This is a genomic window from Curtobacterium sp. 1544 (genome assembly GCF_040544915.1).
GTDB lineage: Bacteria > Actinomycetota > Actinomycetes > Actinomycetales > Microbacteriaceae > Curtobacterium > Curtobacterium pusillum_C.
The window spans coordinates 55,271-110,324 of sequence record NZ_JBEPKX010000009.1 but is presented as its reverse complement, the minus strand read 5'-3'; the positions used below and the strand labels follow the sequence as shown (position 1 = coordinate 110,324).

Here is a 55,054-nt window from a genome sequence, read left to right as displayed (position 1 = left end):
GTGCAGCGCATCGCCGGGTCCCGCGACCTGGCCGGGCTGACCGGGCTGTTCTACGCGGCCGCCTACGCCGGGTTCCTGGCGCCCGCGGTGATCGCCGCCGTGGCGAACGTCGTCGCCGTGCCCCTCATCCTGTGGGTCGTCGTCGGGCTCGGGGTGCTGTCGTGGCTGGCGATCCTGGTGTCGTCGCGGAAGCACATCCCGGCGGGCTAGAACTGCTCGCGCAGCCAGCTCGGGCCGTGCACCGCGGCGCCGATCGCCTCGACGCGGGCACGGAGCTCGCGGTCGGCGGTCACCACGACGACCGGTGCGTGCCCGGCGTCGAGCGCGGCCCGTGCGGCCTCGACGATGGCGTCGTCACCGGAGCCGGGCGCCCGGACGACATCGAGTGAGCAGGAATCGTCGGGTCGGGCATCGGCACCCGACGTCTTCTGCCCACTGAACGAAGCGGGCGAGCCCGCGACGCCGCCCGCGCCCGGCGAGCCCGCGCCGCCAGCACCCCGCGCCTCCCCCTCGAGCACCACCGTCCACCGCGGCCACCACCGGTCGAACGGCAGGTCCAGGAGCGCCGCCGGCAGGCCCGCTGCGGCGAGCGCCTCGACCGACCCGAGCAACCGCGACGCGGCCCCCGCCCGGTCCTTCCACCACCCGTCCGGCACGCTGCCGACGACGTTCGCGGCGTCCACCACGACGTGCGGTGTCGTCCCGAGCCGTGCCCGCAGTGCCGGCCAGGACGCCCCGAACCCGGGGTGCAACGGCAGGTCGTCGACGTCGTCGACGGGCACCCACGCGAGTTCGAGGCTCTCGCGGTCCGCGATCACCGGTTCGAACGGACTGGAGGCGCGCCCCACCACCGTCGTGTACGTCCAGAACCCGAGGTCCAGCACGGACGTGTGCCGCAGGTCGACGCCGTCCTCCGGGACACCGGCTTCCTCGGCGGACTCGCGGAGGGCTCCGGTCACGGCGTCCTCGCCGAGGTGCCGGGCTCCGCCGGGGATCCCCCAGGTGCCGCCGTGGTGGCTCCACTCGACGCGGTGCTGCAGGAGCACGCGCCCCGAGCCGTCGTCGACGAGGAGCCCGGCAGCGCCGAAGCGACCCCAGGCCTTGGTGCCGTCGGGGCCGATCGCCCAGGCGTCGCCGGGATCGCGGGGGCCGGGAGGAGGCCCGGGAGGCGTTGCGTCTGGCACTCCCCAAGCCTGTCACACGGCACCGCGCATGTGACCGGAGACGTCGGGAGCTCGTCGTGTACGGTGTCGTCCGAGACACGGGGTGCCGCAACCAGCGGCTGAGATCACACCCGTCGAACCTGCTCGAGCTCGTACTCGCGAAGGGATCGTCCATGGAAACCGCTGCGCCCGAACCGTCCTGGGCCCACCGAACCGCCGAACTGCTCGAGGCCGTCCGTGCCCGGGGCCCGCTGGTGCACTGCATCACGAACACGGTGGTGCAGAACGTCACCGCGAACGTGCTGCTGGCCCTCGGCGCCTCGGCCGCGATGGTCGACGTCGTCACCGAGGCCGGGCCGTTCGCCCGGGTCGCCGACGCACTGCTGGTGAACACCGGCACCCCGCACGCCGAGCCCCGGGCCGCGTCGCTCGAGGCCGCCTCGGCAGCCGTCGACGCCGGCACGCCCTGGGTGCTCGACCCGGTGGCGGTCGGCTCGCTCCCGGTGCGGACCGCGCTCGCCCGCGACCTGCTGGCGCTCGGTCCGACGGTGCTCCGCGGCAACGCCTCCGAGGTCCTCGCCGTGCTCGGTGCGTCCGCCGGTGGGCGCGGGGTCGACAGCACGGTGGGCACCGACGACGCGCGGGACGCTGCGGTCGCCGCCGTGGCCGGTCCCGACCCGGACGGGAGGCGCGTGGCTGCGGTCGCCGTGTCGGGTCCCGTCGACCTGCTGGTCGCGCCCGGCATCGGATCGGTGCGGGTCGCGAACGGCACCGAACTGCTGACCCGGATCACCGGCGGCGGGTGCGCGCTGGGAGCGGTCGTCGCCGCGTTCACCGCGGTCTCCCCCGACGACGCCGGAGCGGCTGCGGTCGCCGCCACCGCGGTGCACACGATCGCCGCCGAGCTCGCGGCGCGGGACGCCGGCGGGCCGGGCACGTTCCAGCCGCACTTCCTCGACCGGCTGGCGTCGCTCAGCCCGGAGGACGTCGTCCGCGAGGCCCGGATCACGGTGGAGCAGGCACCCGAGACGGTCGGGGTCTCCGCGTGACCGGCACGGACGTCGGTGTCTACCTCGTCACCGACGGCGCGTTGTCCGACCGGCACGGCATCGGTGTCCTCGGTGTGGTCCGTGCCGCGGTGCACGGCGGCGTGCGGATCGTGCAGGTCCGCGACAAGGACGCCTCCGCGCGCGACCTGCTCGCCCTGACCTCCGCGGTGGCCGACGCCGTGGGCGACCGGGCGACCGTCGTGGTCGACGACCGGCTCGACGTCGCCCTCGCCGCTCGTCACGCCGGCCACAGGGTCGCCGGGGTGCACCTCGGCCAGTCCGACGTCCCGGTCGAGGTCGCCCGGGCCCTGCTCGGCGCGGACGCCCACGTCGGCCTGACCGCGAACACGCCGGAGCACCTCGCTGCGGTCGCCCGGCTCCCCCGCGGCACGGTCGACCTGCTCGGGGTCGGGGTCGTGCACCCCACCTCGACGAAGGCGGACCACCCGCCGGCGCTCGGTCACGACGGGTTCGCCCGGCTCGCAGCCGCGACCGACGTCCCGTGCGTCGCGATCGGTGGCGTGACGCTCGACGACGTCGTGCCCCTGCGCGCCGCCGGGGCAGCCGGTGTCGCCGTGGTGTCCGGCATCTGTGCGGCCGCCGATCCCGGTTCGGCCGCCGCCGCGTACGTGTCGGCCTGGAGCGCATCGTGACCGCCGCACGGCCGACGGTCCCCCGTGTCCTGAGCATCGCGGGCACCGATCCGACCGGCGGCGCTGGACTGCAGGCCGACCTGAAGTCGATCGCGGCGCACGACGGCTACGGGATGGGGGTCGTGACGGCGCTCGTCGCGCAGAACACCCACGGCGTGCGATCGGTGCACGTCCCTGACGTCGGGTTCCTCCGCGAGCAGCTCGACGCGGTGTCCGACGACGTGACGATCGACGCGGTGAAGATCGGCATGCTCGGCACCGCCGACGTCGTCCGCACCGTGACGGCGTGGCTCCGCGAGCATCGCCCGCCCGTGGTCGTGGTCGACCCCGTGATGGTGGCCACGAGCGGCGACCGACTGCTCGACGAGGACGCCACCCGCGCGGTGTCCCACCTGCTCGAGCTGGCCGACCTGGTGACGCCGAACCGGCCGGAACTCGACGCCCTCGCGACGCTCGCCGGAACCGAACCCGGCAGCTCGCCGACGGCGACGGCACGGATCGTCGCCCGGACCTGGGACGTCCTCGTGCTCGCGAAGGGCGGCCACGACGACGGCGACACCTCCGACGACGTCCTCGTCTCGCCCGACGGCACCGCGCGGACGTTCCCCGGCCCACGTGTCGCGACGACGAACACGCACGGCACCGGTTGCTCGCTGTCGAGCGCGATCGCGACGCTCGCAGCGCGCGACGGCGACTGGGAGCTCGCGATCGGGACGGCCAAGACCTGGCTGACCGCTGCCCTCCGGAGCGCCGACGCACTGCACGTCGGGACCGGCAACGGACCGATCGACCACGGCGCCGTCGTCCGGGACGCCCTGCCCGCGCCCTCGTGGACGGACCACTGGTGGACCGACGTCGCCGGCGTGCTGCAGGAGACGATCGACTGCCCGTTCCTGGTCGGCCTGCGGGACGGAACCCTCGACACCGACGTCTTCGCCGGCTACCTCGCGCAGGACGTGCACTACCTGCGGGCGTACGAGCGGCACCTGTCGCAGCTCGCGTCGTGGTCGACGGGCGACACCGCGGCGTTCTGGGCGGCGTCCGCCGAGGGCTGCGCCGACGAGGCCCGCGACCTCCACCACCGACGCCTCGCCGGCACGCACGCCGACGACCCGGTCCACCCGACCTGTGCCGGGTACCTCGCGCACCTGCAGGCGGCCGCCGACACCGGGTCGGTCGGAGTCCTCGCCGCAGCGGTGCTGCCGTGCTTCCGGGTCTACGCCTGGGTCGGCACGCAGCTCGGCGCCGTGCCCGCGGACCACCCGTTCGCGGACTGGATCGGGGCGTACGGCGATCCGGGCTTCGCGGAGGCCTCGGCCGCCGCGACCGCCCGTGTCGAGCAGCTCGCGACCGCTGCGACACCCGCCGAGCGCGGCGCGATGACCCGGGCGTTCCGCCGCAGCACCGAGTGGGAGCTGGCCTTCTTCCGCATGCCCCTGCTCGCGCCGGCGCGAGCCCCGGCCTGAACGCGAGAACAGTCCGTACGGACGAAACCCGGCCCACGCCCGGAAGGTGGTGCGGAACGGACTGGAGGCACGGGGCGGGGCCGCCACGCGCCTCCAGTCCGTCAGACCGTCAGACCGTCACCACACTGCGAAAGCGACACCGTCACGCCGACGCACGCCGACCACCCCGCCAAGGCGACACAATCCCGCCACCCTTCGGCGGCAGACAGTCGCTTTCGCGACCAGCACCGGTCTGGAGGCACGGGGCGGGGCCGCCACGCGCCTCCAGTCCGTCAGACCGTCACCACACTGCGAAAGCGACACCGTCACGCCGACGCACGCCGACCACCCCGCCAAGGCGACACAATCCCGCCACCGTTCGGCGGCAGACTGTCGCTTTCGCGGGTCGGGCCAGTCCGGAACGGGGTCGCGTCAGCGAGCCGGCGGCGACAGCCGCACCAGCTCGACGGTCAGGTCGTGCCCGTCGACCGTGCCGCGCATCCACGTGTGGTCCGGCTGGCGCCGGCGATCAGTCGGCGAACCGGGGTTGAGCAGGCGGAGCCCGGACGGCGCCACGGTGTCCCACGGGATGTGCGAGTGGCCGAACACGAGCACGTCGACGTCGGGGAACTCCGCGGTCATCCGACGCTCCCGGCCGGTCGCCGCACCGGTCTCGTGCACGAGGGCGAAGCGGAGGTCCTCGACGGCGAAGCGCGCGACGAGCGGCAGACGGTCGTCGAACTCGGGCCCGTCGTTGTTCCCCCGGACGCCCTCGAACCGGCGCGACCGGCCCTGTACGGCATCGAGCGTCGCGAGGTCCACCCAGTCGCCCGCGTGCACGACGAGGTCGGCGGCGTCGACGTCCGCCCAGAGCGGCTCGGGCAGGTCCTTCGCCCGCTTCGGCAGGTGTGTGTCGGAGAGCAGGACGAACGAGGTCGTCACGGTGCGGTGCGCCCGGGGACGGGCAGACCCGCCTCGTCGGCGGCGCCGAGGCGTTCGAGCAGGCCGGCGAGCAGCGCGATGTCGTCGTCGGACCAGCCCGCGAGTCGTTCGTCGAGGGCGTCGCGGTGCAGCTGGACGGACCGTTCGAGTGCCGCGCGGCCCTCGTCGGTGACGCCGAGCGGCTTCGCGTTGCCCGTGCCGCCGTCCGTGGTCCGGATGAGCCCGGCGGCGAGGAGTCCGGAGAGCTGCCGCGAGATCGTCGACCGGTTGAGCCGCAGGTACCGGGCGATGTCGATGGCCATGCACCCGGGGTGCTGCACCACGAAGTCGACGAGGGACTGGTCGACGACGCTGAGGATGGACTCCGACCCACGGGCTCGGATGCTCGCACGACGGGTGATGCGGGCGAGCTCCGTGTAGGCACGCCCGATGTCGCTGTTGCGGACGTCGGGCTTCGGGCTGCTCATCGCCGGGCCTCCAGCCTGTCAGGGCCTGTTCGTTGCTGTGCCGGTGCCGACCGGCGGTGTTCGGTCCCGCCACCATACCGGCGGGTACGGTTCGCCGGGGGTCAGCGACCCGCCGCCGCGGCCTGCAGCGCAGGGATGTCGAGCTTCTGCATCTGCATCATGGCCTGGAAGACGCGGGCGTTCGCCTCGGGGTCGCCCGAGCCGGTCATGAGGTCGCCCATCATCGACGGGGTGACCTGCCACGCGACACCCCAGCGGTCGAAGAGCCACCCGCACATCGACGGCCGTCCACCGTCGGCGAGCAGGGCGTCCCAGATGCGGTCGAGCTCCGGCTGGTCGTCGACGTCGACCTGGAACGACACGGCATCGGTGTGCTCGTGCCCGGGTCCGCCGTTCATCGCCCGGTACGGCTGGCCGAGGAGCGTGAACTCCACGACGAGCGTCTGCCCGTCGGGGGTCTTGCTCACGCTGTCGATGCTGCTGTCGGGGAACAGCGCGACGTAGTACTCCGCCGCCTGCTCGGCCTGGTCGTCGTACCAGAGGAACGGGGTGATCGTCGGCATGGGCGGGGCCTTCCGGTTCGGCTCAGTCCGCAGCGCCGCGGCTGAGCAGGTCTGCCTTCTCGGGGTGCTCGTCGAACCACTTGCCGACGAACCAGCACATCGGGACGATGCGCCTCGTGGAGTTCGCCTCGACGTCCGCGACCGCGAAGTCGACGAGTTCGGCGGCGTACCCGTGCCCGCGGTGCTCGGGCACCGTGTAGGTGTGCGGGAAGGCGATCGCGTCGCCGTTCTCGCGGTGGTCGAGGACGCTCACGAGTTCGCCGCCGACGTACATCGCGTAGCGGTCCTGGTCTGCCTCGTGCCGGAACTCGTGGTCCATGCCGCCATCATGCACCCGTGCGACCTCGCGTGACGGCAACCGGGGAATGCGTCGGACCGGTCGGCGTTGCATGGATCCCATGACAACCATCGGCATCATCGGCGCAGGCAACATCGGATCCCAGCTCGCACGACTCGCGGTGCAGCACGGCCACCAGGTGGTGATCGCGAACTCACGCGGCCCGGAGACCCTGACGGACCTCGTCGCGGAACTCGGCGACGGCGCGCGGGCGGCGACCCGCGACGAGGCAGCCGCCGCGGGCGAGATCGTCGTCGTCACGACCCCGCTCGCCGCGATCGCGACGATCCCGGTCGAGCCGCTCGTGGGCAAGGTCGTGATCGACACGAACAACTACTACCCGCAGCGCGACGGGCACATCCAGGCCCTCGACGACGAGACCACGACCACCGCCGAGCTGCTGCAGGACCACCTGCCCGGCGCCCGCGTCGTGAAGGCGTTCAACCACATCGGTGCCGCGGACCTCACCGGCCACGCGACCCCGACGGGCACCCCGGATCGCCGGGCCCTCGTGGTGGCGGGTGACGACGACGCGGCCAAGGCCGTGGTGGCGGACCTCATCGACGAGTTCGGGTTCGACGTCGTCGACGCGGGCCCGCTCGCCGAGGGCTGGCGCATCCAGCGGGACACCCCCGGGTACGTCGCCCGGTTCACCGCCGACGAGCTGCGGGGAAAGCTCGCCGAGGCCAAGCGCTACCGCGACCAGTAGGTCCCGGCCGGCCGCGGCCAGCCGAGACTCGGGCCACGCGACACTTCTCGCGCGTTGGAGCGCGAGAAGTGTCGCGTACACCGAGACTCGCCGCGCGCGAGCGCCGCGCGCCCGGCCCCCGCACGTTCAGGCGCCGTCGAAGATCACCGTCATCTCGGCGATGTCGTCCTCCGACGGCGCCCACGCCGTGCCCGCCTCGGCGTTCTGCACGATCTGCTCGGGCTTCGTCGCCCCCGCGATGACGCTCGACAGCCCGGGCTGCGCCAGCAACCACGCGAACGTCGCCTGCAGCATCGTGACCTCGCGCTCGTCGCAGAACCGCTGGAACTCCTCGACGATCCCCCACGGCGCGTCGGCCAGCAGCTGCGGCTTCGCCTTCGTCAGTCGGCCGTCCGCGGGGCCGCCGTCCTTCGTGTACTTGCCGGTGAGCAGGCCGTTGTACAGCGGGAAGTACGGCAGGAACCCGAGCGCGTAGGCACGCACGGCGGGCAGGACCTCGTCCTCCACCGAGCGGGCGAGCGGGCTGTACTCGTTCTGCGCGGACACGAAGGCCGTGGTGCCGGCGATCGAGGCGGTGAGCTCGGCCTCGGCGATCTGCCACCCGGCGAAGTTCGAGTGGCCGATGTAGCGGATCTTGCCCTCACGGACGAGGTCGTCGAGCACGGACAGGGTCTCCTCGATGGAGGTCACGTCGTCCGGCCGGTGCATCTGGTACAGGTCGATCCAGTCGGTCCCGAGGCGCTTGAGCGACGACTCGACGGCGAGCCGCACGTACCGCCGGGAGCCGCGGACACCCCAGTCGGGCCCGTTCGCACCCTGCATGTCCATGCCGAACTTCGTGGCGAGGACGACCTCGTCGCGACGCCCGGCGATCGACTTGCCGAGCATCTCCTCGGACAGGCCGGGCCGGCCGCCGTAGACGTCCGCCGTGTCGAAGAGGGTCACACCGGCGTCGAGGGCGGCTCGGACGACGGCGTCCGTGCCCTCCTGCGACTCGGTGAACGTACCGGGTCGGCCGAAGTTGTTGCAGCCGATGCCGACGGTGGAGACGACGAGCCCTGACGGCCCGAGCGGACGGTGTTCGATTCCGGTCATGACTCGACCGTACCGGCGACCCCGGAACTGGGGCTGCGCCGGGCGCACGGGTTGCCGTTAGAACTGACGATGGATCAGCCTACGGAGGGAGCCGCAGTGGCATCGCATCGCATGCCGGACGACGAGCGACCGCGTCGCGCGGTCCCGGCCTGGGTCACGGCACCGCCGGAGGGCGACGGCCTGGAGGCACGCCCCACCCCCGTCGCGTCGGCCCCTGCCCCCGAGACGGTCGGCCCCGGCAGCACGCTGCCCACCGTGCCGCCCGCATCCGCGCCCGACGACGACGCCGACATCGTGGTGCCCGACTACCCGCCGCAGGAGGACCTGCTCCCGCCGGCCCCGACCTCGCCGGCGGTGCACACGGTCCCGTTCGAGCAGGCCCTGCTCGCGCCCGCGCCGGTGTCGCCGATCGACGCAGCTCCTCCGGCGCCGGTCGTGCCCGCGGTCCCCGTCGTCGGGCAACCGCGGTTCTCCGTCCCCGGTCTGGAGCACGTCGTGGTCGAGGGCACCGAACCCGCTCCAACCGGCCCGATCGGCTACCGGACGCCCGCCCGCTTCGCCCGCCAGCAGGCCCCGCTCCCGGCTCCGGCGTCGGCTCCGACGCCCACCCGGTCGTTCGACGCCGTGATCGCGCCGCCCGCCTCGGCACCGACCGCCGCCCCGTCCTCCGCTCCCGCACCGGCACCGGAGTCCGAGACCACCGCACCACCCGCCGAGGCGACCGACGCCGACGGAGGCGAGCCGCGCCTCCAGGCTGACCCGGTGCGCGTCCGCAAGCCGCTCGTCGGGGCCACGCCGGGTGCCGTCCTCGGCGCCGTCGCCGGTCTGGCGACGCTCGGACTCGCGGCCTGGTGGTTCCTCGCTCCCGCGACCGTGCACGGTGTCGGCTTGGTGCTCGGTGTGCTCGCGCTGGTGCTCTCGATCGTGACGCTGCGGAACCGCGCGGCCACGTGGCAGCGGCCGATCGCGCTGCTCGGGGCGGTGCTCGGCGGTGTCGGCACGCTCGTGCTGCTGTGGGCGGTCGCCTCGGCGGTGCTGCCGCTCGCCGGCGTGACGCTCCCCGATCTCACCGGCACGGGCGCGACCCCGACGCTCGTTCCGTAGCGCGCCGGGCGCCGTCGTTCGGTGAGCAGAAAACGTGGGGTGCGCGCCCTCGACCCGACGATTCCTGCTCACTCGACGACCGACTCGACGACCGTCGCCCACTCCCTCACACCGCGCGGACGACCCCGCGCGACAGGATCGCGTTCGTCAGGGCGTCGATCGGTTCCCGCTGCACGGTCGGGTTCGCGATGAGGACGTAGTCGACGGCCGGCAGGTCCGGCAACCCGAGCCGCTGCGACACCTTCACCAGGTCCGCCGGGATGAGCGAGTGCGGGAACACCGCGACCCCGATCCCCGCCCGCACCGCCGCGAGCACGCCGTTCACGTCGCGGGTGTTGCAGGTGATCCGCCAGGTGCGCCCCGCGGCCTCGAGGGCGTCGATCGCCATCTGCCGGCTGATGCTCGGCGCCTGGTACGCGATGAGCGGCACGGGCTCCCCGGGCTCGAGCGCGATGCCGTCCTGCGCCATCCACACCATCTGGTCGGTGGCGACGCGGGTGCCCTCGGCGGACTCCCCCGCGGTCTGCTTGATGAACACGAGGTCGAGCTGCCCGGCGTGCACCCGGCGGAGCAACGGCGAGGACTGGTTCACCGTCAGCTCGAGGTTCACCTGCGGGTGCAGGCGTCGGAAGTCCCGGAGGATGCGCGGCAGCTGCGTGATCGCGAGGTCGTCCGCCGCCCCGAACCGGAGCCGCCCGCGGGTCGCCGCTCCCGAGAAGTACGCGTCGGCGGTGGCGTGCGCCGCGAGGATCGTCCGCGCGAACCCGGCCATCGCGTCCCCGTTGTCGGTGAGCGCCACGCCCCGGGTGTCCCGTGCGACGAGGGTCCGTGCCACCGCCGTCTCGAGTCGTCGCACGTGCTGGGAGACTGTCGGCTGGCTGATCCCGAGCCGGGCTCCGGCCTGCGTGAAGCTGCCCGTCTCGGCGACGGCCAGGAAGGTCTGCAGCAGGACCGGATCGAGCACGGCGCACCCCGTTCATTCGACATCGCAATGGACTGATAGCCACGATAGGGGTATCGAATGACCCGCGAGCACGTAGTTTCGATGGGGTACCAGTTCCGCAGCCGACGTCCGGAGATCCCCCACCGTGAGCGCGTCATCGACGACCCTCCCCCCGCCCACCGAACCGCTCCCGATCCAGGCCACCCGACCGCCGTGGCGCCACACCCTCATCGCCCTGTCGGTGCCGAACTTCCGGCTCTTCACCGCCACGAACCTCGTCGCCATGACCGCCGGCTGGATGCAGCGGATCGCGCAGGACTGGCTCGTCCTGCAGCTGACCGGGTCGGTCGCGCAGGTCGGCATCACGGTCGCGTGCCAGTTCGCGCCGATGCTGCTGTTCGGGCTCCTCGGCGGCGTGCTCGTCGACCGGTTCTCGAAGCGCGCGCTGATGATGATCACGCAGGGCTCGTTCGCGGTGCTGTCCGCGCTGCTCGCCGTGCTGACCCTGACCGGCGTCGTGCAGGCGTGGCACATCTGGGCGATCGCGTTCCTCGTCGGCATGGTCACCGTGATCGACAACCCGGCGCGGCAGGTGTTCGTCACCGAGATCGTCGGCCACGAGCACCTCCGGAACGCCATCAGCGTGAACTCGTCGGTGTTCCAGCTCGGCGGGATGATCGGTCCGGCACTCTCGGGTGCCCTGCTCGTCGCGGTCGGGGCCGGGTGGTCCTTCGGCGTGAACGCGATCGCCTGCGTGGCCGTCGTCGTGACGCTCGGGTTCCTGAAGGTCTCGGAACTGCACCGCACACCCCCGGCGCCGCGCGGCAAGGGCCAGCTCGTGGAGGGTCTCCGCTACGCCGTCCGGAAGCCGACCATCATCGTGCCCGTGATCCTCGTGGCGTTCTTCTCGGTCTTCGCGTTGACGATGCCGGTGCTGCTCTCGGCCTTCGCGTCGAAGGTCTACGACGTCGGCGCCGGCGGCTACGGCGTGTTCAACTCCGCCGTCGCGATCGGGGCACTCGTCGGGGCGCTGCTCTCCACCCGGCGCGCGACCGTTCGGCTCCGCACCATCGTCGGCGGGGTGTTCTGGACCGGGATCCTGCTCGTCGTCTCCGGCTCGATCCCCGCGATCGCGCCGTTCACCGTCGCGCTGGTCGCCGTCGGGATGTCCCAGCTGCTCTTCCAGACGGCGTCGAACTCACTCGTCCAGCTGTCCTCGAACGTGGCGATCCGCGGCCGCGTGATGTCGCTCTACGTCCTCGTGCTGCTCGGTGGCCAGGCGATCGGCGGCCCGCTCATGGGGCAGATCGTCGACCACTTCGGCGCCCACGTCGGCATGGTCGTCGCCGGAGGCGTACCCGCCGCCGCGGCGGCCGTCGTCGGCCTGGTGCTCGCCCGCCGGGGCGGGCTCCACCTGGCGGTCCGGATGCGGCACCACATGCCCGTCCCGTCGATCGTCGGTCACCGCTGACGGCCTGGAGGCACGTGGCGGGCCCGCCCCGCGCCTCCAGTCCGCCCGTTGGGGGTGGGGGCATGCAAAACACCGGTGCCCACACTCGACACCGCGGAATCCCGCGGTGCGCTGCGTGAACACCGGTGTCTTGCGAAGGGCAGTGCGTCAGTACGCGACGCCGAAGCGCGCGCGGTGGTGCGCCGGCGACGCGATCTCGTCGACGAAGGCCAGCGCGTAGTCCTCGCCGGAGATGTCCGAGTTGCCGTCGGCGTCGGTGAGCAGGACCTCGTCCGTGGTGCGGTAGGTGCCGCGACGCTCGCCGGGGTTGTAGCCACCGAAGGCCGCCGCCGGGCTCACGTAGAACCAGTCGACCTCGGTGTCGCTCGCGCGGAGGGCGTCGAGGATCTGCGCGTGGCTCTTCGCCTCGCCCTTGAACGCGTCCGGGAACTCGGCCGAGTCGAACAGGCGCGGGCCACCCTCGGCGACGAGCAGCGAGCCGGCGCCACCGACGATGCCGAGCCGGGCCCCCGCGGCGGCGGCTGCGTCGACGAACGGCTGGAACCGGTCCTTGAGCTCGCTGCCGTCCGCCTGCACCGCGTGCAGGGCGACGACGATGACGTCGGCGCCCTTCGTGACCTCGGCGACGAAGTCGGCGTCGAAGGCGTCGCCCTGCGCGAGGGTGAGCCCCTCGGCGGCCTCGAGCTTGGAGGTGTCGCGGGCGACGGCGGTGACGGCGATGCCGCGGGACAGGGCCTCGCGGGTGATGGCGGAGCCGGCGTAGCCGGTGCCACCGAAGACGACGATGCTGGTCATGGAGCTTCCTTTCATGGAACGTTGACACTCACCGTACAAGCGTTACTCTCTTTTAGTAAGTAGGCACCTCACGGTGCGTAACGGAGGTCGTCGTGTCAGCACTCGAGTACAGCCCCTACGCCGCCGAGTGTCCCTCGCGGCAACTGCTCGACCGCATCGGCGACCGGTGGAGCGTCCTGACGATCGGCACCCTGGCCGACGGTCCGGCACGCTACTCGGCGATCGCCACCCGGGTGCAGGGCGTGTCGCAGAAGATGCTCACGCAGACACTCCGAGCACTCGAACGCGACGGACTCGTCACGCGCACGGTCTTCCCCGAGATCCCGCCGCACGTCGAGTACGAGCTGACCGATCGCGGCCGTTCCCTGCGCGAGGTGCTCGCGCCACTCGAGGACTGGGCGACCTCGCACATGGACGACGTCGCGGTGTCGCGCGACGAGTACGACGCCCGGACGCGCTGAGCGCCCGGCGCCCGGCGCCCGGCGCCCGGCGCGCGGCGGCCCCGCGCGGTCACTCGGTGAGCAGGAATCGTCGGGTCGCCGGACGTGAACCGACGATTCCTGTTCACTGGATGCGGTGGGCGCGTGGACCTGAACGCACCCGGAATCCCCGCACCACCACCGTGGTTGCCTGGGGACATGCGATCAGTCGTCTACACGAAGCCCGGTGACTCGTCCGTCCTGACCCTCGAGGAACGCCCGCTCCCCGAGCCCGGCCCCGGCGAGGTCCGCGTCCGGGTCGTCGTCTCCGGCGTGAACCCGACCGACTGGAAGGCCCGCGCCGGTGGCACCTACGGCGACGGACTGCCGTTCCCCGAGATCACCCCGAACCAGGACGGCGCCGGCGTGGTGGACGCGCTCGGCGACGGCGTCGAGGAACTGTCCGTCGGCGACCGCGTCTGGCTGTACATGGCCGCCGCGAGCCGCCCGACCGGCACGGCGCAGGAGTACACGGTCGTTCCCTCCACCCGTGCGGTCCGGTTGCCGGAGGGCACCGGCTTCGACGTCGGTGCCTCGCTCGGTGTGCCGGCGATGACCGCGCACCGAGCCCTCACGACGCACGAGCAGGGGCCGTCGCGCCTCGGCCCGGGCGCCCTCGACGGGAAGACCGTCCTGGTCGCCGGTGGTGCCGGTGCCGTCGGCCACGCCGCGATCCAGCTCGCCCGATGGGCCGGCGCGACGGTGATCACGACCATCAGCTCCGACGCGAAGGCCGCCCTCGCGACCGCGGCGGGCGCCCACCACACGGTGAACTACCGGTCGGAGGACGCTTCGGCCCGCATCCGTGACATCGCCCCGGACGGCGTCGACATCGTCGTCGAGGTGTCCATCCCGCAGAACGCCGGGCTCGTCGCTGACGTGCTGGCGAACCACGGTGTGGTGTCGATCTACGCGAACAACGGCGGTGACGAGGCCACGCTGCCGATCCGTCCGAACATGAGCGTGAACGCCCGCTACCAGTTCCTGCTGCTCTACACGATCGGCGACGACGCCCTGCACGCAGCCGCCGAGGACGTCACCTCAGCCCTGCGCGACGGGGTCCTGCCGGTCGGCGAGGACGCGGGACTACCGCTCGTGCGGTTCACGCTCGAGGAGACGGCTTCCGCGCACGACGCCGTCGAGTCCGACACGGTCGGGAAGGTGCTCATCGACGTGACCACCGAGTGACGCGTGCGGTACGGATCCCGCCCGGTCAGCGAGCGAGCCGGGCGGCGATCCGTGCTTCGACCCGGCGTCGTGCCGCTGCACGCTCACGTTCGATGTTCGCCGCGATGACCTCGAGGTCTTCGTAGTCGGCGTCAGTGGTCTCGTCGGTCCAGTTCGGGGTGTACACCCGTGAACGTCCGAAGGGCTTCGGTTCGGGGGTCACGATGGTCATGGGGGGATCGTACGTCGAGCGTCCGACAAATCGTGTGAGCATCACGGGCCTTTCCGAGAGTCGCGGTCCCGTTCCGGGGACGAGTAGGTGAGGGAGAACGCCACCGCCATGAACGCGGCGACCACCGCGACGGTCTTCGCATCGAGATCGGTGAACGCATCAGGGGCCGGCGAGTCGACGGTGAGCATGCCGAACGAGTACTCGTGCGACCGGATGACGACGGAGACGTACGACCGGTACCGCGGTTCGAATCCCGGCAGGTCCTGGTCGACGTCGACGTCCGCCGCACGGTCCCCGACGATCCGCGGTGCGCCGCCGACGAGCACCCACTCGAGGTTGCGGTCCCCGTACGGCGTCCCCGCGCGGAAGACCCCGGCGGTGTCGCCCGCTCCGCCGTGCCCGATCGGTTCGAGCGCGCCCAGGTCCGCCGAGAGCTGGTACACGTTGGCGCGGACGTCCGGGACCCTCGGGAGCAGGTAGAAGGCGAGGGCCACTGCGACCCGGTCGGCGAACGCCGGGAGTTCGCTCCGACGGTCACGTCGCCGCAGTTCGGTGAACCGGACGAGCCGCGTGGCGAGCTGCCCGAACGCGTACCGGACCGCGGTGCCCTGTTCGAGCTCGACGGCCGCGGAGTCGTCTGCGGCGGCGATCCGTGACGCCTCGGCACGGCGGGCCCGCACCACCTGCACGAGCACCGCGGCGACGAGGACGACGAGCCCGAACACGACGAGCGACACCCGAACCGCCGACGTCGCGACGAGGTTCGGCAGCTGGAACGCCGCGGTGGGCGCAGCGGCCACCACGATCGGCCACACCACCGCGCCGATGCGCCCGGCACGTGTCCGGCGTCGTTCCTGTTCCTGCCCCATGCCTCGACGGTAGGCGGCGCCACCGACGCGGACGGAGTTGTCCACAGGGTGACGTGTGTTGTCCTCCGCAACGCTGACTTGACCCCCGTACAGGGGGCGCGCACGATCTGTCCATGAAGCAGCGACAGAACCTCAAGGCCCTCGCCTTCACCGCGACGGCAGCCCTCACCCTGCTCGGCGGCGCCCTCGGCGCCACCTCCGCGAACGCCGCCACGGCGTCCCCGCAGGTCATCGGCGGCGAACCCGCACCGAGCACCCCGTGGGAGGTGCAGCTCGTCTTCCAGCAGGGCGGCACCGACACCTTCGGGTGCACCGGCGAACAGCTCAACGCCTCGTGGGTGCTCACCGCCGAGCACTGCGTCGACGGCACCACCGCCATGAACGTGTACCACTCGAACAGCACCACGAACCGGGGCATCGCGACGGCCGCCGACCGGCTCTACTCGGCGCCGTCCGGCGACATCGCGCTCGTGCACCTGCGGACGCCGAAGACCCTGTCCTCGTACGCGCAGCTCGACCTCGGGTTCAGCCCGAAGTCCACCGGTACGGGGACGGTCCTCGGGTACGGCAACCGCGCGAACAGCGTCCCGACGACCGGGCTCTACCAGGCCAGCGTGAACCTCACCGGCAGCTCGACCGACGCGTACGGCGGCCTCGCCCAGCACGTCACCGGGGTCTCGGGAGCCTCGAACCACGGCGACTCCGGCGGCGCGCTCGTCGTGAACGGCAAGGTCGTCGGCGTCTGCTCCACGGGTGACGTGGCCGACCCGGGCGCGAACACGCACGCCGGGTCGAACTACGCCGTCCTCGCCCAGTCCGCCAGCTGGATCCGTTCGACCGCGGGCGTCTGACCCAGCGCACCCACCAGACGGACTGGAGGCCCGTGGCGGCGCCGCCACGCGCCTCTCCCCACCGGCACGGCCGGCCCGCCGCTGGCGCGGCGGGCCGGAACCGGCGGCGTGGGCCCTGTCCGTCGCCGGTCGCCACCACGGCGACACCGCAGCCTGGTAAGCAGGACCCATGACCGACGTCTCGACGCCCGCACCCGGAACCAGAGCACTCGTCCTCGGGGGTGGCGGCGTCGCCGGCATCGCCTGGGAACTCGGGGTGCTCACCGCGCTCCAGGACGCCGGGGTCGACCTCGACGCGGCCGACCTCGTGGTCGGGACGAGTGCCGGCAGCGTCGTCGGCACGTTCGTCCGGTACGGCGGGGTCCAGCAGGCGTACGACCAGCAGCACGCCCCCGTCCCCACCACCTACGAGGAACCCGTCGCCATCGACGGCGAGGACTTCCAGCAGCGCATCGGCGCCGTCCTCGAGGGCGCGACCTCCGACCAGGACGCCCGCGCACGCCTCGGCCTCCTCGCGCAGCAGACCACGACCGGGCAGACCGACGACGAGCGCGTCGCCACGTTCACCGAGACCCTGCCCGCGACGGAGTGGCCCGCGAAGCCGCTCGCCCTGACGACCATCGACGCGACGGACGGCACCTTCCGCGTGGTCACCGCCGCCGACGGGATCCCGCTCCCCCGGGCCGTCGCGGCGAGTTGCTCCGTGCCCCTCGTGTGGTCGCCGGTCGGGATCGAGGGACGCCCCTACATCGACGGCGGTCTCCGCTCGGCGACGAACGTGGACGTCGCCGCTGGGTACGAGCGCGTCCTCGTCGTCGCCTGCGGTCCCGAGGGTCCGTCGCCGCTCGGGCCGTGGCTCGACGTCGCGGTCGAAGGGCTCCGCGCCGCCGGCAGCTCGGTCGAGGTCGTCGTGGCGGACAGCACCGCGCAGCAGGCATTCGGCACGAACTCGCTGTCCCTCAGCACGCAGGCGCCGTCCGCCGACGCCGGGCGGACCCAGGGCAGCGCGGTCGCCGAGGGGATCGCGGCGTTCTGGGCGTGATCCGCACGGGCACTTGTCCACAGGTCGGCGTCGTGACCGTCGCGGTGTCGGGTCGCGCCGATAGCGTGGGGGCATGACGACGCCGTTCTCGGACCTCGACCAGTACACCGCCCTCCCCCGCGTGGACGGAATCGCAGTGAGCCCGGACGGCTCCCGCGTCGCGCTCACCGTCAGTGTGCTCGACGCCGACGGCACCGGGTACCGGCGGTCGATCTGGGCGGTTCCTGGCCCGTCGTCGGACTCCGACTCTGCCCCGGTCCGGTTGACGCGTTCGACGAAGGGCGAGGGCGGGGTCTCCTTCACCCGCTCCGGTGACCTGCTCTTCGTCTCCGGGCGTCCCGACGGTGAAGGCGACAAGGACAGCGACGCCCCGCAGCTCTGGCTCCTGCCCGCCACCGGTGGCGAGGCCCGACCGGTCACGAAGCTCGCGGGCGGGGTGGGCGGAGTGCTCGGCGCCGCGTCGGCGGCCGACACCGTCGCGATCACGGCCGGACTGTTGCCCGGAGCCGGCACCGACCGCACGGGCGTGGTCGCTGCCGACGCCGAACTGCGCGGGCGGCGGAAGGACCGGAAGGTGCAGGCGATCCTGCACGAGACGTACCCGGTGCGGTTCTGGGACCACGACCTCGGCCCCGACGAGACGCACGTCCTGACCCTCGACCTCGCGACGCTGCAGGAGCCGGCTCTGCACGAGACGCCGACCGAGTCGGGCGCGTCCGACGCCTCCGATTACCCGGCCCACCTCCCCGTACTCACCGACCTCACGCCGGCACCCGCTCGGTCCCTCGAACACGTCGACGGGGTGGTCGCGCCCGACGGCTCGGTGGTCGTCGCGACGGTCGCCGTCCAGGAGGCCCGTGGTTCGCGATCGACGATCGTCGCCTTCGACGTCGCGAGCGGCCAGAGCACGGTGCTGTGCAGCGATGACGCCGTCGACCACGAGACACCCACCCTCAGTCACGACGGGCGGACCCTGGCGTGGGTGCGGACGCCGCGCTTCACGCCGCAGGGTGCGACGCAGCAGGAGATCTGGGTTGCCGACCTCGACGGCACCACGGTGTCCGGTGCACGACGCATCGCCACCGACTGGGACCGCTGGCCGAACGAGCTGGTCTTCGCGCACGGCGACGGTGCGCTCCTGGCGACGGCGGACCAGGACGGTCGCGCGCCGGTGTTCCGGCTGCCCCTGGACGGCGGCGCCATCGAGCAGCTGACCCACGACGACTGGGCGTACTCGAGCCTGCGTGTGGCGGACGCGAGCGGCGCGGTGGTGGCGCTCCGTGCCTCCTGGGCGGCCCCGCTGCACCCCGTGCAGATCGCGACCGACGGGACGGTGACGCCGCTCGCGACGCCCGCTGCGCTCCCCGACGTCCCCGGCCGCCTGGAGGAGGTCGAGACCACAGCCGCCGACGGCTCCCGCGTGCGCGGCTGGCTCGTCCTGCCGCCGTCCGACGCCGGCGACGGGCCGCACCCGCTGCTGCTCTGGATCCACGGCGGCCCGCTGAACTCGTGGAACCAGTGGTCCTGGCGGTGGAACCCGCAGCTCGCCGCGGCGCGCGGGTACGCGGTGCTCCTGCCGGACCCCGCACTGTCCACCGGGTACGGGCTCGACTTCATCAACCGGGGGTGGAACGCCTGGGGTCAGGCGCCGTACACGGACCTGATGGCGATCACCGACGCGGTCGAGGCGCGCGACGACATCGACGAGACCCGGACGGCTGCGCTCGGCGGGTCCTTCGGCGGCTTCATGGCGAACTGGGTCGCCGGGCACACCGACCGCTTCCGAGCCATCGTCACTCACGCCAGCCTGTGGGCGCTCGACCAGTTCAACGGCACCACGGACATGTCGCAGTACTGGCAGTCGATCTTCGACGCCGACGGACTGCACGAGAACGACCCGCACCGGTTCGTGGCGGACATCACCTCACCGATGCTCGTCATCCACGGCGACAAGGACTACCGCGTGCCGATCGGCGAGGGCCTCCGGCTGTGGTCCGAGCTGGCCGAGCATCACGCCTCGCCGGACGGGACGATGCCGCACCGGTTCCTGTACTTCCCCGACGAGAACCACTGGGTGCTCAAGCCGCAGCACGCGGTGGTCTGGTACGAGACGGTGTTCGCGTTCCTCGAGCAGCACGTGCGCGGCGGCGAGTGGGAGCGGCCGGAGCTGCTCGGGTAGGGCGCCGGGCCGATCCGACCCGGAACGACAAGACCGACGTCGTACGACGTCGGTCTTGTCGTTCCGGGTCCGCCCGGGTCGGCCTGCGTTGGCCCGGTCCGACCTACACGAACGCGGCCTGGCCGGTGATCGCGCGGCCGACGATGAGGGTGTTCACCTCGCGCGTGCCCTCGTACGAGTAGATCGCCTCGGCGTCCGCGAAGAACCGCGCGACACCCTTGTCGAGCACGATGCCGTTGCCGCCCTGCACCTCGCGGCACCATCCCACGGTCTCGCGCATCTTCGCGGTCGCGAACGCCTTCGCCATCGCCGAGTGCTCGTCGCCACCGGTCCCCGCGTCCTGCATCGCAGAGGCCTGCGTGCACAGCGCGATCGACGCCGTGATGTTCGCGAGCGACTTCACGAGCAGGTCCTGCACCATCTGGTGCGCGGCGATCGGCTTGCCGAACTGGATGCGGGTGCGGGCGTAGTCGAGCGCCGCCTCGTAGGCACCGACCGCGATGCCGATCGCCTGCCACGCCACCTCGGTCCGGGTCAGGCGGAGCACCTCGGCCGTCGCGCGGAAGGAGTCCGCCCGCTGGAGGCGCCGCGACTCGGGTACCCGGACGCCGGTCATCACGATGTCGGCGTTCTGCACCCCGCGCAGAGCGATCTTGTCCTCGATCTTCGTCGCGGTGAACCCCGGGGTGTCCGTCGTGACGAGGAAGCCCTTCACCTGGTCGTCGGCGACGTCCTTCGCCCAGATGACGACGACGTCCGCGAACGTGGCGTTGCCGATCCAGCGCTTCTCGCCGTCGAGGACCCAGGTGTCGCCGTCTCGCCGAGCAGTCGTCCGGAGACCCCTGGCCGAGTCACTGCCGGAGAGGGGCTCGGTCAGACCGAAGGCACCGACGATCTCACCGGAGGCCATGCGCGGCAGCCACTCCTGCTGCTGCTCGTCGCTGCCGGCCACCGCGATCGAGTTCATGGCGAGGCCGGACTGGACGCCGATGAACGTCGCGACGCTGGCGTCCACCCGGCCGAGTTCGAGCGCCGCCCACCCGCGGTACACCGCCGAGTTCTCGAAGTGCCGCACCAACGGAACGCCCGCGCCGTACATGCCGAGCTCCGACAGCGGCTTGATGACCTGCATCGGGAACTCAGCACGCGCCCAGTACTCGTCCGCGATCGGGCGCACCTCGGACTCGAGGTACGTGCGCAGCCGTCCGAGTGACTCGCGCTCCTGGTCGGTCAGCCCCTCCTGGAACCGGTAGAAGTCGGACTCGAGGATCGCGGGGGTGGCCGTCGTCAGTGACATACACTGATCGTGCATCATTCTCGGAAACGTTGCAAGGGAGGATCGCGTGTACACATCGGATTCAGCGCTGCGCGCGTTCCGGGAGGCACGCCACACCTTCATCGCCGGGTCCCGGATCGACATGGGTGCCTTGGCCACCTCGCTCGGCGTGGACCGCACGTCCCTGTTCCGGTGGGTGGGCAACCGTGACCGGTTGCTGTCCGAGATCCTCTGGTCGCTCGCCGTCCCGACGTTCGACGCGGCTGCCGCCGCGGCCGCCCCGTCCGGTGCCGCGCGCATCGTCGACGTGCTCGACCGCTTCACGGCGGACCTGATCGAAGCCCCCTACTTCCGGGCGTTCCTCACCCGCGAGCCGGCACGGGCACTCCGTCTGCTGACCACGACCGAGAGCGATGTGCAGAACCGGTTCGTCGGCCGGGTCACCGAGCTCGTCGACCGGGAACGCGTCGCCGGCGTGTTCGACCCGACGCCGCTGTCCGCCGAAGAACTCGCCCGGCTGCTCGTCCGGATCTCCGAGTCCTTCACGTACGCCGACCTCATCTCCGGCGAGACGCCAGACCCCGCACGGGCTCGGGCGACGTTCGAGTACGTCCTCCGTCCCACCACCATGCCCCTTGTCACGACAGGAGACCGATGACCATCGCCGACTACCCGTTCGTCCGCGTCTACCCCACACGGTGGAACGACAACGACATGTTCGGGCACCTGAACAACACGATCTACTACAGCGCGATGGACAACGCGTCCACCTACTGGTTCCGCGAGGAAGCCGGGCTCGACCCCTTCTCGTCCGAGTGGATCGCGGTGCTCGTGTCGTCGAGCTGCCGGTTCGTCGAGTCAGCGGTGTGGCCGGACGTCATCGAGGTCGGGATGCGCTCGAAGCACCTCGGGAACACGAGCCTGTCGTGGGAGTTCGGGTTGTTCCGCCAGTCGGACGGCGTCCTGCTCGCGACGGGCGAGTTCGCGCACGTCATCATCGACCGCGCAGGCGCCCGCCGGCCCATGCCGCTGCCGGACTCTCTCCGCGAGCTCGTCACCGCGACGATGACGGCACCCGCCGAGGTCTCTGCCGACTGACCCGCCCCCGATCCGCCGCCCTCCGCAGCCGTCGGCCGAGTTGCGCCCCGCAGCGCACATCGCGCCCCGTTACTCCGGGGCGCGATGTTCGTGAGAGGGCGCGATGCGGAAGCGGCTTCGGGCGCGCGGCTACGCCTTGAGCGCCGCCAGCTCGAGGTTGATGTCGTCGGGGTCCTGCACCGACAGGATGACCATGCCCGCGTCGCCGAGGTCGGTCACCTCGCCGTGCTCCACGCCGGCGGCATCGAGTCGGGCGGCAGCCTGGTGCAACTCGTCGACCGACCCGACGACGAAGCTCACGTGGTCGAGTCCGACCGTGTCCGGGTTGAACCGCTGACCCGCGGGAGCGACCGGCCGCAGGCCGAACACCTGGTCGCCGAGCTGGAAGACGCTGCCGCCGTAGAAGCGCTCGCGGTCCTCCAGGACGCCGGGCTCGTCGACCTGGTCGCTGAAGTCGATGGCCGGATCGGTCCCGAGCAGCTGCTGGTAGAACGCCTTGCTGCGGTGGATGTCGGTCACGGTCACGCGGACGTGGGCAAGGGCGGTGGGTCGGGCGAACGGTTCGGTCACGGGGAGTGCTCCTCTGGGAAGTGGCCGGCAGGGTCCGGCACCCGTTCGACGCAACGCTCCGCACCTGACCACTGCCCGCACCCGTGCGGCGACCGGACAGCGAGCCGCGCCGCCGCCGCGCCCGACCTAGATCAGCGCGTCCGTCAGGTGGTTCGGCGTCCCGAACCGGTGCGCCGTGATCGACACCGCCTGCTCGCGGACGAACGGCAGGATCTCGAGCCGACCGGCTTCGGTCACGGGCTCCCCGTACACGGCGACGTCCGGACGACCGCCGACGGCCGAGTACAGCGCCGAGACGTCCCCGCCGATCAGCCGGACCCGCGTCGACGGCCCGCTCGCGACCGCCGAAGCGAACGCCGGGTCGGAGTGGGACTGCGTGAGCGATCGGACGTTCGGCAGCGCCCGCACGGCCGACACGACCGCGGACGGCAGCGTCGACGCGGTCGAGACGTCGATCGTGGTCCCGGCACGGACGGAGGCCGCGATGACCCGGACGAGATCAGCGAGCGCGTCCTCGGCGGCCGAAGCCGGGGAGGCCAGCCGCACGTGCACTGCCGGGAACGGCAGGTACCGCGCGATGTTCCGCTCCGCGGTCAGGGCCGAGACGTCGGTGGCGGTGCCGAACAGGGAGTCCCACGCGCGCTGGTCCGAGGCGACAGCCCGGTCGAGCGACGGCGACGCCTCACCCGCAGCGCGCACGAACGCCGACACCGGAGCGGACGGAGACGAGCCGGACGCAGCCGGCGCAGGGGTCCACGACCCGAGCCCGAGCAGGTAGTTCAGCCCACCGGCCTTCGTCCCGGCACCGACGGCCGACTTCTTCCAACCACCGAACGGCTGGCGGCGGACGATCGCGCCGGTGATGCCACGGTTGACGTAGAGGTTGCCCGCCTCGATGCGCGACAGCCAGGTGCCGATCTCGGCGGCGTCGAGCGAGTGGAGTCCCGAGGTCAGGCCGTAGTCGACCTCGTTGACGATGTCGATCGCCTCGTCGAGGGTCTTCGCCGTCATGACGCCGAGGATCGGACCGAAGTACTCCGTGCGGTGGAACGCCGAACCACGACGGACGCCCTGGCGGACACCGGGGCTCCAGAGCTTGCCGGAGTCGTCGAGCTTCCGCGGCTGCACGGCCCACGACTCCCCCGCACCGAGCTTCGTGAGGCCGTCGAGCAGCTTGCCGGCGGCGGGCTCGATGACCGGTCCCATCTGCGTGGTGGGGTCGGTCGGGTACCCGACGGTGAGCGACGACACGGCGTCGACGAGCTGCGACCGGAAGCGACGCGACGTGGCGACGGAACCGACGAGCACGACGAGCGACGCCGCGGAGCACTTCTGCCCGGCGTGACCGAATGCCGAGGCGACGACGTCCTTCACCGCGAGGTCCAGGTCCGCCGAGGGCGTCACGATGATCGCGTTCTTGCCCGAGGTCTCGGCGAGCAGCGGCAGGTCGGGACGGAACGAGCGGAACAGCTCGGCGGTCTCGTACGCCCCGGTCAGGATGACCCGGTCGACGAGCGGCGACGCGACGAGCTGCTGCCCGAGGTCGTTCTCGGACACCTGCAGGAACGCCAGCACGTCCGCCGGTGCACCCATGGCGTCGAGCGCGGTCTCGATGATCGACGCGAGGACGGCCCCGCAGCGCTCGGCCGGGGGCGCCGGCTTGAGCACGACGGCGGACCCGGCAGCGAGCGCGGCGAGGGTCGACCCGGCGGGGATCGCGACGGGGAAGTTCCACGGCGGCGCGACGAGGGTCAGGGCGGCCGGGGTGAAGGAGGCGCCGTCGACGTCGTCGAGCGACTCGGCGAGCGAGCCGTAGAAGTGCGCGAAGTCGATCGCCTCGGACACCTCGGGGTCGGCCTGGTCGATGGTCTTGCCGGTCTCGGACGCCATCACCTCGACGAGGGCTGCGCGGTTCGCCTCGAGCGCCTCGCCGACGGCGTGGAGCACCCTGCCGCGCGCGGCACCGGACCAGGTCCCCCAGACGGCACCGGCGTCCCGGACGCGAGTGAGGGCCGAGTCGAGCGACGGGGCGGAGTCGACCCGTGCCTCCCGGACGGCCGCGACGCCCAGGGAGGACGTCGCGACGCGCCCGGTGATCGCTGCTCCCCACTCGCGGAAGGACGCCACCGACGGGTCGGTGTCCGGGGTGTTCTGGAAGTGTCCGACTCCGGGGCGACCGACGGCCGCGTAGCGGTCGGCGACACGGTGGGACGCGGGCGCGGCGAGGCCCTCCGGTGTGGCGAGGGGCTCGAGGGAGGCACGGAAGCGCTCCTCTTCACGGGCGAAGAGCTCCGGCGAGGACACCAGCGAGAACACCGCGGACATGAAGTTCTCCTGCGATGCGCCTTCTTCGAGCCGGCGGATGAGGTACGCGATCGCGACGTCGAACTCCTGCGGGTGCACGACGGGCGTGTAGAGCAGGAGGGAGCCGACGGTGTTCCGCACGGCCGAGGCCTGCCCCTGCGCCATGCCGAGGAGCATCTCGAACTCGATGCCGTCCCGCACGCCGCGCTCCCCTGCGAGCAGCCAGGCGTGGGCGACGTCGAACAGGTTGTGGCCGGCGACGCCGACGCGCACGTTCTCGATGCGCGTCGGGGTCAGCGCCCAGTCGAGGACTCGCTTGTAGTTGGTGTCGGAGTCCTGCTTGGTGTGCCAGGTGGCGAGCGGCCAGCCGTGCACCGATGCCTCGACCTGCTCCATCGGCAGGTTCGCGCCCTTCACCAGGCGGACCTTGATGCCGGCGCCGCCACGGGCACGACGGGCGGCGGACCACTCCTGCAGGTGCTCCATCGCGGCGAGCGCGTCGGGCAGGTACGCCTGGAGCACGATGCCGGCTTCGAGACCGGTGAACTCCGGCTCGTCGAGGAGCTTCGTGAAGACCGCGATGGTGAGGTCGAGGTCCTTGTACTCCTCCATGTCGAGGTTGATGAACTTGGCCGGGGACGCCGACGCGGCCCGGCGGAAGAGGGGCCGGAGCTTCTCGATGATGTCCTCGACCGCGTGGTCGAACGCCCACGGGGAGTGCGGGTGCACGGTCGAGGAGACCTTGATCGACACGTAGTCGACGTCGTCGCGGGCGAGGAGCTTGTGCGTGCCCTCGAGCCGACGGGCTGCTTCGCCCTCGCCGAGCACGGCCTCGCCGAGCAGGTTGACGTTCAGCCGGACGCCGTCGCGCTTGATCTTGGCGATGGCCGGGCCCAGCTTGGTGTCGGTCGCGTCGACGATGAGGTGGCCGACCATGTTCCGGAGCACCCGACGTGCGATGGGCACGACGACGCCGGGCAGTGCCGGTGCCATCCCGCCACCCAGGCGGACGAGTCCACGGAGCGCTGCGGGCAGGAAGCCGGGCGCACCGGGAGCGATGGCGCGGAGCTTGCGGGCGGCGACGCCGAGGTCCTCGGGTCGGACGACGCCGTCGACGAACCCCACGGCGAAGTCGAGCCCGGCCGGGTCGGCGAGGACCCCGGCGAGCTGTTTCGCCGAACCGTCGACCGGGTAGGTCTCGGCTTCGGCGAGCCACTGTCGCACGAGCGCGACGGACTGGTCCGCGAGGGCGTCGTGGTCGGTGGCGGGGTGCTCGTGCAGGGTCGTCATGGGTTCAGTGTGGAGCGCCGCATGCTGAAGCGGAAGCAACGGTTCGTGACGAATACCGTTCAGCAGAGCTACAGTGTCAGCGTGCTCGATGTCCGCCGTCTCGTCCTGCTCCGTGAGCTCTCCATCCGGGGCACGATCGCCGCGGTCGCCGAGGCCGTGAACTTCACCCCGTCGGCGGTCTCGCAGCAGCTCAGCGCCCTGGAGCGCGAGGCCGGCGTGCCCCTGCTCCGGAAGGCCGGTCGGCGGCTGCAGCTCACCCCGCAGGCCGAGGTCCTGGTGCAGGCGGCCGGGCACGTGATGGACGTCCTCGAGCTGGCGCAGTCGCAGGTCGAGGAGACGATGCCGACCGTGCAGGGCCGGATCCGTGTCGCGGTGTTCCAGTCCGCGGCCCTCGCCCTCATGCCGAACGCCCTGCACGCCATGGCGACCGAGCACCCGGACGTCCGCATCGAGATGGTGCAGCGGGAGCCGGAGACCGCCCTGCACGAGACCTGGGCCCGCGACTTCGACGTGGTCATCGCGGAGCAGTACCCCGCACACGCGGCTCCGCACCTGCCGGGACTCCACCGCGAGGACCTCACGACCGACGCCGTCCGGCTGGCCCTGCCCCCGATCGACACCGCACTCGCTCCGGTGTCGTCGATCGAGGACGCCGAAGCACTCCCCTGGGTGATGGAGCCGCGCGGGACCGCGTCGCGGCACTTCGCCGAGCAGGTCTGCCGACGCTGGGGCTTCGAGCCGGACGTCCGCTACGAGACCGCCGACCTGCAGACGCAGATCCGCCTGGTGGAGTCCGGGAACGCCGTCAGCCTGATGCCCGACCTGATGTGGACCGGTCGCACGACGACGTGCCGTCTGGTCGAGCTGCCCGAGCACCCACGACGGACGATCTTCACGGTGGTCCGGTCGGCCGGGTCGTCCTCCCCCGCGGTCCGCGCGCTCCGCCACGCCCTCGAACGCGCGGCCGCCGCGGTGGGTGACGCCGGTACGGACGTCGTGACCGATCCGTGACCTCCGACATGTCAGGACCGGTCGTCGTCGGACACTCCCTGGGTAGAGGACGCTGATCGAGCGTCCCAGCCAGGCATCCGAGGGGGATCCCATGAACCAGTCCTGCAAGTACACGCTCCGCCGCAACGCGGCGATCGGAGCGGCCATCGCGATCGTCACCGCCTCGTCGGCGTTCGGCATCGGGGCGAGCGCCGCCTCCGCGGCCACCGACGAGACGGCCGCACCGAGCAGCACCACCACGTCCGCACCGCAGGACGCAACCACCGCGGCCACCGCGACCACCGCGACCACCGACTCCGACACGCAGCAGGCCGCACCGGACGACGCGCCCGCCGACCCAGCGCCGGCCACCGACCCGGCACCCACCACCGAGACGGCGGCACCGGACGACACGCCGGCACCCACCCCGGCCGGGACCACCACGCCCACCGCGGACCCGGGGACGACGACCCCCGCCGCCGAACAGCCCGCTCCCGAGGCATCGACGCCGGTCACCTGGGCAGAGCCGTCGACCGAGGACGCGCCGATCGTCCTCACCGCGACCGCCGGCCAGCCGTTCTCGCACACCTTCACGGCCCAGGGCGGCGACGGCCCGCTGGAGTACCTCTTCGCCCCGGTGAACTTCGACCCGACCAACGACGTCAACGGCTGGTCCTGGAACGAGCAGACCGGTGTCCTGAGCGCCACCCCGAAGAGCACGATCGACGGGCCCGCACTGTTCCTGGTCACCGCGACCGACCTGCACCAGACCGCCAAGCAGTACGTCCAGGTCGACATCGAGCCCGGCGCCCCGGTGGGTGTCACGTTCGGTGTCGACAGCTCGGACTCCGACGTCAGCTGGCAGGTCGACGCCGACGGGACGATCCGTGAGTACACGCCGGGCGGCACCGGTGAGACCGTGGTGTCGGAGGTCCCCGCCACCGTCGGCTCCTCGATGACCCTCGCGGGGCTGGCCGTCGATGCGCTGGGCAACCGCACCACCCCGGGCGACGGGTACCCGCGTTCGACCGTCACGAGCACCACCGCGTCCGACGGCGTGGTCTGGGACCCGAACTGGTCGGCGAACACGGTGACGTTCTCGGAGCCGGGCACCCGCACGCTGACGGTGTCCGAGGGCGGCGTGTCGACCTCGTTCACGGTCCGCGTCTCCGAAGCCCCCGCTGCCGCCGCCGGCATCGCCGTCGGGGTGCTCCCCGCGGACGAGACGTCCGGTGACCGTTGGGGCGTCGAGGGCGACGTGATCACCTACTACCCGGCGGACGGCGACGCGCAGCGTGTCGACGCGATCCCGGCCCGACAGGGTGACCGGGTGCAGATCCGTGCCCTGGCCGTGGACGCCGACGGGCAGCCGGTCGGTGACCACACCGACCTCTCCTTCACGAGTGACGTGGCCAGCGACCGCATCGAGTACGACCCCGAGGCCGCGGCCACCTGGGTGACCTTCGACCACGCGTCGCCGCACACGATCACCGTGGCCTACGGGGACGTGACGAGCACCATCCGCTTCGAGGTGCAGCCGACGGCGACGACCGTGGTCTCGACCACCCACACGTCGACCGCGTCGGGCACCCTCGCCTACACCGGTGCCGACGAGTCCGGCCCGCTCGCGTGGGCCCTCGGCCTCCTTGCGTCGGGCGCCGGCCTGCTCGTCTGGCGCCTGCGTCGCCGACTCGGCTGAGGCACGTCACGGCGACCGCCTGACGGACTGGAGGCGCGGAGCACGACCGCCCCGCGCCTCCCGTCCGTCGTCGCGCGATCCTGTGAGAAACCCCAGATCAGAGCGGGTAGTACCGAGATGAAACCGTGATCTTCGGCGGGACCGGAACGGGCCCGCGAACCGTAATGTCAGCACTGACGAGCGCACGACCACCGGGCGCTCGCAACCCGGACTCCCAGGGGGGAACCATGCACCAGTCCACCAAGCCGCCCGTCCGCCGCGCGGCGACGATCGGCATCGTCGTGGCGGCGACCGCCATCGGCTCGGTCATCGGCGTCGGCGCGTCCGCGACGGCGGCGACGCCGACGGAACCGACGACACCGACGAGCACCACCACGGCCACCGCGACGCCGAGCGCCAGCCCGACGACGGAGACGTCAGCGCCGACGCCCAGCGCCAGCCCGACGGCGAGCACCAGCCCGACGCCGAGCGCAAGCCCGACGCCGAGCGCGAGCCCCGCCGCGAAGGACTCGGACAGTGCCACCCCGGCCGCAGCACCGGGTGACGGCAGCGACCTCGCGTTCACCGAGCCGTCGACCCAGGCCGCCCCGCTCGCCCTCACCGCCACGGTCGGCACGCCGTTCAGCCACACCTTCACCACCACGGGCGGCGACGGCACCGTCGCGTACGCCATCCAGGACGCCCCGTCGGCGGACTACACGGTGAACGTCGAGACCGGCGAGCTGAGCGGTACCCCGACGACCGCCGGCACGTTCGACTTCGAGGTCGTCGCCCTCAGCGGCTCGACACAGGTGACCGAGTACGTCCGGCTGACCGTCTCGCCGTCGCCGGTCGTCTTCACCGAGCCGTCGACGAAGGCGAAGCCGCTCGCCCTCACCGCCACCGCCGGCGCGACGTTCACGCACACCTTCCGCACCACCGGCGGCACGGGGTCGCTGGCGTACGCGATCCAGGACGCGCCCTCGACCGACCTCACCGTCAACGTCGAGACCGGCGTGCTCACCAGCACGGTGACGACGGCGGGCACGTACGACTTCGAGGTCGTCGCCCTCCGCGGCACCGCGACCGCCACGGAGTACGTGCGCCTCACCGTCCTGCCGGCCGCACCCGTCGGGGTCCTCGCGATCGTCGACACCGGCACGCCCGGTGCGACGGTCTGGTCGGTCGCCCCCGGTGGCGTGATCAGCGCGTTCACCGGCGGCGGGGAGCCCCTCGGCACCGTGTCGTCGATCCCCGTCCAGCAGGGCGGCTCGCTCGAGGTCTCCGGCCTCGCCGTCGACCGGTTCGGCAACCCGACCGCGCCGGCATCCGTGGGCACCGGCTTCGGCGCGACGGTGACCAGCTCGGTGGCGTCCGACCAGGTCGTCACCGATCCCCGGGGCGACGCCTCGAAGGTGACGTTCCCGCACGCCTCGGACCACCGCCTCACCATCACCCAGGGTGGCGCCTCGACCACGTTCGTCGTCGCCGTCCGTCCGGTCGCCACGGCCGCGGTCGCGACCACGACGGGCGGCACCGGCAGCACGCTCGCCTACACCGGCGCCGACGAGACCACGCCGTTGGCGTGGGCCCTCGGCCTGCTCGCCGCGGGCGGCGGGATCCTGATGCACCGGCTGCGTCGCCGGCGCGCGTGATCGCGACCCGGTAGCGGACTGGAGGCACGGTGCCAGCTGGCACCTGGGCCCACGCCGGCCGGTACCCGGCAGACGCGCCAGCGGCTGCCGGGCCGTGCCCGGCGGGGAGCCTCCAGTCCGTCCGTTGGTTCCGCACGTCCTCGGGTTCCCGCACGGACCCCCAAGCCGGGTCACATTTCGGTCTCCGCGATCGTGTCGACCGTCGCCAGGCCCTACGATCCGATCGTGGCCGAGAACTCTCGGCAGATTCTTACGATCCGGCACCCGACCGGACCTGGACCACCTGGGGGATCCCGTGCGCCGTAGCACCTCCACCGTCCGACGCGCCTGCGCCGTCGGCACCACCGTCGCGTTGATCGGTCTGTCGACCGGTCTGGGCGTGATGACCGCCACCGCGGCCTCCGCGGCCGAGCCGGACCCGATCGTCGCGACGTCGGACGCCTCGCCGCAGGGCACGACCGGCACCACCGGCGACTCGAACGCCACCGACGGCGGCAGCACCGCCGGGACGGGCACGTCCGGCACCGGCTCGAGCTCCGACGCGTCCGGGTCCGGCACCGGGACGGACACCGGCGCGTCCGGGACCGACACCGGCTCGACCGACGCCGGCAGCGGCAGCGGTACCGGTGGGACGACCGTCACGGACGGCGGCAGCACGGCACCGACCGGCGGCAACACCACCCCGACCAACGAGGTCGCACCGCCGACGACCGTCGCGCCGACCGTCCAGGCCGCACCGGCCACCGTGAAGATCGCCGGCGCCGCGAAGGTCGGCGTCACGCTGCACGCGCAGACCACCGGCTACGTCGGCCCGCACACCTACGCGTGGACGCGCGACGGCGACGTCACGGTGCTCACGACCGACGACTCGTACACGCTCACCGCGGACGACGTCGACCACGTGATCACCCTGACGGTCACCGACACCGACACGGCCACCCCGACCTCCGCGTCGACCGCCAAGGTCACCGAGGACGTCGCCTTCGCCGACGCGGACGGCAAGACCGCCGAGAATCCCTTCACCCTCACCGAGGACGCGGGCGTCGCCTACTCGCACTCCTTCGCCGTCAGCGCGGGCAGCGGGACCGTCTCGTACGCGATCGGCTACACCGACCCCGACGACGTCGACCCCGAGGACGAGAGCACCCCGGAGGACTCCCTGCCGGACGGCGTCGAGCTCAACACGAAGACCGGCCTGCTCAGCGGCACGACGTTCTCCTCGGGCGTCTACGACTTCACGGTCGTCGCGTCCAACGGCACCTCGACGGCCACCGAGTACGTCGAGATCGTCGTGAACCCGGGCGTCGCGGTCGGCGTCCTGGCCGTCGCCGCCGACACCAGCAGCGAGGACGTCTTCAACGGCACGAAGGACTCGAACTCCTGGATCATCCAGCCCGACGGCTCGATCATCACGATCCACCAGCCCGCCGACTTCGACCAGGACCCGACGTTCGAGGAGGGCGGCCAGCCCACCGTCAAGCAGGGGCAGTCGCTCTGGATCCAGGGCTACTCGGTCGACGAGTACGGCAACCAGACCCAGGATTGGGACCCGGAGACCGGTGACCTCCCCCGCCCCCTCGTGACCAGCAACGTCGCCAGCGACCAGATCGCCTGGGACGACGACGAGTACGCGACCCGCATCACGTTCCCGCACGCCTCCACGCACATCATCACGGTGGCGCAGGATGACGTCTCGGTGACGTTCCCGGTCACCGTGGTGCCGAACGCGGCGACCGTCGCGGTCGTGAAGCCCGTCGCCTCGGGCCGTCAGCTCGCCTACACCGGTACCGACGCGACGGGCGCCCTCCCCTGGGCCCTCGGTCTCGTCCTCGCCGGCGCCGGCCTCATCGGTGCGCGCACGCTGCGTCGCCGCCAGACCGAGCGCTGACCCCCGGACGCCTCCCGTCAGTCGCGTGCCCGCGCGGCTGACGGGAGGCCCACCTCGGCCCCGCCCCGCCCGTCACCGGCGCGGCGGGGCCGTTCCCGTCATGCGGCGGCCGTCGATCGGTAGCGTGGGCACATGCCCACGCTCCTGCACATCGACTCGTCCGCCGATCTCGCACACTCCCGCTCGCGAGCCCTCACCGCAGCCTTCGCCGACGCCTGGCGCGCCCGCGGTCCGGAGTACACGGTGGTGCGCCGCGACCTGCACGTCGACCAGCTCCCCCACCTGGAGTCGTCGGCACTGCACTGGGCAGCGGCGGACCGCACCGACGACGAGGTCGTGGCACCCGAGGCCGACGCGCTCCGGCAGGAGGTCATCGACGAACTCCTCGCCGCCGACGCCGTCGTGGTCGGGGCGCCGCTCTACAACTACACCGTGCCGTCGACCCTCAAGGCGTGGATCGACCGCATCCACGTCCCCGGTGTCCTCGCAGGTGACGTCCAGCCCCTCGCCGGCCGCCCGGTGGTCACCGTCGTCAGCCGCGGTGCCACGTACGACGCCGGCACCCCGACCGAGGGCTGGGACCACGGCTCCCCCGTGCTGCACCTCATCCTCGGCACCGCCCTCGGCATGAAGCTCTACCCCGTCACGGTCAGCGCGACCCTCGCCGACCGGCTGCCCGACCTGGCACCGCTCGCCGACCACGCCGCCGCCGAGGTCGCCGACGCGACGACGACCCTGGAGCGCCTCGCCGCCACGATCGCCTGACGAGGGTCGGCGCCGACGAACCACGAATCCGACGTCGAACCGGGTCCACGCCCTGGTTCGACGTCGGATTCGTGGTTCCGTGCAGGCGCCGCCCCGATCAGGCCGGGCGGACCTCGCCGGCTCGTCCGAGCAGTGCCGCGTGGAACGCCGTCTGCGTCAGGGCACTCGCGAGGAGGAACCCCGTCATCGACTCGATCCCGCCGCTGAACGGCACCCGCGACGCGACCTCGTACAGCGTCGGCGAGGCCGATGTCGGCGATGACAGCGCGTCGAGCGCCTCGGCGACGTGCCGGGACCGCTCCTCCCGGTGCCTCGCGAGGGTCCGCGCACGGGCGACGACGTCCCGGAACCGGTACTCGTGCCCCGGGCACACCTCGAGGTCCGCGTACGGGTCGAGCCGCCCGAGGGACGCCAGGTAGTCGCCGAGCGGGTTCGTCGTCGTGCGTCCGCCGAGCCCGATCCCGGAGTTGATCCGGGGCAGCACGTGGTCGCCGGTGAACAGGAGCCCGTCGCCCTCGTCGACGAAGCAGCAGTGCCCGGCCGTGTGCCCGGGGGTCCAGAGCGTCCGGATCGTCCGCCCGGGGACGGGCAGCACGTCGCCGTCCTCGAGCAGCAGGTCGGCGAAGGGCTCCGACGTCCGCCCGAGTCCGATGCGGCGGCCGCTCCCCCAGGCCTCGACCACGCCGTCGCGCAGGTCCTCCGGCAGCCCCCACGTCGCGATGTCGGCATCGTTCGCGGTCGCGTCCTCGCGCTCACGGCGCAGCGCCTGAACCTCGAGCCCGTGCATCGCGACCCGGGCGCCGGTGGCTCGGCGGACCGCCGCAGCGGCACCGAGGTGATCCGCGTGCAGGTGCGTCACGACGACCAGGCCGACGTCGTCGAGCGACCGGCCGATCGCCGACAACCCGTCACCGAGCCCCTGGAGGTCGTCGTCGGACGCCCACCCCGGGTCGATCAGCGTGAGCGATCGGTCGGAGCCCTCCACGACGTAGACGAGCGTCGCGTCGGGCACGCCGAACCGGAAGGGCACGGCGAGGGTCCAGATGCCCGGCCGGACCTCCTCGACGGGAGGCAGGACACCGTCGCGGAGCGCGGCGGCCTGCACGGGGCTGATCGGTTCCGGTGCCGGCGCTGCCGGCGGTGGCACGGTCGTCACGCGTTCCACCCTACTGACGCGACCGGCGGGACCAGGACGAGCCGCGCCTCCAGGCAGTCTGCCGCGCCCACGCGAGTAGACAGGCCGCATGGAGATCGCACCGATGCTCGCCAAGGCCGTCGCCACCGTCCCCGAACCCGACAGCGTGAAGGGTGGTCTGCGGTACGAGCCGAAGTGGGACGGTTTCCGCGGCATCGTGACGATCGACGGCGACGACGTCGAGATCGGGAGCCGCGGCGCCAAGCCGCTGACCCGGTACTTCCCCGAGCTGGTCGAGGCGTTCCGCGCGCAGTTCGGCGGGCGGGAGCACCCGGTCGTGCTCGACGGCGAGGTGGTGCTGCGCTCCGGCGATCCGGGTTCCGAGCGGCTCGACTGGGAGGCCCTGTCGCAGCGGATCCACCCGGCAGCCTCGAGGATCGCGAAGCTCAGCTCCGAGACGCCCGCGCAGTTCGTCGCGTTCGACCTGCTCGCCGTCGACGGTTCCGAGCTGCTCGACCTGCCGTTCGACGAGCGGCGCGACCGGCTGGAGTCACTCGCCACGGGGATGTCCGACCCGCTGTTCGTCACGCGCACGACCCTCGACGTGGACATGGCCCGCGAGTGGCTCACCACGTTCGAGGGCGCCGGCCTCGACGGCGTCGTCGCGAAGCCCCGCGCGAAGCCCTACGAACCGAACAAGCGCTCGATGCTCAAGGTGAAGCACCACCGCACTGCCGACGTCGTCGCGATCGGGTACCGCGTGCACAAGAGCGGCACCGGCGTCGGCTCCCTGCTCGTGGGGCTCTACGGCGACGACGGCGAGCTCCGCCAGGTGGGCGGCGTGTCCGCCTTCTCCGACAAGCGACGGGTCGAGTTGGTCGACGAGCTCGACCCGGTGGTCCTCCGGGAGGCGGACGGGAGGCCCGTCACCGGTGACGGGGAACGGTCGCGGTTCTCGTCGGGTCGCGACACGTCGTTCGTCCGGCTGGCGCCGGAACGTGTGCTCGAGGTGCGGTACGACCAGATGGAGGGCGATCGCTTCCGGCACACCGTCCAGTTCGAGCGCTGGCGACCGGACCGCGAGGCCCGGACGTGCGGCTTCGACCAGCTCGAGGTGCCCTCGGCGTACGACCTGCGCGACGTCCTGGTGTCCGATTGACGCGTACGCATGGAAGTAGTTAGGCTAACTAGTAACTTGGGGGTGCGGCACCTGCCGCCACGAGCGACGGGAGCGGGACATGATCATCGACGGCATCAGCGACGCCCACCGCGGGACCTGGTCACGTCTGACGCGGCTGCACACGGCGAGCGTCACGCTGCCGACGCAGACGACGCGGGTGATCGAGCCGAAGCTCCTCGGCGAAGAGACCAGCGCGGCGTAGCCCGCTAGTCCGTCGCCGTCGGCTTCTTCGCACGCGACGGCTGCACGCGGGGAGGCTCCCCCGGCATCTTCGGGAAGTCCGGCGGGAACGGCAGCTCGCCCTCCCCGTTCTCGAGGTCGCGCGCCCACCACTCCAGCAGCGGTGCGATGCTCGCGGGCGCTTCGTGCATGGTCTCCCACGGATCGCCGGTCGCCCGGAGCCGGTCCGGGACCGTCCGGATCGTGAAGGCCGTGGGATCGGCGTCGTCGAGTTCGTCCCAGGTGATCGGCGTCGACACCGCTGCGTGGGCCAGGGCCCGGGGACTGTAGGCGCCCGCCATCGTCCGGTCGCGGTTCGCCTGGTTGAAGTCCACGAACACCCGCTGCCCGCGTTCCTCCTTCCACCACGCCGTCGTCACCCGGTCCGGCATCCGGCGCTCGAGCTCCCGCGCCGCCGCGATCACCGCGTGCCGCACGTCGAGGAACTCGTGCTCCGGGTGGATCGGGGCGAACACGTGCAGGCCGCGGTTGCCGCTCGTCTTGATCCACGCCGTCAGCCCCACCTCGTCGAGGACCTTCCGGAGCTCGTGCGCGATCGGTACCGTGTCGCGGAAGTCCGTGCCCGGCTGCGGGTCCAGGTCGATGCGGAGCTGGTCCGGGTGGTCGCTGTCCTCCGCACGCGAGGCCCACGGGTGGAACACCACCGTGTTCATCTGTGCTGCCCACACCGCCACGGCCGGCTCGTCCACCACGAGCTGCGGGTGCTTCCGGCCGCTCGGGTAGGTCACGGTCACGGAGCGCACGTAGTCGGGCGCGCCCTTCGGCGGGTTCTTCGAGAAGAACTGCTCGCCGTCGACGCCGCCCGGGAACCGCTGCAGGGAGATCGGTCGGTCACCGTTCGCAGCGACGAAGGCACCACCCACGGTGACGAGGTACTCGGCGAGGTCGAGCTTGGTGAGCCCGGGCTCCGGCCAGAGCACGCGCGAGGGACTGCTGATCCGGACCTCCCGGTCGCCGTCCGGCCCCGGGACCGTCAGCGTCGTCGCTTCGCTCGCCATGCAGCGGAAGCTACACGGTGCCGTCCTGGAAGGCCGCCCGCGTTCCTCCCCCTTCCCGCCCCGAGCGGGCGAAGTACGTCACGCTCGAAGCGCTCCCACGGCGTGTTCCGCCCGCTCGGCGGACCACGCGCGGCGTGTTCCGCCCACTCGTGCGCGACGATGGACGGGTGACGGAGTACATCGGGGTCGACCTCGCGTGGGGGCTCGGGACCGACCGCAAGCCCGCGAACGAGACCGGACTCGCGGCGATGCATGCCGACGGGACGATCACCGACGCCGGCTGGGCCCGTGGCGTCGACGCCGTGACCGCCTGGATCGCCGAGCACCTCGGGCCACGCTCCCTCATCGCCGTCGACGCCTCGCTCGTCGTCACGAACCCGACCGGCATCCGCGAGGCCGAACGGCAGGTCGGACAGCGCTACGGCCGGTGGAAGGTCGCCGCGAACCCGACGAACCTGGCATCTGCGGCGAGCGCCGGCGCCCGGCTGCTCGATCGTCTGACCGCACTGGGCGTCGAGTACGTGTCCGACACGGCATCCATGCGCGCAAGGACCGGGCCGGTGGTGTTCGAGTGCTACCCGTACACGACCCTGGTGGGCGTGGAGGAGCTCGGCTACGACGACGAGCGGCCTCGGTACAAGCGGCTCGACCTCACGGTCCCGGCCGCCGAGGCGCGGGCACGTCGGGCGGAGGCGTTCGACGAGCTCGTCCGACGGCTCCGGACGACGCCGCTCGACCCGCCGCTGCGGCTGGACTCGCACCCCCTGACCGCCGAGCTCGCCGGCCCCTCCGGGATCCACGGGCCGACGCACAAGCACCGGGAGGACCTGCTCGACGGCGCGCTCTGTGCCTGGACGGCCGCGTTCTGGGAGCGGCACGGCGACGGGCGCGTGCAGATCCTGGGAGGCGACCCGAGCCTCCCGGCAGACCCGCTGGACGAGGCGGGCCGGCAGCCCGTCGTGGTGGCGCCCGCGCGCCCGTCGCAGCGGCGGCCCCGCGGATAGGCTTCATCGGTGAGCACGACGACGGAACCCCTGCGCATCGGGCTGGTGTCGCTGCACACCTCCCCCGGCGACGAACCCGGATCCGGCGAGGTCGGCGGCATGAACGTCGTCGTCCGGCACCAGGCCGAGGCCCTGGCCGACCGCGGCCACCACGTCGACATCATCACGCGGCGTTCCGCACCGACGCAGCCCGACTCGGTGTCGCTCGTCCCGGGCGTCTGCCTGCGGTTCCTGTCCGCCGGCCCGGCGGAACCGGTCCCGAAGGGCGAGCACGACGCGTTCATCGAACCGTTCCGGTACGAACTCGAGCAGCTCGGCCCGTTCGACGTGCTGCACTCGCACCACTGGTTCTCCGGCGCGGCCGCCCTGCCCGTCGCTCGCGAGCGGGGCATCCCGCACGTGCAGTCCTTCCACTCGATCGCGGCCGACAGCGACACCCCGCTCTCCGAGGGCGAGCGGCCGGAGTCCCACGGTCGGATGGCCGCCGAACAGCTGCTCGCTCGGCAGTCCGACGCCGTCGTCGTCGTCTCCGAGGCCGAGGCCGACACGGTGCGCACGCGACTCGGCGGGGAGTCCGGCCGGGTCTGGATCGTCCCGCCGGGCGTCGACGGTTCCGTGTTCCGCCCCGCCGCGGCGGGTGCCCGCCGCGCGGACGTCCCCTACGTGGTCGCCGCGGCGCGCGTGCAACCGTTGAAGGGGTTGGACCTGGCGATCGAGGCGATCGCCGGCATCAGCCTGGAGGCACGCCCCACCCTCGTCATCGCGGGCGACGCCTCGAGTGAGGCGGGCGACTACGTGGACGAACTGCGTCGGCTCGCCGCCGCGCACGGCATCGCCGACCGCGTCACGTTCGTCGGTCCGCAGTCGCGGGCCGACCTGGCGTTCCTGTTCCGCGGCGCGGCAGCCGTGCTCGTGCCGTCGCACTCGGAGACCTACGGGCTCGTCGCGCTCGAGGGTTCCGCTTCCGGGGTGCCCGTCGTGGCCGCCGCTGCCGGGGGCCTCCGTGAGGCCGTGGTCGACGGCGAGACCGGGGTCGTGCTCGAGTCCCGCGACCCCGCGGTGTGGGCGGCGGAGATCGAGCGGATCCTGACCGATGCGTCGTACGCCTCCGGGCTCGCGGCTGCCGGGCGGGAGCACGCCGAGCGGCTGAGCTGGGACCGGTCGGCCGAGGGGCTCGAGGACGTGTACCGCCGCGTGGTCGGTCGCGCGTGAGCGGGGCGGGCGTGGGGGTGGCGCGCGCGCTCGCACCGTGCGGGGGCCCCGCAGTGTGCGAGGTTCCGCGCACCGTGGGACGCCGCGTGCCTCGCACACTGCTCGGCACCTCGCACACTGGGCCCGCCAGGGGCGCGAGCTCGCACGGTGCGAGGGTGCGATGAACGTGTTCGACGGGTTCTGGACCGCGCTCGACGCCGTGCCGGTCGCGGACGACGCCGAGGCCCTGTACGACGTCTCGACCGCCGAGGGGCGGCTCCGCCGGACCAACCTGGAGCGCTACCTCGACCGCGTCGGGACCGGCGCGGACACGGTGCTCGTCGCCGAGGCCCCGGGCTGGCGCGGCATGACGAACACGGGCGTGCCGTTCACGAGCATGCGAGAGCTGGGCCCGGAGTACCTCGCGCCGCCGGAGCCGACCGCTCCGTGGGAGGCGTCGTCCCGTGTCGTGCAGGCCGCCCTCGCCGAGTGGCAGGGTCCACTCCCCCTGACGTGGGCGATCTTCCCGCACCACCCGTTCGCGGCGCCGGACCGGCTGACGAACCGGACGCCGCGGCCCGCCGAGGTGCGGGACGGCGCTCCGGTCGCGCTCGCCCTCCTCGAGGCGCTGCGGGCGTCCGGCAGCACAGGCGAGGTCCGCGCCGTCGCCGTCGGGCGGAAGGCGCAGGGGGCACTCGCGCTGGCGGGGATCGACGCCGACGCGGTCCGGCACCCGGCGCAGGGCGGCGCGAAGCAGTTCACCGAGCAGGTGCTGGCGCTGAATCGCCGCGCGAGCTGACCTCGCGCCGGAAGCGCGAGCGCAGGTCGCGCGAGCACAGGTCGCACGCGCGCAGGTCGCACGACATGCTGCGTCGCACCCACCGAGGTCGCACAAGGTGCCGCTTCGACGCACTCCGGGCGGCAGTTCACGCGACCGCGCGCGCCGCAGCGGTCAGGCGGAGCGCAGACGCAGCCGTCAGGCGGAGCGGACCTCGACGCCCTTCGCGGCGAGCCGTTCTGCGACGTGCGCCGGGAGCGGTGCAGCGGCGTACACCGTGGTGAGGGCCGGGAGGTCGAGCACGTCGTCCCAGTTCTGCGGGTCGTAGCGGTCGTCGGAGCCGTCCCACCCGGGGTGCACGTCCTGCAGGACCTCGAGGTCGGAGTCGACGGTGACCTCGGTCACGAGCGACAGGTGCGACGGCAGGAGGTCGAGGTCGTCGTAGTACTCGCGTGCCCGGTCGTCCTGCCCCTCGACGTCGAGGTCCTCGTCGGCCTCGTCCTGCTCCTCCGGGTCGTACGGCTCGAGGACGTCGAGGTCGTAGCAGAGCACGTCGAGCACCAGGAGCTTCGCGTTGAAGTCGGCGAACTCGACGGCTTCCTCGGTGGTGTTCGAGTCGTCGTACATGGCTCGGAGCGTAGCGGTCGACCCCCGGCACGTCCGGAGACCGCGTGTCACGCAGGACACGACCGTGTTGCGATCAGCGGGGAGCTTCCTGTGAAGGCGGACAGAATGGTGTCCCCCGGAAGAGGCTGACGCATGGCCACCACCAACACAGAGCGCCCGCAGACGGAGCAGCCAGAGCTCAAGCGGGTCATCGGTCCCAAACTCCTCCTCTTGTTCATCGTCGGGGACATCCTCGGCACGGGCGTCTACGCGCTCACGGGGCAGGTCGCGGCGGAGGTCGGCGGAGCAGCGTGGCTCCCCTTCCTCATCGCGTTCGCCGTCGCGCTGCTCACCGCGTTCTCGTACCTCGAACTCGTGACGAAGTACCCCCAGACCGCCGGCGCCGCGCTCTACGTGCACAAGGCGTTCGGCATCCACTTCGTCACCTTCATCGTCACGTTCATCGTGATGTGCTCGGGCATCACGTCGGCGTCGACGGCCTCCCGGGCGTTCGCCGCGAACCTCGGGGCCGGTTTCGGGCTCGAGCTGCCGAACGGCGTCGTGATGCTCATCGCCATGGGATTCATGCTCGCGGTGATGGCGATCAACTTCCGCGGGGTCAGCGAGAGCGTGAAGACGAACGTGGTGCTCACCCTCGTCGAGCTCAGTGGTCTCGTGATGGTGATCCTCATCGGCTTCTGGGCGATCGCCGGCGGCAACGCGGACTTCTCCCGCGTGGTCATGTTCGAGACCCCGGAGGACAAGACGCTCCTGCTGTCGGTGTCGACGGCGACGTCGTTGGCGTTCTTCGCGATGGTCGGCTTCGAGGACTCGGTGAACATGGCCGAGGAGACGAAGGACCCCTCGCGGATCTTCCCGAAGGTCATGCTCACCGGCCTCGGCATTACCGCGGTCATCTACGTGCTCGTGTCGATCTGCGCCGTGGCCGTGGTGCCGATCGGTGAGCTCGCCGGCAACGAGACACCGCTCGTCACCGTGGTGCAGACCGCGGCCCCGGACTTCCCGATCGCCGACCTGCTGCCGTTCATCTCGATGTTCGCCGTCGCCAACACGGCGCTGATCAACATGATGATGGCGTCGCGCCTGCTGTACGGCATGAGCAAGCAGGGTGTCCTGCCGGGCTTCCTGGCGAAGGTCTCGCCGACCCGTCGCACCCCCTCCACCGCGATCGTCTTCACGACCCTCATCTCGCTGCTGCTGATCGGCTGGGTCTCGCTCGACCCCGACTCCCCCATCGTGGTCGTCCTCGGTGGCACGACCTCGCTCCTGCTGCTCTCGGTGTTCGCCGTGGTGAACCTCTCCGTACTGGTCCTGCGGCGCGACAAGGTCGACCACAAGCACTTCCGCGCCGGGGTGGTCATCCCGATCATCGGCGTGATCACCTGCCTGTGGCTGGTGCTGCCGTTCTCGTCCGGTCGTGACCCGCAGCAGTACCAGATCGCCGGTGCGCTGCTCGCGCTCGGCATCCTGCTCTGGATCGTGACGTGGTTCACGCACGGCCGGAAGCAGGCCGAGAAGGCGCCGACGGGCTTGGTGACCGAGCCCACGAAGGTGCAGCGGCAGCACGACCACGACCACCGCGACGTCTGACGACACCCCCGATCGGGCGGGTGCGGTTCCCAGCCTGCGCACGTAACCTCGTCGTGCTCCGCCTGACCCGCCCCGCTCGAGAGGACCCGCCATGCGCCGCGTCGGCATCACGCTCGCGTCGGTCTTCGGCGCGGGCGTCGTCGCGATCGGCATCGGTGTGGTCGTGGTGATCGTCATCGCCGTGAACTCGCTGGCCGGTGCCGCGAAGTCCGTCACGGCCGACGCCGCCCCGACCTGTCCGGACGTGGCGTCGAAGACCATCGGCGGGATCGTCGTCCCCGCGGGCCCGGTCGCCGGGTTCTGCCAGGACCGCCTGGTCAACGCCGCGTACGTGATCGAGGCCGCCCAGGCACTCGGCATCGGCCCGCACACCCAGGCCGTCGGCGTGATGACCGCGATCGGCGAGTCGAGCCTGGTGAACCTCGACCACGGTGACGCCGCCGGCCCGGACAGCCGCGGCCTGTTCCAGCAGCGGGACAACGGCGCCTGGGGCACGTACGAGCAGCGGATGGACCCGTACACCGCGGCGTCGATGTTCTACGCCAAGCTCATCAAGGTGCCCGGCTGGAAGACGATGACGCCGACGCAGATGGCGCACGCCGTGCAGATCAACTCAGACCCGGAGCACTACGCGAAGTTCTGGCCCGAGGCCAAGGCGGTCGTCGAGGGGCTGACGAGCCAGAAGGTCCCCGACACCGCACCGCAGGGCTGATCACGCCACCTCGCTGACGTCGTCGACGTCGTCGAGCGACACGATCGCGACCCCACCCGTGTGCACCGCGACCTGCGCCCGGATCCGCACGCCGTGCTCGGCGAAGGCGCACGCGCAGGCGTCGACCCACTCCCAGTCGACCGGGAACAGCCGGGACTCCCCCGGACGCTCCCACACGAGCACGACCTCCGTCGCTGCCATCTGCACGACGACGTCGGAGGTGAGTGCGGCGAAGTCCTCGACGTGTTCGTCCGGCTGCCACGGCAGGTCGGAGATCGGCATGACGAACGAGACCGGCACGGCCCGCTCGTCGAGGAACAGGACCCAGCACTGGCGCGTGATCGGGCGTTCCACCAGAGCGGTCACGAGGTCGATGACGTCGTCGTCGGTCCGGACGGCGGTGTGGATGAGGCGGTCGAGCATGTCGGTGTCTGGCATGCCTCCAGACTCCCGCCGACGCCCCGGACCGCGAGCCCACGACGAGCGATCTGTGGAGGGACCCGCCGACGGACTGCGCTGTGGAGGAGGACGCTCAGATGCCGTGCGTGATCGCGCTGTCCACGAGCAGGATCGCCCCGAAGAACACGGCCACGACCGCCGCGATCCCGACCAGGACGAACGGCCACGACAGCCGCCGGCGCACGAGCCGCAGCACGCAGACGACGAGCGTGGCGACCAGCACGAGCGCGACGAGCACCGGGCCGACGTAGACCACCGCTCCGCCGAGCGCTTCGTCGCAGCTGTTGCCGGGAGCGTTGCACGAGTTGAACGCGAGCGACAGGAACACGATGCCGCCACCGGCGACCACCGACTCGGCTGCCAGGAGGACGAGCAGGGCTGTGGTGGCGACCACGTCCGCGACGCGACGGCCGCCTGCCAAGGGGTGTCGTGCCTCCCGTCCGAACGCTGCCGGAGCCGACCCGAGCGGATCGGGACCCGACCCGACCCGACCGGCACCGGGCGGTTCCGCCCTCGTCGGGGCGTCCATCATCCTCGCCGCCCGCGCGTGGACCAGAGCGACGCGGCGATCAGCAGCGGCTGGCCGAACAGCCGACCGATGCGCTTGACGTCCGAGTCGAGGCCGAAGGCGTCGCGGCGGTTCAGCCACTGCGAGATGTTGCCAGGGAACACCGCGACGAAGAACAGCGCCGCGACGGTGCCGACGAACCGCCGGCTCCGGCGCGGTGCGAGGACGAGGGCGCTGCCGAGGCCGATCTCGGCGACGCCGGAGGCCAGCACCGTGGTGTCCTCGTCGAGCGGCACGAACTCCGGCACCTGAGCCCGGAAGTCCTGCCGCGCGAACGTGAGGTGGCTCGTCCCCGCGAAGACGAGGGCCAGACCGAGCAGGACACGGAAGAAGGAACGCATGCCACCATCGTGCCCGTCCGGCAGGTCCGCGGTCCGCCGCCGCTCCGATCGGACATCCGCGCCTCTGCGCCTCCGCGTCTTCGAGGTAGATTCACGTGCATGGGAGCAGCCTCGCGAGACCACGAGCCGCCCGCCGCTCCGGCGACGTTCGCGGTGCTGCTCGGGCCGGTCGCGTTCTACATGGGGATCATCGTCCCCGCGGCGTCGATGGGCCGGCACGTGCTGCTCGGAGCGGCGTTCGGCGTGTTGTGCGTGCTGAGCGGCTGGCGAGCCCTGTCGATCGCCGGACACCGCAGGATCGCGGTCCGGGTGTGGTCGTGGATCGGGATCGTGATCGGGGCGCTCGGGCTAGTGATGCTCGTGTGGCAGCTGCTCGTGATCGCCACCGGGGGCGCGTTCCCGCCGCCGTTCTGGTCGCCGTACGCACACCGCTGACCGCGTCGCGGGCGCGGGCGCGGGCGCGTCCGTACGGCCGGGTTCGTGTGCCGAGTCTCGGCCCGAGCGACGTCTCTCGCGCCCGATCCCCCGAGAACGGTCGCCCAGCCCGAGACTCGCCGCCACGCACTCACGCGCGCACCCACGCGCGCAGCCGCCACCTCACCACCCGAGCGTGCCCGCCCCGCCCTTGAACGGCCCCACGACACGGGACGTGATCCACCCGCCGTAGAAGTCCCCCTCCTGCGCCTGCACCACCTCACCACCGACCTCGCACGAGTCCATCGCCGACGGGTAGATCGCCACCCGGTCACGCAACGACTCGTACCCGGGCATCGGCGTCGGGTAGTTCCACGCCGCCCGCGGAGCCACCACCCCGTCCCCACCCACGACGTCGAAGTACCGCGCCCGCCCCTTGAACTCGCACATGCTCGAGCCCTCGGCCGGCCGGAGGTCGAGGTCGGCCATCGGCAGGTAGTACACCGGCGGGTGCGAGGTCTCCAGCACCCGCACCGCATCGGTCGTGTCGGCGATCACGACACCCCCGAGCCGCACCCGCACACGCTCGCGGACGGGTTCGACGGCGGGCGGCCGCGGGTAGTCCCACACGGACTCCTGCCCGGGGCCAGGTTCGGTTCGGTTCGGTCGACGCATGCTCCCCGTCTACCCCACGACCCTGTACCCCACGACCCCGCCTGGAGGCCCGGCACCCGTCCGCCCCGCCGCCCCGGCCCGCCACCTGGTCGCGTCACGCGCGGGGCGCGCCCCGTGGTGCTACCCGCCGCCACGCCTGCTCCGCCACCGCGCGCCGAACGCCCGCAGGGTGCAGAGTGGGCGCGTGACGACGACGACACGCACCCTGTTCCGACGGAAGCCGATCGAGACGATCGACGACGAGACCGGTGGCGAGGGCGGCCTGAAACGCCATCTCGGCCTCTGGCAGCTCACCGCGATCGGCATCGGCGGCATCATCGGCGCCGGCATCTTCACCCTCGCCGGCACGGTCGCGAACGGCATCGCCGGCCCCGCCGTGCTCATCAGCTTCCTCGTCGCCGGGGTCGCCAGCGCCGCCGCCGCCCTGTCGTACGCGGAGTTCGCCGGCCTCATCCCGAAGGCCGGCAGCGCGTACACGTACGGCTACGCGGTCCTCGGCGAGATCGTCGGGTGGTTCATCGGCTGGGACCTGCTGCTCGAGTACACCGCGATCGTGGCGGTGGTCGCGATCGGCATCTCCGGCTACGTCGGGTTCCTGGTCGGCCAGTTCGGCATCGACCTGCCCGCCTGGATGCTCGGCGCGCCCGGCACCGGCGACGGCCACGTGATCGACGTCTTCGCGATCATCCTCTGCCTGCTCACCGCGTTCGTCCTCACCCGCGGCATCCGGAGCGCCGCGCGGTTCGAGTTCGTCGCCGTCGGCATCAAGGTCGCCCTCGTCGTGCTCATCGTCGTGCTCGGCGTGTTCCACATCAACAGCGCGAACTACTCCCCGTACTTCCCGTTCGGCTTCGGCGGCGTGATGACCGGCGCCGCGACGGTGTTCTTCGCGGTGTTCGGCTACGACGCCATGTCGACCGCGGCCGAGGAGTCCACCGACGCCCGGAAGCACATGCCGAAGGCGATCCTGCTGTCGCTCGGCATCTCGATGGTCCTGTACGTCCTGGCGACCCTCGTGCTGACGGGCATGCAGAAGTACACCGACATCGACCCGGCCTCTGGGTTCTCGTCGGCGTTCGCGTCGGTCGGCCTCGGCGGCGTGGCGAACGTCATCGCGATCGGCGCCATCGTCGGCATCATCACCGTCCTCGTGACGTTCATGCTCGGAGCCTCCCGCGTCTGGTTCTCGATGAGCCGCGACGGCCTCATGCCGAAGTGGTTCGCGAAGACCGACCCGAAGCGCCACGTCCCCACCCGCGTCACGTGGATCCTCGGCATCGCCTCGGCGGTCCTGGCGGGCGTCCTGCCGATCGGCGTCGTCGCCGAACTGACGAACATCGGCATCCTGCTCGCGTTCGTGGTCGTCTGCTCCGCGGTCATCGTGCTCCGCTACCGCCAGCCCGACCTCGACCGCCAGTTCAAGCTGCCGTTCATGCCGGTCATCCCGATCATCGGCGTCATCGCGTCGCTGTGGCTCGTCACGTTCCTGCAGTGGGAGACCTGGGTCCGCTTCGCGGTCTGGTTCGCGATCGGCCTCGGCGTGTACTTCGGCTACTCCCGGAAGCACAGCAAGCTCGCCGAGCACGCCGACCGCTGACCCGCCCCCGCCCCGCCCGCTCCCCCTTGCGCGAGACCGCACGGCCCCGCACCGGACCGCAACCGGCGTGCGGGTGACCGCAGCGGCACCGTGGCGGAACCGCACGCGTCCCGCACCGTCTGACCGCACTTCCCAGTCCTGACGGGTGCACCCCCCTTCCAGGGGACAGAACCCCGGCATCCGGCTGCCTAGCCTCGTGACACCCACTCACGAGAAGGACGGCCGGCGACCCGATGGTCAAACACTTGCTGATGATCGCGGCGATCGCGGTGCTCTCCGCCGGGCTGAGCCTGACCGCCGTGAGCACCGCGGAGTCCGGCGAACCCGACCCCACAGGGAGCGCCGTGCCGACCCGTTCAGCGAGTTCCGTCCCCACCCTCCCCGACCTCGGCGCTCCCACGTTCGAGGAGGACTTCGACACCCCGGCAGCAGCCGGCGGCCCCTTCGCCGCGACGTACGCGCAGTCCTGGCAGCCGTACCCGGACGGCATGGGCGGGAAGTACTGGTCCGGGAAGATCATCAGCGCCCACGACGGCTCCATGGACGTCGCGATGGACGGCGAGCACGGTGCAGCCGGCACGTTCGGCACACCGACGGGCGCGTGGACGCACGTCGGGGGCACCTTCAGCATCCGGGCGCGAGCGACGGGCGGTGGCGACAACGGGCTCGCGGTGATGCTCTGGCCGACGTCGGACGACTGGTCGGAGGGCGAGCTCAACTACCCCGAGGGGAACTTCGACGGCGCGGTGCACGCGTTCCACCACCTGATGGTGCCCGGACACGAGCAGGAGAAGGTGTCGTACACCGCGGACGTCTCCTGGCGCGACTGGCACACGTACACGACGCAGTGGGTGCCGGGGAAGTACGTCGAGTACTACCTCGACGGCAAGCTCGTGATGTCCGTGACGCACGACGTCCCGACCACCCCGCACCGGTACATGTTCCAGATCGGCAACTGGGGGTCGAGTGGGCACCTGCTGATCGACTGGGTCCGGACCTGGGACCGGACCTGAACGCTCAGCCGTCGCGGCGGTGCTTGCCGTTCGCCGCGGTCGGATCCGCCATCGGGTGGTTCCGGAACCACCGGAGGAGTTCCCGCGACCGGCTCGAGTCGGCACTGCGGTCGCCGGTCTCGAGGAAGTCGCTGAACCCCTCGGGCACTGCAGCCCCGTCGGTGTCCCGGTCGTACGCCATCGACCACTCGGGGAAGCGCCGCGTGTGGATGCTCTCCTCGGCGAGCAGTCGGACGTCGTCGTGCCGGTCGTCCGCGAGGATGCGCTGGTACGTCGACAGCACCGCGTCGTACGGACCCTCGAGCAGCTGCATGAACCGGCCGTTGCGGTGGACGAGGAGCCCGGTGAGCCCGTCGGCGGTGTTCCGCGAGCGGGCGTGTTCGAGCACCCCTTCGAGGGCGTCGTCGTCGAACGGCTCGGCGGCCGAACTCATGTAGACGAGTGACTGCAGCATGCCCTCGATCCTGCACGGTCAGGCATGTCTGCGACGCCCCCAGTACGGGCGGTCTCCGGCGACCGTCCAGCAGGCTCACGAGCGAAAGTGAGGCGTCCGGGTGACGGCGCCGGTCCGACGATCTGCCGACTACCGCGCGGTGACTTCCTGTCAATAGGTTCAGTTCGGGGGATGCGAGTGCCACGGGGGCAGGGCGCACCCCGCGACCAGACAGGGGTACGGATGAGTCCATCCGATCGCGCCGACGCACCGGGTCTGTCCCGCCGTCAGCTCATCACATACGCCGGAGCCGCTGCCGGTGCCGCGACACTCGGGAACATCGCGTTCTCCGGCGGTCCCGCGTCAGCAGCTCCGGTGTTCAACTTCCCGCTCGAGTACGAGGCAGCGGTGAACAGCCCGTACGGGGACCGCGTCCACCCGATCACCGGCATCGTGACCTTCCACGACGGCATCGACTACGCCGCCAGCGAGGGCATCCCGATCCACGCGGTGGCCTCCGGGACGGTGGACAGGGTCGAGAACACCGAGGGCGGGTACGGCAGGTACACGCGGATCAACCACGGTGAGGGGTACTACAGCTTCTACGGCCACCAGAGCCTGCAACGCGTGAGAGTCGGGCAGTACGTCGCCGCGGGGGCGTTCATCGGCGCCGTCGGCAACACCGGTTCTTCGACGGGCGCGCATCTGCACTTCGGGATGCACGTCGGCGGGTCCCGCGCCGACCCCGCTCGGTGGATGAACGGGGCACCGCTGCCGACCCGGTCCGGCACGACCCCGCCGAAGGACGACGACTTCGCGTTCATCGACGCGCCGGGTCGCACCGCGGCCGTCATCGGCCCCGGGTACCACCGCGACCTCACGACGACAGAGTTCTACAACGCGGCCGAGGCGATCTTCGGACCCGCGAGGAATGGCACCGACCGCGAGTTCGACGTCTGGAAAGCCGTAGCGCTCCAGGGCACGAGCACCGCAGCAGCCTGAACACACCATCCACGAAAGGGACGACACCATGAAGATCATCATCGGAGCGACCAGAGGACCCGCGGTCATCGGCCCCGGGTACATCCGCGACCTGAACTCGGAACAGCTCGAAGCTGCGAAGAAGCTCTACGGCGAACCGGTGCAGGGCACCGATCGAGCGTTCGACGTCTGGAAGGCGATCGCCACGCAGGGGCAGGTCACGAAGAGCAGCTGACGCAGTGCATCTGACACCGTGCAGCTGACACGCGCGGCTGACTCGGCGCAGGTGACGAACAGCGCTGCCGGAGCGACGGGTGTCGTGCCGGCAGCGCTGTCGTCGTCCACACCTCCGAGTGCGGGGCATGCCGCCCGATCGTGCACGGCCGGGCGGACCGCGCCGCCCCGGCTGCTCACCGGTCGCCAGTCGGCAGACCGGAGATGGCCGGGAAGCGGGTGTGGTCGGCCGGGTGACCAGCAACGTGTCCTTCGTCAGGGCGACGACGTGTGGGTGGGCCTCGTGGTCGAGTAGGAGCGAGTCGGCGGCGCATCGATCGTTCGTCGACCACCGCATCGCACGTGGAGCTTCAGGGGGTGTTCCACGTGTCTTCGCCGTGACTCCCCGCGCCTGCACAGGAGCAACCATGCGTCAGCACGTCCGGAATCTCGTCCTCGCCGTGGTCGGAGGAGCCGCAGCACTCACCCTGACCCTGGGTGGCGTCCAGACCGCCCAGGCGAGCGGCGTGATCCTCGGGGTGTTCGGAACCGCCTGTCTGCCCGGCGGCGGCTTGTGCTGGCCAGGTGGGACGCTCTCGGTCAGCGTGTCGGGCTCCGGCAAGAAGATCGCCGGCCAGAGCGCCGACGTGCAGGACCTCATCGGGAGCCGGGGATCCGGAGCCGTGCTCTGCAACTGGCACATCGACTTCAGCGACCACAACTCCAAGGGGAAGGACACCTACCGGTCCGACGGCGCGGTCCACAAGGGATGCACGGGTGCGCGGATCTCACGCAACGTCTCGAAGGGTCGGACCGCGAGCTCGTCCGCAGTGCAGACCTGTTCGGAGCTGTGGAGTCAGGGTGCCCAGGTGCACCGGACCTGCATCAACTTGGGCTGATAATCATCAGATGGTCCTCCGCACGCTGTTCGCGTACGCCGTCGTCATGATCGTGGTCGCCGGTCTGGTGTCGACGCTGCTTGCGTGGTGCTCGGTCCGCCAGCCGGTCCTCGTGTTCGTGATCGCAGGCGTCGTGGGCTTCGCCGTCGCTCACGCATCGCTCCGGCACCGCTGGCACCAGCGCCCGGCGCGTGAACGTGACTGACGTGGACGCCGTCCGGCACCGGCCCTACCCCTCACGCACCTCGCGCACGTTCTGCGCCTGCCACCCCTCGGGCACCGACTCGCGGAACGCCCGGAGCGCGTCCTCGTAGCTGCTGCCGGTGGCCTCGTGCGGCCGCGTGTCCCGCGCCCGGGCAACCGCCCGCACGGTGGTCTCCCCCGTCGCCTTGCTCGTCACCGCGTTGATCTGCTGCAGCTCGAACCCGTCCAGGTCGAGCGCAGCGATCGCGGCCTGCCGAGCCGCCTCGATGTTGTCCCCGCTGCCCTCGGACTCGCGGGTCTCGGTCGATCGCAGTTCGCCTCGCATGGTCGTCACCGAACCAGTATGGCTCGGTCGGCTTCAGTCGAGCGGCGTCCAGTCGAGCACCTGGCCGTCCTCGGTGCACCAGGTGGTGTCCGCACCGTCCTCGTTGACCACGCCGTAGCTCGGCGCCCAGTACACGGCGTCGATGTCCTCCTGCTTCGGGAAGGTCCCGACGACGGTGCCGTTCGACGTGTCCGGCTCGCCCGGGACGGGATCGACGTCGTTCGTCTCCGAGTTGAAGAGTCCGTACGTCGTGCCCGTGATGCTGTCGAACTCGATGTAGAGGCCGATGTGCTTCGTCTGGCCCTCGTTGCCGAGCTGGACCTGGTACGTGTTCCGCTGACCGCCGTCGTCGGTCGGGACACCCTTCCACTCGACCCGGTAGGCGTCGGCGGTCTCCTCCAGGGAGACACTGCCGCCGCCCGACGACAGGTGGCAGGACGCCTTGCCCGGCGTCGCCGCGGCCTTCGTCCGGGTCGGTGTCGGTGCGGCGTCTCCGGAGCCGCCGGCCGCGCACCCGGCGAGCGCGGTGGTGAGCAGCAACGCGCCCGTCACGAGCGCGCCGGATCGTCGATGCATCCCCATGGTGTTCCCCCTGTGTCCCCGCGCCGGTTCTGCGCGGATCCACCGTAGCAGCGGGCGTCGGTGGCACCTGGCAGAGTTGACCCGTGCCCGCCGCCCCGATGATCGACGCCGTCGACGTCATCCGTTTCGTCGGGCCGCAGACCTTCGGCCGCGCCCGGGACCTCGTCCGCGCGGGCCTCGTCGACGACGCCGTCTGGCACGACGACGACGGCACGGTCACCGCGACGGTCACCGGGTCCGCCGACGACCCGTACGAGCTCCGGGTCGAGACCACCCCGGCACGCGGCGAGTTCGTCCGTCCGGTCCGCAGCACCTGCTCCTGCCCGCTCGGCGGCGAGTGCAAGCACGTCGCTGCCGCCCTCCTCACGATCAACGCGCGCGCCCTGTCCGCGGCCGCCGGCCCACGCCCGGAGGCGCCGGCTCCGCCGCCTTCGGACTGGAGGCACGACCTCGCCCGCCTCGCCGGTGACGACGAGCAGGCGGTCACCCCGCAGGGCACCCCCATGGGCCTGCAGTTCGAGTTGCGTGACGCGGTCTCCGCCAGGCTCGCGTCGCGCGCGCGAGCGGCGGGTCGGGCGCTGCCCACGGCGTCGCGATCGGTGCGGCTCGGGGTCCGCCCGGTGACCCGCAGCGACGCCGGCAACTGGGTGCGCGGGCAGCTGACGTGGGGCACGTTGCCGTACTCGATGAACCGGCTCGGGCTCTCCCCCGAGCAGCACGGCTGGTTCCTGCAGTTCGCCGCACTCCACCGTGCAGGGCAGCTCGCGGGGTTGCCGGGCGAGGCCGACTGGGTGCACCTCGACGACTTCGGCAGCCCGCTGCTCTGGCCGTTGCTCGCGCAGGCGCCGGGGCTCGGGATCGCGTTCGTCACCGGCAAGCGCGAGGGCGGTGCGGTCCTCGGCGCCGAGGCCCGTGTCCTGCTGGACGTCGCGCGACAGGACGACGCGCTCGTGATCGGCGCGAGCGCGGTGCTCGACGGCCGTCCGATCCCCGAGGGCACCGCGCGGATGATCGGCGACCACGGCGTCTACGCCTTCCGCGAGAGCCCCGAGTTCCACGTCGTGTTCGCCCCGACGCCCGGCCCGGTGCCCGAGGACCAGCGCCGTATGCTCGTCGACGGCAGCCGCATCACCGTGCCCCGCGACGAGGTCGAGGAGTTCCTCGCCGACTGGTCCCCGAAGCTCCGCGGGGCGCTCGGCCTCGTCAGCTCCGACGGCTCGATCGAGCTCCCCGAGCGCACCCCGCCCGAGCTCGTGCTCACGGCCACGTTCGAGCCGGCCCGGGCTCCGCGGACGGACGACCGCGTGCACCTGCAGTGGCGCTGGCACGTCGACGGCCGCAAGGACCCGGTCGCGCTGCACGGCCCGTTGCCGGACCTGACCACCCTGCGGGCGGCGGACGACGACGCGAGCCGAGCCGCGCCTCCCGGCCCCGGGGGTGGACTGGACTGGTTCGCGGACGGCACCATCGACGGCGCCGACGTGGCGGTCTTCGCGAACGAACTCCTGCCGGAGCTGCCGTCGCTCGGCGTCCGCACGGTGGTGCAGGGCGAACGCGTCGACTACGAACGCCTGACCGGGCGCCCGCACATCCGCGTCACGACGATGCCGTCCGACAAGCACGACTGGTTCGACCTCGGCATCTTCGTGACCGTCAACGGCAAGCAGGTGCCGTTCACACCGCTGCTCCGGGCGCTCGCGAAGCGCGACCGGCGGATGAAGCTCGTCGACAACTCGTACCTGTCGCTCGCCGACCCCGCGTTCGACCGGCTGAAGGAGCTCATCGAGGAAGCACGCGACCTCGACGAGTGGGAACCCGACCAGCCGATGACGGTCACACCGCTGCAGGCCGGCATCTGGTCGGAGTTCGACCAGCTCGCCGACGAGACCTCGCACGACGAGCGGTGGCAGGCGATCGCGTCGGGGCTGCTCGGCGCGACTCCCCCGGCGGACGTCACCGTGCCCGAGACGGTGCACGCCGAGCTCCGGCCGTACCAGCACGCCGGGTACGCGTGGCTGTCGTTCTTGATGGCGCACGGCATCGGCGGGGTGCTCGCGGACGACATGGGCCTCGGCAAGACCCTGCAGGTGCTCGCGACGATCGCCGCCGCCCGGCAGTCGTCGCCGGAGGCGCCGCCGTTCCTCGTCGTCGCGCCGACCTCGGTCGTCGGCAACTGGGCGTCCGAGGCCGCGAAGTTCACGCCGGGCCTCCGCGTGACGACGGTGACCGCGACCTCGCTGAAGGACCCGGCCCGGGTGTCCCGCGCGGCTGCCGCGTCGGACGTCGTCGTGACCTCGTACGCGCTGCTGCGGCTCGACGCCCCGGCGTACACCGACCTGCCGTGGTCGGCCCTCGTCCTCGACGAGGCGCAGTTCGTGAAGAACCCGCAGTCGCAGACGCACCGGGCCGCGGTGGAGCTCCGCGCGCCGGTGAAGTTCGCGATCACGGGCACGCCACTCGAGAACGGGCTGGCCGACCTCTGGGCGCTGTTCCACGTCGTCGCCCCGGGGTTGCTGTCGTCGTGGTCGCGCTTCGGGGACGACTACGTGAGGCCCCTCGCCTCCCCCGACCTCCGCGGCGCCGCCCGCCAGGAGCTCACCGAACGACTCCGACGTCGCATCCGGCCGCTCATGCTGCGGCGGACGAAGGAGAGCGTCGCTGCGGACCTCCCGCCGAAGCAGGAGCAGGTCGTCCGCGTGACGCTCGACCCGGCGCACCGGGCCCTGTACGAGACGACGCTGAACCGGGAGCGCCTCAAGGTCCTCGACCTCATCGACGACCTTGCGCGGAACCGGATGATCGTCTTCCGGTCACTGACCCTGCTCCGGATGCTGGCGCTGTCACCGGCCCTGGTCGACGGTTCGCGAGAGGACCTGTCGTCCGCGAAGCTCGACCTGCTGCTCGACGAACTCGAACAGCTCGCCGCCGAGGGCCGTCGTGCCCTGGTGTTCAGCCAGTTCACGTCGTTCCTCCGCATGGTGGCCACCGCCCTAGACGACCGGGGCGTCGGCTACGAGTACCTCGACGGCTCGACCAGACGCCGGCCCGAGGTCATCGACCGCTTCCGGAACGGCACCGCCCCGGCGTTCCTCATCTCGCTCAAGGCCGGCGGGTTCGGGCTCACCCTGACCGAGGCGGACACCGTCTTCGTGCTCGACCCGTGGTGGAACCCCGCTGCCGAGAACCAGGCGGTCGACCGCACGCACCGCATCGGGCAGACCCGGTCGGTGAACGTGCAGCGGTTCATCGCGGAGGACACCATCGAGGAGAAGGTCCTCGCCCTCGCGTCGAAGAAGGCCGAGCTGTTCGCCACGATGATCGACGACGACGCCCTGTTCGCCGACGACCTGACGGCCGACGACATCCGCTCCCTGCTGGAGTGACGCCGCCGGCCGGGTGGTCAGTGCCCGAGGCCGTCGATCCGTGCGACCTCCTCCGGGCTCAGCTCGATGCGGGCCCCGGCGGCGTTCGACCGGATGCGTTCCGGGTTCGACGACTTCGGGATGACGACGAACTCGTGCGCGACGTGCCACGCCACGATGACCTGCGCGCTGTCGGCGTCGTGGGCGCCGGCGATCTCGAGCAGCGTCGGGTCCTGCAGGTTGCTCGCCTTGAAGGGGCTGTAGCCCTCGAGGACGACACCACGCTCGGCGAGCCCGTCGGCCACGGCGGCGTCGAACTCCACCGGGCTCCACTTGATCTGGTTCACGGCCGGAGTCACGCCGGTGGCCGACACGAGCTCGTCGATCTGGGCGAGGGAGTAGTTGCTCACGCCGACGGCCAGGGTGAGCCCGTCGGTCTGCGCCTGCACGACCTGCTCCCACAC

General features: G+C 71.9%; 57 protein-coding genes, 1 pseudogene and 1 riboswitch (2 of these 59 cut by a window edge). Of the genes and pseudogenes, 34 read left to right on the top strand and 24 right to left on the bottom strand.

Annotation, left to right across the window (positions count from 1 at the left end; genetic code table 11):
- Positions 1–210, top strand: partial view of an MFS transporter gene (locus ABIC61_RS07890; RefSeq protein WP_354029474.1) — the 3' portion only. It extends 1,020 nt beyond the left edge of the window; 210 of the gene's 1,230 nt are visible here — the last part of the coding sequence; its start codon lies off the left edge, out of view; the stop codon is at positions 208–210.
- On the opposite strand, the gene ABIC61_RS07885 is transcribed toward ABIC61_RS07890, so the two are convergent.
- Positions 207–1,184 (bottom strand): NUDIX domain-containing protein, encoded by a 978-nt coding sequence (locus ABIC61_RS07885; RefSeq protein WP_354029473.1) that lies wholly within the window; start codon positions 1,182–1,184, stop codon positions 207–209. The two genes, ABIC61_RS07890 and ABIC61_RS07885, sit on opposite strands and share 4 nt — an antisense overlap.
- A gap of 68 nt (positions 1,185–1,252) precedes the next feature.
- A riboswitch (TPP riboswitch) is annotated at positions 1,253–1,348 on the top strand.
- On the opposite strand from ABIC61_RS07885, the gene thiM reads away from it, so the two are divergent.
- From thiM to thiD, 3 genes are all read left to right on the top strand, one after another.
- Entirely contained in the window at positions 1,337–2,212 is an 876-nt protein-coding gene (thiM, locus tag ABIC61_RS07880; RefSeq protein ID WP_354029472.1) for a hydroxyethylthiazole kinase, read from the top strand. Its footprint overlaps the riboswitch before it by 12 nt.
- Positions 2,209–2,865, top strand: a complete 657-nt coding sequence (gene thiE, locus ABIC61_RS07875; RefSeq protein WP_354029471.1) for a thiamine phosphate synthase — start codon at positions 2,209–2,211, stop codon at positions 2,863–2,865. Before thiM ends, thiE begins: the two co-directional genes overlap by 4 nt.
- On the top strand, positions 2,862–4,331 hold the full coding sequence (thiD, locus tag ABIC61_RS07870; protein ID WP_354029470.1) for a bifunctional hydroxymethylpyrimidine kinase/phosphomethylpyrimidine kinase: 1,470 nt from the start codon (positions 2,862–2,864) through the stop codon (positions 4,329–4,331). Before thiE ends, thiD begins: the two co-directional genes overlap by 4 nt.
- A gap of 411 nt (positions 4,332–4,742) precedes the next feature.
- Here the strand turns inward: thiD and ABIC61_RS07865 are convergent, their stop codons facing one another.
- The 4 genes from ABIC61_RS07865 to ABIC61_RS07850 form a co-directional block, all read right to left on the bottom strand.
- Complete coding sequence (locus ABIC61_RS07865; protein WP_354029469.1) at positions 4,743–5,252, bottom strand: metallophosphoesterase family protein; 510 nt, start codon at positions 5,250–5,252, stop codon at positions 4,743–4,745.
- Entirely contained in the window at positions 5,249–5,719 is a 471-nt protein-coding gene (locus tag ABIC61_RS07860; protein ID WP_354029468.1) for a MarR family winged helix-turn-helix transcriptional regulator, read from the bottom strand. The genes ABIC61_RS07865 and ABIC61_RS07860 overlap by 4 nt, the downstream gene beginning before the upstream one ends.
- Before the next feature lie 101 nt (positions 5,720–5,820).
- Entirely contained in the window at positions 5,821–6,282 is a 462-nt protein-coding gene (locus tag ABIC61_RS07855; protein WP_354029467.1) for a VOC family protein, read from the bottom strand.
- A 22-nt stretch (positions 6,283–6,304) separates the two neighbouring features.
- Complete coding sequence (locus ABIC61_RS07850) at positions 6,305–6,601, bottom strand: GNAT family N-acetyltransferase (protein WP_354029466.1); 297 nt, start codon at positions 6,599–6,601, stop codon at positions 6,305–6,307.
- A gap of 79 nt (positions 6,602–6,680) precedes the next feature.
- Here ABIC61_RS07850 and ABIC61_RS07845 point away from each other — a divergent pair, with 79 nt between their 5' ends.
- Positions 6,681–7,328, top strand: coding sequence for an NADPH-dependent F420 reductase (locus ABIC61_RS07845; protein WP_354029465.1), 648 nt, complete (start codon positions 6,681–6,683; stop codon positions 7,326–7,328).
- Between the two features lie 126 nt (positions 7,329–7,454).
- On the opposite strand, the gene ABIC61_RS07840 is transcribed toward ABIC61_RS07845, so the two are convergent.
- Entirely contained in the window at positions 7,455–8,423 is a 969-nt protein-coding gene (locus ABIC61_RS07840) for an aldo/keto reductase (RefSeq protein ID WP_354029464.1), read from the bottom strand.
- Between the two features lie 96 nt (positions 8,424–8,519).
- On the opposite strand from ABIC61_RS07840, the gene ABIC61_RS07835 reads away from it, so the two are divergent.
- Positions 8,520–9,527 (top strand): hypothetical protein, encoded by a 1,008-nt coding sequence (locus tag ABIC61_RS07835; RefSeq protein WP_354029463.1) that lies wholly within the window; start codon positions 8,520–8,522, stop codon positions 9,525–9,527.
- Between the two features lie 106 nt (positions 9,528–9,633).
- Here the strand turns inward: ABIC61_RS07835 and ABIC61_RS07830 are convergent, their stop codons facing one another.
- The gene (locus ABIC61_RS07830; protein ID WP_079238798.1) at positions 9,634–10,491 is read right to left on the bottom strand and encodes a LysR substrate-binding domain-containing protein; all 858 of its coding nucleotides are present in this window, start codon (positions 10,489–10,491) and stop codon (positions 9,634–9,636) included.
- A gap of 124 nt (positions 10,492–10,615) precedes the next feature.
- Between ABIC61_RS07830 and ABIC61_RS07825 the strand changes: the two genes are divergently transcribed.
- Positions 10,616–11,941, top strand: coding sequence for an MFS transporter (locus ABIC61_RS07825; RefSeq protein ID WP_354029462.1), 1,326 nt, complete (start codon positions 10,616–10,618; stop codon positions 11,939–11,941).
- Positions 11,942–12,088: 147 nt separating this feature from the next.
- Here the strand turns inward: ABIC61_RS07825 and ABIC61_RS07820 are convergent, their stop codons facing one another.
- Complete coding sequence (locus tag ABIC61_RS07820) at positions 12,089–12,736, bottom strand: NAD(P)-dependent oxidoreductase (protein ID WP_354029461.1); 648 nt, start codon at positions 12,734–12,736, stop codon at positions 12,089–12,091.
- Positions 12,737–12,828: 92 nt separating this feature from the next.
- Between ABIC61_RS07820 and ABIC61_RS07815 the strand changes: the two genes are divergently transcribed.
- Together ABIC61_RS07815 and ABIC61_RS07810 are read left to right on the top strand one after the other, a co-directional pair.
- Complete coding sequence (locus tag ABIC61_RS07815) at positions 12,829–13,197, top strand: winged helix-turn-helix transcriptional regulator (protein ID WP_354029460.1); 369 nt, start codon at positions 12,829–12,831, stop codon at positions 13,195–13,197.
- A gap of 177 nt (positions 13,198–13,374) precedes the next feature.
- Positions 13,375–14,403, top strand: coding sequence for an NADPH:quinone reductase (locus ABIC61_RS07810; RefSeq protein WP_354029459.1), 1,029 nt, complete (start codon positions 13,375–13,377; stop codon positions 14,401–14,403).
- A gap of 25 nt (positions 14,404–14,428) precedes the next feature.
- Here the strand turns inward: ABIC61_RS07810 and ABIC61_RS07805 are convergent, their stop codons facing one another.
- Positions 14,429–14,614, bottom strand: coding sequence for a hypothetical protein (locus ABIC61_RS07805; protein WP_354029458.1), 186 nt, complete (start codon positions 14,612–14,614; stop codon positions 14,429–14,431).
- Positions 14,615–14,655: 41 nt separating this feature from the next.
- Entirely contained in the window at positions 14,656–15,483 is an 828-nt protein-coding gene (locus tag ABIC61_RS07800; RefSeq protein WP_354029457.1) for a GAF domain-containing protein, read from the bottom strand.
- A 113-nt stretch (positions 15,484–15,596) separates the two neighbouring features.
- On the opposite strand from ABIC61_RS07800, the gene ABIC61_RS07795 reads away from it, so the two are divergent.
- The 3 genes from ABIC61_RS07795 to ABIC61_RS07785 all read left to right on the top strand — a co-directional run bounded on the left by ABIC61_RS07795 (position 15,597) and on the right by ABIC61_RS07785 (position 19,555).
- Positions 15,597–16,334 carry a S1 family peptidase gene (locus tag ABIC61_RS07795; protein ID WP_354029456.1) on the top strand — a complete coding sequence of 246 codons (738 nt, stop codon included), beginning with the start codon at positions 15,597–15,599 and terminating at the stop codon, positions 16,332–16,334.
- Positions 16,335–16,503: 169 nt separating this feature from the next.
- On the top strand, positions 16,504–17,376 hold the full coding sequence (locus ABIC61_RS07790) for a patatin-like phospholipase family protein (protein WP_354029455.1): 873 nt from the start codon (positions 16,504–16,506) through the stop codon (positions 17,374–17,376).
- A gap of 73 nt (positions 17,377–17,449) precedes the next feature.
- Entirely contained in the window at positions 17,450–19,555 is a 2,106-nt protein-coding gene (locus ABIC61_RS07785) for a S9 family peptidase (RefSeq protein WP_354029454.1), read from the top strand.
- A gap of 103 nt (positions 19,556–19,658) precedes the next feature.
- Here the strand turns inward: ABIC61_RS07785 and ABIC61_RS07780 are convergent, their stop codons facing one another.
- Positions 19,659–20,852 carry an acyl-CoA dehydrogenase family protein gene (locus tag ABIC61_RS07780; RefSeq protein WP_354029453.1) on the bottom strand — a complete coding sequence of 398 codons (1,194 nt, stop codon included), beginning with the start codon at positions 20,850–20,852 and terminating at the stop codon, positions 19,659–19,661.
- Between the two features lie 46 nt (positions 20,853–20,898).
- On the opposite strand from ABIC61_RS07780, the gene ABIC61_RS07775 reads away from it, so the two are divergent.
- Both ABIC61_RS07775 and ABIC61_RS07770 read left to right on the top strand, forming a co-directional pair.
- On the top strand, positions 20,899–21,489 hold the full coding sequence (locus tag ABIC61_RS07775) for a QsdR family transcriptional regulator (RefSeq protein WP_354029452.1): 591 nt from the start codon (positions 20,899–20,901) through the stop codon (positions 21,487–21,489).
- On the top strand, positions 21,486–21,929 hold the full coding sequence (locus ABIC61_RS07770) for an acyl-CoA thioesterase (RefSeq protein WP_354029451.1): 444 nt from the start codon (positions 21,486–21,488) through the stop codon (positions 21,927–21,929). The genes ABIC61_RS07775 and ABIC61_RS07770 overlap by 4 nt, the downstream gene beginning before the upstream one ends.
- Positions 21,930–22,058: 129 nt before the next feature.
- On the opposite strand, the gene ABIC61_RS07765 is transcribed toward ABIC61_RS07770, so the two are convergent.
- A complete protein-coding gene (locus ABIC61_RS07765; RefSeq protein WP_354029450.1) occupies positions 22,059–22,499 on the bottom strand; it encodes a VOC family protein in 441 nt (146 codons plus the stop codon).
- A gap of 126 nt (positions 22,500–22,625) precedes the next feature.
- A complete protein-coding gene (locus ABIC61_RS07760; RefSeq protein ID WP_354029449.1) occupies positions 22,626–26,093 on the bottom strand; it encodes a proline dehydrogenase family protein in 3,468 nt (1,155 codons plus the stop codon).
- Between the two features lie 81 nt (positions 26,094–26,174).
- Here ABIC61_RS07760 and ABIC61_RS07755 point away from each other — a divergent pair, with 81 nt between their 5' ends.
- The 5 genes from ABIC61_RS07755 (at position 26,175) to ABIC61_RS07735 (ending at position 33,069) form a co-directional block, all read left to right on the top strand.
- On the top strand, positions 26,175–27,104 hold the full coding sequence (locus ABIC61_RS07755) for a LysR family transcriptional regulator (protein ID WP_354029448.1): 930 nt from the start codon (positions 26,175–26,177) through the stop codon (positions 27,102–27,104).
- Positions 27,105–27,195: 91 nt separating this feature from the next.
- Entirely contained in the window at positions 27,196–28,782 is a 1,587-nt protein-coding gene (locus ABIC61_RS07750; RefSeq protein ID WP_354029447.1) for a hypothetical protein, read from the top strand.
- A gap of 227 nt (positions 28,783–29,009) precedes the next feature.
- The gene (locus ABIC61_RS07745; protein ID WP_354029446.1) at positions 29,010–30,416 is read left to right on the top strand and encodes a hypothetical protein; all 1,407 of its coding nucleotides are present in this window, start codon (positions 29,010–29,012) and stop codon (positions 30,414–30,416) included.
- 295 nt (positions 30,417–30,711) lie between these two features.
- Positions 30,712–32,304, top strand: a complete 1,593-nt coding sequence (locus tag ABIC61_RS07740) for a putative Ig domain-containing protein (protein WP_354029445.1) — start codon at positions 30,712–30,714, stop codon at positions 32,302–32,304.
- A 132-nt stretch (positions 32,305–32,436) separates the two neighbouring features.
- The gene (locus ABIC61_RS07735) at positions 32,437–33,069 is read left to right on the top strand and encodes an FMN-dependent NADH-azoreductase (protein WP_354029444.1); all 633 of its coding nucleotides are present in this window, start codon (positions 32,437–32,439) and stop codon (positions 33,067–33,069) included.
- A gap of 97 nt (positions 33,070–33,166) precedes the next feature.
- Here ABIC61_RS07735 and ABIC61_RS07730 read toward each other — a convergent pair whose 3' ends face one another.
- Positions 33,167–34,225: an MBL fold metallo-hydrolase gene (locus ABIC61_RS07730; RefSeq protein WP_354029443.1), complete on the bottom strand. Its 1,059-nt coding sequence runs from the start codon at positions 34,223–34,225 to the stop codon at positions 33,167–33,169.
- 88 nt (positions 34,226–34,313) lie between these two features.
- Between ABIC61_RS07730 and ABIC61_RS07725 the strand changes: the two genes are divergently transcribed.
- Complete coding sequence (locus ABIC61_RS07725; RefSeq protein WP_354029442.1) at positions 34,314–35,363, top strand: ATP-dependent DNA ligase; 1,050 nt, start codon at positions 34,314–34,316, stop codon at positions 35,361–35,363.
- A gap of 79 nt (positions 35,364–35,442) precedes the next feature.
- The gene (locus ABIC61_RS07720; protein ID WP_158521929.1) at positions 35,443–35,586 is read left to right on the top strand and encodes a hypothetical protein; all 144 of its coding nucleotides are present in this window, start codon (positions 35,443–35,445) and stop codon (positions 35,584–35,586) included.
- A 4-nt stretch (positions 35,587–35,590) separates the two neighbouring features.
- On the opposite strand, the gene ligD is transcribed toward ABIC61_RS07720, so the two are convergent.
- Positions 35,591–36,622: a non-homologous end-joining DNA ligase gene (ligD, locus tag ABIC61_RS07715; protein ID WP_354029441.1), complete on the bottom strand. Its 1,032-nt coding sequence runs from the start codon at positions 36,620–36,622 to the stop codon at positions 35,591–35,593.
- 167 nt (positions 36,623–36,789) lie between these two features.
- Between ligD and ABIC61_RS07710 the strand changes: the two genes are divergently transcribed.
- The 3 genes from ABIC61_RS07710 (at position 36,790) to ABIC61_RS07700 (ending at position 39,616) form a co-directional block, all read left to right on the top strand.
- Positions 36,790–37,626 carry a DUF429 domain-containing protein gene (locus ABIC61_RS07710; protein ID WP_354029440.1) on the top strand — a complete coding sequence of 279 codons (837 nt, stop codon included), beginning with the start codon at positions 36,790–36,792 and terminating at the stop codon, positions 37,624–37,626.
- Between the two features lie 9 nt (positions 37,627–37,635).
- Positions 37,636–38,838: a glycosyltransferase gene (locus tag ABIC61_RS07705; protein WP_354029439.1), complete on the top strand. Its 1,203-nt coding sequence runs from the start codon at positions 37,636–37,638 to the stop codon at positions 38,836–38,838.
- A 160-nt stretch (positions 38,839–38,998) separates the two neighbouring features.
- Positions 38,999–39,616 carry a uracil-DNA glycosylase family protein gene (locus ABIC61_RS07700; protein WP_354029438.1) on the top strand — a complete coding sequence of 206 codons (618 nt, stop codon included), beginning with the start codon at positions 38,999–39,001 and terminating at the stop codon, positions 39,614–39,616.
- A 177-nt stretch (positions 39,617–39,793) separates the two neighbouring features.
- On the opposite strand, the gene ABIC61_RS07695 is transcribed toward ABIC61_RS07700, so the two are convergent.
- Positions 39,794–40,222: a DUF6892 domain-containing protein gene (locus ABIC61_RS07695; protein ID WP_144750548.1), complete on the bottom strand. Its 429-nt coding sequence runs from the start codon at positions 40,220–40,222 to the stop codon at positions 39,794–39,796.
- 132 nt (positions 40,223–40,354) lie between these two features.
- On the opposite strand from ABIC61_RS07695, the gene ABIC61_RS07690 reads away from it, so the two are divergent.
- The gene (locus tag ABIC61_RS07690; protein ID WP_354029437.1) at positions 40,355–41,812 is read left to right on the top strand and encodes an APC family permease; all 1,458 of its coding nucleotides are present in this window, start codon (positions 40,355–40,357) and stop codon (positions 41,810–41,812) included.
- Positions 41,813–41,903: 91 nt separating this feature from the next.
- Positions 41,904–42,524 (top strand): hypothetical protein, encoded by a 621-nt coding sequence (locus ABIC61_RS07685; protein ID WP_354029436.1) that lies wholly within the window; start codon positions 41,904–41,906, stop codon positions 42,522–42,524.
- Here ABIC61_RS07685 and ABIC61_RS07680 read toward each other — a convergent pair whose 3' ends face one another.
- The 3 genes and pseudogenes from ABIC61_RS07680 to ABIC61_RS07670 all read right to left on the bottom strand — a co-directional run bounded on the left by ABIC61_RS07680 (position 42,525) and on the right by ABIC61_RS07670 (position 43,892).
- On the bottom strand, positions 42,525–42,962 hold the full coding sequence (locus tag ABIC61_RS07680; RefSeq protein ID WP_354029435.1) for a hypothetical protein: 438 nt from the start codon (positions 42,960–42,962) through the stop codon (positions 42,525–42,527).
- Positions 42,963–43,056: 94 nt separating this feature from the next.
- Positions 43,057–43,548, bottom strand: a pseudogene (locus ABIC61_RS07675) (DUF6264 family protein); the annotation flags it as partial.
- Positions 43,512–43,892, bottom strand: coding sequence for a DoxX family protein (locus ABIC61_RS07670; RefSeq protein WP_354029433.1), 381 nt, complete (start codon positions 43,890–43,892; stop codon positions 43,512–43,514). The gene ABIC61_RS07670 and the pseudogene ABIC61_RS07675, both read right to left, overlap by 37 nt.
- A gap of 99 nt (positions 43,893–43,991) precedes the next feature.
- Between ABIC61_RS07670 and ABIC61_RS07665 the strand changes: the two genes are divergently transcribed.
- A complete protein-coding gene (locus tag ABIC61_RS07665; protein WP_354029432.1) occupies positions 43,992–44,327 on the top strand; it encodes a hypothetical protein in 336 nt (111 codons plus the stop codon).
- Positions 44,328–44,489: 162 nt separating this feature from the next.
- Here ABIC61_RS07665 and ABIC61_RS07660 read toward each other — a convergent pair whose 3' ends face one another.
- Complete coding sequence (locus ABIC61_RS07660) at positions 44,490–44,981, bottom strand: DUF427 domain-containing protein (RefSeq protein WP_354029431.1); 492 nt, start codon at positions 44,979–44,981, stop codon at positions 44,490–44,492.
- A gap of 184 nt (positions 44,982–45,165) precedes the next feature.
- On the opposite strand from ABIC61_RS07660, the gene ABIC61_RS07655 reads away from it, so the two are divergent.
- Positions 45,166–46,578: an amino acid permease gene (locus tag ABIC61_RS07655; protein ID WP_354029430.1), complete on the top strand. Its 1,413-nt coding sequence runs from the start codon at positions 45,166–45,168 to the stop codon at positions 46,576–46,578.
- Positions 46,579–46,811: 233 nt separating this feature from the next.
- Complete coding sequence (locus ABIC61_RS07650; protein WP_354029429.1) at positions 46,812–47,591, top strand: glycoside hydrolase family 16 protein; 780 nt, start codon at positions 46,812–46,814, stop codon at positions 47,589–47,591.
- 4 nt (positions 47,592–47,595) lie between these two features.
- On the opposite strand, the gene ABIC61_RS07645 is transcribed toward ABIC61_RS07650, so the two are convergent.
- A complete protein-coding gene (locus tag ABIC61_RS07645; RefSeq protein WP_354029428.1) occupies positions 47,596–48,045 on the bottom strand; it encodes a BLUF domain-containing protein in 450 nt (149 codons plus the stop codon).
- Between the two features lie 222 nt (positions 48,046–48,267).
- Between ABIC61_RS07645 and ABIC61_RS07640 the strand changes: the two genes are divergently transcribed.
- The 4 genes from ABIC61_RS07640 (at position 48,268) to ABIC61_RS07625 (ending at position 50,322) form a co-directional block, all read left to right on the top strand.
- Positions 48,268–49,026 carry a M23 family metallopeptidase gene (locus ABIC61_RS07640; protein WP_354029427.1) on the top strand — a complete coding sequence of 253 codons (759 nt, stop codon included), beginning with the start codon at positions 48,268–48,270 and terminating at the stop codon, positions 49,024–49,026.
- Between the two features lie 28 nt (positions 49,027–49,054).
- Positions 49,055–49,240, top strand: coding sequence for a hypothetical protein (locus tag ABIC61_RS07635; RefSeq protein ID WP_354029426.1), 186 nt, complete (start codon positions 49,055–49,057; stop codon positions 49,238–49,240).
- A gap of 406 nt (positions 49,241–49,646) precedes the next feature.
- On the top strand, positions 49,647–50,117 hold the full coding sequence (locus ABIC61_RS07630) for a hypothetical protein (RefSeq protein WP_354029425.1): 471 nt from the start codon (positions 49,647–49,649) through the stop codon (positions 50,115–50,117).
- A gap of 10 nt (positions 50,118–50,127) precedes the next feature.
- A complete protein-coding gene (locus ABIC61_RS07625; RefSeq protein WP_354029424.1) occupies positions 50,128–50,322 on the top strand; it encodes a hypothetical protein in 195 nt (64 codons plus the stop codon).
- 24 nt (positions 50,323–50,346) lie between these two features.
- Here the strand turns inward: ABIC61_RS07625 and ABIC61_RS07620 are convergent, their stop codons facing one another.
- Together ABIC61_RS07620 and ABIC61_RS07615 are read right to left on the bottom strand one after the other, a co-directional pair.
- Positions 50,347–50,655, bottom strand: a complete 309-nt coding sequence (locus ABIC61_RS07620; RefSeq protein ID WP_097179515.1) for a hypothetical protein — start codon at positions 50,653–50,655, stop codon at positions 50,347–50,349.
- Positions 50,656–50,679: 24 nt separating this feature from the next.
- A complete protein-coding gene (locus tag ABIC61_RS07615) occupies positions 50,680–51,222 on the bottom strand; it encodes a hypothetical protein (protein ID WP_354029423.1) in 543 nt (180 codons plus the stop codon).
- A gap of 89 nt (positions 51,223–51,311) precedes the next feature.
- On the opposite strand from ABIC61_RS07615, the gene ABIC61_RS07610 reads away from it, so the two are divergent.
- Positions 51,312–54,611 carry a DEAD/DEAH box helicase gene (locus ABIC61_RS07610; protein ID WP_354029422.1) on the top strand — a complete coding sequence of 1,100 codons (3,300 nt, stop codon included), beginning with the start codon at positions 51,312–51,314 and terminating at the stop codon, positions 54,609–54,611.
- A 17-nt stretch (positions 54,612–54,628) separates the two neighbouring features.
- On the opposite strand, the gene ABIC61_RS07605 is transcribed toward ABIC61_RS07610, so the two are convergent.
- Positions 54,629–55,054: the 3' portion of an aldo/keto reductase gene (locus ABIC61_RS07605; protein WP_354029421.1), read on the bottom strand. The gene runs 354 nt beyond the window's last position; only the last 426 of its 780 coding nucleotides appear in the window; its start codon lies beyond the right edge, outside the window; the stop codon is at positions 54,629–54,631.

Excerpts from the sequence above, each read along its gene's own strand:
- ABIC61_RS07720 (WP_158521929.1), top strand. The coding sequence starts at position 35,443 with ATGATCATCGACGGCATCAGCGACGCCCACCGCGGGACCTGGTCACGT.
- ABIC61_RS07855 (WP_354029467.1), bottom strand. The coding sequence starts at position 6,282 with ATGCCGACGATCACCCCGTTCCTCTGGTACGACGACCAGGCCGAGCAG.
- ABIC61_RS07615 (WP_354029423.1), bottom strand. The coding sequence starts at position 51,222 with ATGCATCGACGATCCGGCGCGCTCGTGACGGGCGCGTTGCTGCTCACC.
- ABIC61_RS07725 (WP_354029442.1), top strand. The coding sequence starts at position 34,314 with ATGGAGATCGCACCGATGCTCGCCAAGGCCGTCGCCACCGTCCCCGAA.
- ABIC61_RS07780 (WP_354029453.1), bottom strand. The coding sequence starts at position 20,852 with ATGTCACTGACGACGGCCACCCCCGCGATCCTCGAGTCCGACTTCTAC.
- ABIC61_RS07690 (WP_354029437.1), top strand. The coding sequence starts at position 40,355 with ATGGCCACCACCAACACAGAGCGCCCGCAGACGGAGCAGCCAGAGCTC.
- ABIC61_RS07795 (WP_354029456.1), top strand. The coding sequence starts at position 15,597 with ATGAAGCAGCGACAGAACCTCAAGGCCCTCGCCTTCACCGCGACGGCA.
- ABIC61_RS07850 (WP_354029466.1), bottom strand. The coding sequence starts at position 6,601 with ATGGACCACGAGTTCCGGCACGAGGCAGACCAGGACCGCTACGCGATG.
- ligD (WP_354029441.1), bottom strand. The coding sequence starts at position 36,622 with ATGGCGAGCGAAGCGACGACGCTGACGGTCCCGGGGCCGGACGGCGAC.
- ABIC61_RS07800 (WP_354029457.1), bottom strand. The coding sequence starts at position 15,483 with ATGGGGCAGGAACAGGAACGACGCCGGACACGTGCCGGGCGCATCGGC.
- ABIC61_RS07685 (WP_354029436.1), top strand. The coding sequence starts at position 41,904 with ATGCGCCGCGTCGGCATCACGCTCGCGTCGGTCTTCGGCGCGGGCGTC.
- ABIC61_RS07750 (WP_354029447.1), top strand. The coding sequence starts at position 27,196 with ATGAACCAGTCCTGCAAGTACACGCTCCGCCGCAACGCGGCGATCGGA.
- ABIC61_RS07670 (WP_354029433.1), bottom strand. The coding sequence starts at position 43,892 with ATGCGTTCCTTCTTCCGTGTCCTGCTCGGTCTGGCCCTCGTCTTCGCG.
- ABIC61_RS07860 (WP_354029468.1), bottom strand. The coding sequence starts at position 5,719 with ATGAGCAGCCCGAAGCCCGACGTCCGCAACAGCGACATCGGGCGTGCC.
- ABIC61_RS07625 (WP_354029424.1), top strand. The coding sequence starts at position 50,128 with ATGGTCCTCCGCACGCTGTTCGCGTACGCCGTCGTCATGATCGTGGTC.
- ABIC61_RS07735 (WP_354029444.1), top strand. The coding sequence starts at position 32,437 with ATGCCCACGCTCCTGCACATCGACTCGTCCGCCGATCTCGCACACTCC.
- ABIC61_RS07785 (WP_354029454.1), top strand. The coding sequence starts at position 17,450 with ATGACGACGCCGTTCTCGGACCTCGACCAGTACACCGCCCTCCCCCGC.
- ABIC61_RS07645 (WP_354029428.1), bottom strand. The coding sequence starts at position 48,045 with ATGCTGCAGTCACTCGTCTACATGAGTTCGGCCGCCGAGCCGTTCGAC.
- ABIC61_RS07700 (WP_354029438.1), top strand. The coding sequence starts at position 38,999 with ATGAACGTGTTCGACGGGTTCTGGACCGCGCTCGACGCCGTGCCGGTC.
- ABIC61_RS07840 (WP_354029464.1), bottom strand. The coding sequence starts at position 8,423 with ATGACCGGAATCGAACACCGTCCGCTCGGGCCGTCAGGGCTCGTCGTC.
- ABIC61_RS07805 (WP_354029458.1), bottom strand. The coding sequence starts at position 14,614 with ATGACCATCGTGACCCCCGAACCGAAGCCCTTCGGACGTTCACGGGTG.
- ABIC61_RS07635 (WP_354029426.1), top strand. The coding sequence starts at position 49,055 with ATGAAGATCATCATCGGAGCGACCAGAGGACCCGCGGTCATCGGCCCC.
- ABIC61_RS07680 (WP_354029435.1), bottom strand. The coding sequence starts at position 42,962 with ATGCCAGACACCGACATGCTCGACCGCCTCATCCACACCGCCGTCCGG.
- ABIC61_RS07650 (WP_354029429.1), top strand. The coding sequence starts at position 46,812 with ATGGTCAAACACTTGCTGATGATCGCGGCGATCGCGGTGCTCTCCGCC.
- ABIC61_RS07845 (WP_354029465.1), top strand. The coding sequence starts at position 6,681 with ATGACAACCATCGGCATCATCGGCGCAGGCAACATCGGATCCCAGCTC.
- thiM (WP_354029472.1), top strand. The coding sequence starts at position 1,337 with ATGGAAACCGCTGCGCCCGAACCGTCCTGGGCCCACCGAACCGCCGAA.
- ABIC61_RS07790 (WP_354029455.1), top strand. The coding sequence starts at position 16,504 with ATGACCGACGTCTCGACGCCCGCACCCGGAACCAGAGCACTCGTCCTC.
- ABIC61_RS07810 (WP_354029459.1), top strand. The coding sequence starts at position 13,375 with ATGCGATCAGTCGTCTACACGAAGCCCGGTGACTCGTCCGTCCTGACC.
- ABIC61_RS07695 (WP_144750548.1), bottom strand. The coding sequence starts at position 40,222 with ATGTACGACGACTCGAACACCACCGAGGAAGCCGTCGAGTTCGCCGAC.
- ABIC61_RS07745 (WP_354029446.1), top strand. The coding sequence starts at position 29,010 with ATGCACCAGTCCACCAAGCCGCCCGTCCGCCGCGCGGCGACGATCGGC.
- ABIC61_RS07640 (WP_354029427.1), top strand. The coding sequence starts at position 48,268 with ATGAGTCCATCCGATCGCGCCGACGCACCGGGTCTGTCCCGCCGTCAG.
- ABIC61_RS07760 (WP_354029449.1), bottom strand. The coding sequence starts at position 26,093 with ATGACGACCCTGCACGAGCACCCCGCCACCGACCACGACGCCCTCGCG.
- ABIC61_RS07770 (WP_354029451.1), top strand. The coding sequence starts at position 21,486 with ATGACCATCGCCGACTACCCGTTCGTCCGCGTCTACCCCACACGGTGG.
- ABIC61_RS07630 (WP_354029425.1), top strand. The coding sequence starts at position 49,647 with ATGCGTCAGCACGTCCGGAATCTCGTCCTCGCCGTGGTCGGAGGAGCC.
- ABIC61_RS07665 (WP_354029432.1), top strand. The coding sequence starts at position 43,992 with ATGGGAGCAGCCTCGCGAGACCACGAGCCGCCCGCCGCTCCGGCGACG.
- ABIC61_RS07660 (WP_354029431.1), bottom strand. The coding sequence starts at position 44,981 with ATGCGTCGACCGAACCGAACCGAACCTGGCCCCGGGCAGGAGTCCGTG.
- ABIC61_RS07820 (WP_354029461.1), bottom strand. The coding sequence starts at position 12,736 with ATGACCAGCATCGTCGTCTTCGGTGGCACCGGCTACGCCGGCTCCGCC.